The sequence below is a fragment of the Cribrihabitans neustonicus genome, from assembly GCF_048820895.1.
Classification (GTDB): domain Bacteria; phylum Pseudomonadota; class Alphaproteobacteria; order Rhodobacterales; family Rhodobacteraceae; genus Cribrihabitans_A; species Cribrihabitans_A neustonicus.
This window is the reverse complement of record NZ_JBMERQ010000002.1, coordinates 166161-221831: the sequence shown is the minus strand read 5'-3', so window position 1 is coordinate 221831 and position 55671 is coordinate 166161. Positions and strand designations below refer to the sequence as shown.

At 64.7% G+C, this 55671-nt stretch carries 55 protein-coding genes (1 of these 55 cut by a window edge); 26 read left to right on the top strand and 29 right to left on the bottom strand.

Annotation, left to right across the window (positions count from 1 at the left end):
* From ACOHWE_RS06190 to ACOHWE_RS06165, 6 genes are all read left to right on the top strand, one after another.
* On the top strand, nt 1–1106 hold the 3' portion of the coding sequence (locus tag ACOHWE_RS06190) for a long-chain-fatty-acid--CoA ligase (RefSeq protein WP_420664999.1). It extends 520 nt beyond the left edge of the window; only the last 1106 of its 1626 coding nucleotides appear in the window; its start codon lies off the left edge, out of view; the stop codon is at nt 1104–1106.
* A gap of 123 nt (nt 1107–1229) precedes the next feature.
* The gene (locus ACOHWE_RS06185) at nt 1230–2066 is read left to right on the top strand and encodes an OmpA/MotB family protein (RefSeq protein ID WP_420664997.1); all 837 of its coding nucleotides are present in this window, start codon (nt 1230–1232) and stop codon (nt 2064–2066) included.
* Nucleotides 2067–2190: 124 nt separating this feature from the next.
* Entirely contained in the window at nt 2191–3504 is a 1314-nt protein-coding gene (locus tag ACOHWE_RS06180) for a flagellar hook protein FlgE (RefSeq protein WP_420664995.1), read from the top strand.
* Nucleotides 3505–3550: 46 nt separating this feature from the next.
* A complete protein-coding gene (flgK, locus tag ACOHWE_RS06175; RefSeq protein WP_420664993.1) occupies nt 3551–4999 on the top strand; it encodes a flagellar hook-associated protein FlgK in 1449 nt (482 codons plus the stop codon).
* Between the two features lie 3 nt (nt 5000–5002).
* Complete coding sequence (locus ACOHWE_RS06170; RefSeq protein ID WP_420664992.1) at nt 5003–6010, top strand: flagellin; 1008 nt, start codon at nt 5003–5005, stop codon at nt 6008–6010.
* Complete coding sequence (locus tag ACOHWE_RS06165; RefSeq protein ID WP_420664990.1) at nt 6007–7110, top strand: flagellar basal body P-ring protein FlgI; 1104 nt, start codon at nt 6007–6009, stop codon at nt 7108–7110. Before ACOHWE_RS06170 ends, ACOHWE_RS06165 begins: the two co-directional genes overlap by 4 nt.
* Before the next feature lie 433 nt (nt 7111–7543).
* On the opposite strand, the gene fliP is transcribed toward ACOHWE_RS06165, so the two are convergent.
* Genes fliP through fliF form a run of 4 tightly spaced genes read right to left on the bottom strand, consistent with a single transcriptional unit; the run spans nt 7544 to nt 10839 of the window.
* The gene (gene fliP, locus ACOHWE_RS06160; protein ID WP_420664988.1) at nt 7544–8287 is read right to left on the bottom strand and encodes a flagellar type III secretion system pore protein FliP; all 744 of its coding nucleotides are present in this window, start codon (nt 8285–8287) and stop codon (nt 7544–7546) included.
* Complete coding sequence (locus ACOHWE_RS06155; protein ID WP_420664986.1) at nt 8284–8577, bottom strand: FliM/FliN family flagellar motor switch protein; 294 nt, start codon at nt 8575–8577, stop codon at nt 8284–8286. The genes fliP and ACOHWE_RS06155 overlap by 4 nt, the downstream gene beginning before the upstream one ends.
* Nucleotides 8570–9169 (bottom strand): FliH/SctL family protein, encoded by a 600-nt coding sequence (locus ACOHWE_RS06150; protein WP_420664985.1) that lies wholly within the window; start codon nt 9167–9169, stop codon nt 8570–8572. The genes ACOHWE_RS06155 and ACOHWE_RS06150 overlap by 8 nt, the downstream gene beginning before the upstream one ends.
* Nucleotides 9169–10839 carry a flagellar basal-body MS-ring/collar protein FliF gene (gene fliF / locus ACOHWE_RS06145; protein ID WP_420665905.1) on the bottom strand — a complete coding sequence of 557 codons (1671 nt, stop codon included), beginning with the start codon at nt 10837–10839 and terminating at the stop codon, nt 9169–9171. The genes ACOHWE_RS06150 and fliF overlap by 1 nt, the downstream gene beginning before the upstream one ends.
* A gap of 118 nt (nt 10840–10957) precedes the next feature.
* Here fliF and ACOHWE_RS06140 point away from each other — a divergent pair, with 118 nt between their 5' ends.
* The 9 genes from ACOHWE_RS06140 to ACOHWE_RS06100 all read left to right on the top strand — a co-directional run bounded on the left by ACOHWE_RS06140 (nt 10958) and on the right by ACOHWE_RS06100 (nt 20720).
* Nucleotides 10958–11485, top strand: coding sequence for a flagellar basal body-associated FliL family protein (locus ACOHWE_RS06140; protein ID WP_420664983.1), 528 nt, complete (start codon nt 10958–10960; stop codon nt 11483–11485).
* A gap of 9 nt (nt 11486–11494) precedes the next feature.
* A complete protein-coding gene (locus ACOHWE_RS06135; RefSeq protein ID WP_420664981.1) occupies nt 11495–11950 on the top strand; it encodes a hypothetical protein in 456 nt (151 codons plus the stop codon).
* Nucleotides 11950–12570 carry a MotE family protein gene (locus tag ACOHWE_RS06130; RefSeq protein WP_420665903.1) on the top strand — a complete coding sequence of 207 codons (621 nt, stop codon included), beginning with the start codon at nt 11950–11952 and terminating at the stop codon, nt 12568–12570. Before ACOHWE_RS06135 ends, ACOHWE_RS06130 begins: the two co-directional genes overlap by 1 nt.
* Nucleotides 12571–12648: 78 nt before the next feature.
* On the top strand, nt 12649–13518 hold the full coding sequence (gene motA, locus ACOHWE_RS06125) for a flagellar motor stator protein MotA (protein ID WP_420664980.1): 870 nt from the start codon (nt 12649–12651) through the stop codon (nt 13516–13518).
* Entirely contained in the window at nt 13515–15995 is a 2481-nt protein-coding gene (locus tag ACOHWE_RS06120) for a hypothetical protein (RefSeq protein WP_420664979.1), read from the top strand. The genes motA and ACOHWE_RS06120 overlap by 4 nt, the downstream gene beginning before the upstream one ends.
* A 435-nt stretch (nt 15996–16430) precedes the next feature.
* Entirely contained in the window at nt 16431–18464 is a 2034-nt protein-coding gene (gene flhA, locus ACOHWE_RS06115; protein ID WP_420665902.1) for a flagellar biosynthesis protein FlhA, read from the top strand.
* Complete coding sequence (locus tag ACOHWE_RS06110) at nt 18461–19240, top strand: flagellar biosynthetic protein FliR (protein WP_420664977.1); 780 nt, start codon at nt 18461–18463, stop codon at nt 19238–19240. Before flhA ends, ACOHWE_RS06110 begins: the two co-directional genes overlap by 4 nt.
* The gene (gene flhB, locus ACOHWE_RS06105) at nt 19237–20325 is read left to right on the top strand and encodes a flagellar type III secretion system protein FlhB (protein ID WP_420664976.1); all 1089 of its coding nucleotides are present in this window, start codon (nt 19237–19239) and stop codon (nt 20323–20325) included. The genes ACOHWE_RS06110 and flhB overlap by 4 nt, the downstream gene beginning before the upstream one ends.
* Nucleotides 20322–20720 carry a hypothetical protein gene (locus tag ACOHWE_RS06100; protein WP_420664974.1) on the top strand — a complete coding sequence of 133 codons (399 nt, stop codon included), beginning with the start codon at nt 20322–20324 and terminating at the stop codon, nt 20718–20720. Before flhB ends, ACOHWE_RS06100 begins: the two co-directional genes overlap by 4 nt.
* Before the next feature lie 81 nt (nt 20721–20801).
* On the opposite strand, the gene ACOHWE_RS06095 is transcribed toward ACOHWE_RS06100, so the two are convergent.
* Genes ACOHWE_RS06095 through ACOHWE_RS06055 form a run of 9 tightly spaced genes read right to left on the bottom strand, consistent with a single transcriptional unit; the run spans nt 20802 to nt 25380 of the window.
* Nucleotides 20802–21314, bottom strand: coding sequence for a flagellar basal body-associated FliL family protein (locus ACOHWE_RS06095; protein ID WP_420664972.1), 513 nt, complete (start codon nt 21312–21314; stop codon nt 20802–20804).
* A gap of 8 nt (nt 21315–21322) precedes the next feature.
* Entirely contained in the window at nt 21323–22063 is a 741-nt protein-coding gene (gene flgH / locus ACOHWE_RS06090; RefSeq protein ID WP_420664970.1) for a flagellar basal body L-ring protein FlgH, read from the bottom strand.
* Nucleotides 22060–22485 (bottom strand): flagellar basal body P-ring formation chaperone FlgA, encoded by a 426-nt coding sequence (flgA, locus tag ACOHWE_RS06085; protein WP_420664969.1) that lies wholly within the window; start codon nt 22483–22485, stop codon nt 22060–22062. The genes flgH and flgA overlap by 4 nt, the downstream gene beginning before the upstream one ends.
* Nucleotides 22485–23270: a flagellar basal-body rod protein FlgG gene (gene flgG, locus ACOHWE_RS06080; protein WP_420664967.1), complete on the bottom strand. Its 786-nt coding sequence runs from the start codon at nt 23268–23270 to the stop codon at nt 22485–22487. Before flgG ends, flgA begins: the two co-directional genes overlap by 1 nt.
* Before the next feature lie 10 nt (nt 23271–23280).
* The gene (locus ACOHWE_RS06075; RefSeq protein ID WP_420664966.1) at nt 23281–23997 is read right to left on the bottom strand and encodes a flagellar hook-basal body complex protein; all 717 of its coding nucleotides are present in this window, start codon (nt 23995–23997) and stop codon (nt 23281–23283) included.
* Nucleotides 23997–24269: a flagellar biosynthesis protein FliQ gene (gene fliQ / locus ACOHWE_RS06070; protein ID WP_420664964.1), complete on the bottom strand. Its 273-nt coding sequence runs from the start codon at nt 24267–24269 to the stop codon at nt 23997–23999. Before fliQ ends, ACOHWE_RS06075 begins: the two co-directional genes overlap by 1 nt.
* Before the next feature lie 3 nt (nt 24270–24272).
* Nucleotides 24273–24563 carry a flagellar hook-basal body complex protein FliE gene (gene fliE, locus ACOHWE_RS06065; RefSeq protein ID WP_420664963.1) on the bottom strand — a complete coding sequence of 97 codons (291 nt, stop codon included), beginning with the start codon at nt 24561–24563 and terminating at the stop codon, nt 24273–24275.
* A 22-nt stretch (nt 24564–24585) separates the two neighbouring features.
* Nucleotides 24586–24978, bottom strand: a complete 393-nt coding sequence (gene flgC, locus ACOHWE_RS06060) for a flagellar basal body rod protein FlgC (RefSeq protein ID WP_420664961.1) — start codon at nt 24976–24978, stop codon at nt 24586–24588.
* A 12-nt stretch (nt 24979–24990) separates the two neighbouring features.
* Entirely contained in the window at nt 24991–25380 is a 390-nt protein-coding gene (locus tag ACOHWE_RS06055) for a FlgB family protein (protein WP_420664959.1), read from the bottom strand.
* Between the two features lie 86 nt (nt 25381–25466).
* Between ACOHWE_RS06055 and ACOHWE_RS06050 the strand changes: the two genes are divergently transcribed.
* Nucleotides 25467–26795 carry a FliI/YscN family ATPase gene (locus ACOHWE_RS06050; protein ID WP_420664958.1) on the top strand — a complete coding sequence of 443 codons (1329 nt, stop codon included), beginning with the start codon at nt 25467–25469 and terminating at the stop codon, nt 26793–26795.
* Nucleotides 26796–26877: 82 nt separating this feature from the next.
* On the opposite strand, the gene ACOHWE_RS06045 is transcribed toward ACOHWE_RS06050, so the two are convergent.
* The 6 genes from ACOHWE_RS06045 to ACOHWE_RS06020 all read right to left on the bottom strand — a co-directional run bounded on the left by ACOHWE_RS06045 (nt 26878) and on the right by ACOHWE_RS06020 (nt 30687).
* Entirely contained in the window at nt 26878–27669 is a 792-nt protein-coding gene (locus ACOHWE_RS06045) for a DUF1217 domain-containing protein (RefSeq protein WP_420664956.1), read from the bottom strand.
* Nucleotides 27666–28070, bottom strand: a complete 405-nt coding sequence (gene flbT / locus ACOHWE_RS06040; protein WP_420664955.1) for a flagellar biosynthesis repressor FlbT — start codon at nt 28068–28070, stop codon at nt 27666–27668. The genes ACOHWE_RS06045 and flbT overlap by 4 nt, the downstream gene beginning before the upstream one ends.
* Before the next feature lie 2 nt (nt 28071–28072).
* Nucleotides 28073–28444: a flagellar biosynthesis regulator FlaF gene (gene flaF, locus ACOHWE_RS06035; RefSeq protein WP_420664954.1), complete on the bottom strand. Its 372-nt coding sequence runs from the start codon at nt 28442–28444 to the stop codon at nt 28073–28075.
* Nucleotides 28445–28517: 73 nt separating this feature from the next.
* The gene (locus ACOHWE_RS06030; RefSeq protein ID WP_420664952.1) at nt 28518–29834 is read right to left on the bottom strand and encodes a flagellin N-terminal helical domain-containing protein; all 1317 of its coding nucleotides are present in this window, start codon (nt 29832–29834) and stop codon (nt 28518–28520) included.
* A 204-nt stretch (nt 29835–30038) separates the two neighbouring features.
* A complete protein-coding gene (locus tag ACOHWE_RS06025) occupies nt 30039–30398 on the bottom strand; it encodes a flagellar biosynthesis protein FlgN (protein WP_420664951.1) in 360 nt (119 codons plus the stop codon).
* On the bottom strand, nt 30391–30687 hold the full coding sequence (locus tag ACOHWE_RS06020) for a rod-binding protein (RefSeq protein WP_420664949.1): 297 nt from the start codon (nt 30685–30687) through the stop codon (nt 30391–30393). The genes ACOHWE_RS06025 and ACOHWE_RS06020 overlap by 8 nt, the downstream gene beginning before the upstream one ends.
* Nucleotides 30688–32847: 2160 nt before the next feature.
* Here ACOHWE_RS06020 and fliK point away from each other — a divergent pair.
* From fliK to ACOHWE_RS06005, 3 genes are all read left to right on the top strand, one after another.
* Nucleotides 32848–33444 carry a flagellar hook-length control protein FliK gene (gene fliK / locus ACOHWE_RS06015; protein WP_420664948.1) on the top strand — a complete coding sequence of 199 codons (597 nt, stop codon included), beginning with the start codon at nt 32848–32850 and terminating at the stop codon, nt 33442–33444.
* Between the two features lie 4 nt (nt 33445–33448).
* On the top strand, nt 33449–34138 hold the full coding sequence (locus tag ACOHWE_RS06010; protein WP_420664946.1) for a FlgD immunoglobulin-like domain containing protein: 690 nt from the start codon (nt 33449–33451) through the stop codon (nt 34136–34138).
* 155 nt (nt 34139–34293) lie between these two features.
* On the top strand, nt 34294–35076 hold the full coding sequence (locus ACOHWE_RS06005; RefSeq protein WP_420664944.1) for a phosphotransferase: 783 nt from the start codon (nt 34294–34296) through the stop codon (nt 35074–35076).
* Here ACOHWE_RS06005 and ACOHWE_RS06000 read toward each other — a convergent pair.
* From ACOHWE_RS06000 to ACOHWE_RS05980, 5 genes are all read right to left on the bottom strand, one after another.
* Nucleotides 34971–36368 (bottom strand): NAD(P)/FAD-dependent oxidoreductase, encoded by a 1398-nt coding sequence (locus ACOHWE_RS06000; RefSeq protein WP_420664942.1) that lies wholly within the window; start codon nt 36366–36368, stop codon nt 34971–34973. The genes ACOHWE_RS06005 and ACOHWE_RS06000 overlap by 106 nt on opposite strands.
* Complete coding sequence (locus tag ACOHWE_RS05995) at nt 36368–37189, bottom strand: ABC transporter permease (protein WP_420664940.1); 822 nt, start codon at nt 37187–37189, stop codon at nt 36368–36370. The genes ACOHWE_RS06000 and ACOHWE_RS05995 overlap by 1 nt, the downstream gene beginning before the upstream one ends.
* Complete coding sequence (locus ACOHWE_RS05990; RefSeq protein ID WP_420664938.1) at nt 37186–38067, bottom strand: ABC transporter permease subunit; 882 nt, start codon at nt 38065–38067, stop codon at nt 37186–37188. The genes ACOHWE_RS05995 and ACOHWE_RS05990 overlap by 4 nt, the downstream gene beginning before the upstream one ends.
* Complete coding sequence (locus ACOHWE_RS05985) at nt 38067–39194, bottom strand: ABC transporter ATP-binding protein (protein ID WP_420664934.1); 1128 nt, start codon at nt 39192–39194, stop codon at nt 38067–38069. The genes ACOHWE_RS05990 and ACOHWE_RS05985 overlap by 1 nt, the downstream gene beginning before the upstream one ends.
* A 133-nt stretch (nt 39195–39327) precedes the next feature.
* Nucleotides 39328–40413, bottom strand: a complete 1086-nt coding sequence (locus ACOHWE_RS05980) for a polyamine ABC transporter substrate-binding protein (protein ID WP_420664932.1) — start codon at nt 40411–40413, stop codon at nt 39328–39330.
* An 82-nt stretch (nt 40414–40495) separates the two neighbouring features.
* On the opposite strand from ACOHWE_RS05980, the gene ACOHWE_RS05975 reads away from it, so the two are divergent.
* The 6 genes from ACOHWE_RS05975 (at nt 40496) to ACOHWE_RS05950 (ending at nt 48247) form a co-directional block, all read left to right on the top strand.
* The gene (locus ACOHWE_RS05975; protein ID WP_420664931.1) at nt 40496–41242 is read left to right on the top strand and encodes a GntR family transcriptional regulator; all 747 of its coding nucleotides are present in this window, start codon (nt 40496–40498) and stop codon (nt 41240–41242) included.
* Nucleotides 41243–41307: 65 nt separating this feature from the next.
* Nucleotides 41308–42702 (top strand): aspartate aminotransferase family protein, encoded by a 1395-nt coding sequence (locus ACOHWE_RS05970; protein WP_420664929.1) that lies wholly within the window; start codon nt 41308–41310, stop codon nt 42700–42702.
* Nucleotides 42703–43064: 362 nt separating this feature from the next.
* Entirely contained in the window at nt 43065–44165 is a 1101-nt protein-coding gene (locus ACOHWE_RS05965) for an ABC transporter ATP-binding protein (RefSeq protein WP_420664928.1), read from the top strand.
* Between the two features lie 83 nt (nt 44166–44248).
* Nucleotides 44249–45349: an extracellular solute-binding protein gene (locus tag ACOHWE_RS05960; RefSeq protein WP_420664927.1), complete on the top strand. Its 1101-nt coding sequence runs from the start codon at nt 44249–44251 to the stop codon at nt 45347–45349.
* A gap of 88 nt (nt 45350–45437) precedes the next feature.
* Nucleotides 45438–47066 (top strand): ABC transporter permease, encoded by a 1629-nt coding sequence (locus tag ACOHWE_RS05955; protein ID WP_420664925.1) that lies wholly within the window; start codon nt 45438–45440, stop codon nt 47064–47066.
* A gap of 5 nt (nt 47067–47071) precedes the next feature.
* A complete protein-coding gene (locus ACOHWE_RS05950) occupies nt 47072–48247 on the top strand; it encodes an ABC transporter permease (RefSeq protein WP_420664924.1) in 1176 nt (391 codons plus the stop codon).
* Nucleotides 48248–48385: 138 nt separating this feature from the next.
* Here the strand turns inward: ACOHWE_RS05950 and ACOHWE_RS05945 are convergent, their stop codons facing one another.
* The 4 genes from ACOHWE_RS05945 to dapE form a co-directional block, all read right to left on the bottom strand.
* Complete coding sequence (locus ACOHWE_RS05945; RefSeq protein ID WP_420664923.1) at nt 48386–49714, bottom strand: lytic murein transglycosylase; 1329 nt, start codon at nt 49712–49714, stop codon at nt 48386–48388.
* A 115-nt stretch (nt 49715–49829) separates the two neighbouring features.
* The gene (gene rnr / locus ACOHWE_RS05940; RefSeq protein ID WP_420664922.1) at nt 49830–52112 is read right to left on the bottom strand and encodes a ribonuclease R; all 2283 of its coding nucleotides are present in this window, start codon (nt 52110–52112) and stop codon (nt 49830–49832) included.
* Between the two features lie 57 nt (nt 52113–52169).
* A complete protein-coding gene (locus tag ACOHWE_RS05935; RefSeq protein ID WP_420664920.1) occupies nt 52170–52790 on the bottom strand; it encodes a TIGR04282 family arsenosugar biosynthesis glycosyltransferase in 621 nt (206 codons plus the stop codon).
* A gap of 11 nt (nt 52791–52801) precedes the next feature.
* Nucleotides 52802–53947, bottom strand: a complete 1146-nt coding sequence (gene dapE / locus ACOHWE_RS05930; protein ID WP_420664919.1) for a succinyl-diaminopimelate desuccinylase — start codon at nt 53945–53947, stop codon at nt 52802–52804.
* 193 nt (nt 53948–54140) lie between these two features.
* Between dapE and ACOHWE_RS05925 the strand changes: the two genes are divergently transcribed.
* The gene (locus ACOHWE_RS05925) at nt 54141–55196 is read left to right on the top strand and encodes a transporter substrate-binding domain-containing protein (RefSeq protein ID WP_420664917.1); all 1056 of its coding nucleotides are present in this window, start codon (nt 54141–54143) and stop codon (nt 55194–55196) included.
* 45 nt (nt 55197–55241) lie between these two features.
* On the opposite strand, the gene ACOHWE_RS05920 is transcribed toward ACOHWE_RS05925, so the two are convergent.
* Nucleotides 55242–55589, bottom strand: coding sequence for a hypothetical protein (locus tag ACOHWE_RS05920; RefSeq protein WP_420664915.1), 348 nt, complete (start codon nt 55587–55589; stop codon nt 55242–55244).
* Nucleotides 55590–55671: the final 82 nt, after the last annotated feature.

Genomic DNA, 55671 nt, shown 5'->3' with positions numbered 1-55671 from the left:
TCGACGAGACCTTGCCTTCTAGTCTCTGCTATACCTCGGGCACCACCGGCCACCCGAAGGGCGTGCTTTATACCCACCGCAGCACCGTGCTGCATTCGCTGGGCGGCAACCAGCCCGACGGGCTTGCCATTGCGGCGCGGGATTCGGTTTTGGCAGTGGTGCCGATGTTCCACGTGAACGCTTGGGGTGTGCCCTATATCGCCGCCGCGGTGGGGGCCAAGCTGGTGCTGCCGGGACCGTTCCTCGATGGCGAAAGCCTGGTGCGCCTGATCGACAGCGAGCGTGTCACCCTGGCGCTGGGAGTGCCGACGATATGGATGGGTCTGCTGCAGGCTCTGGAGAAGACCGGCAGCAAGGCCGAAAGCCTGGAACGCACGGTGGTCGGCGGCTCGGCTTTGCCGACGGTGATGATCCCGGCTTTCCGCGACAAGTACGGGGTGGAGCTTATCCACGCCTGGGGCATGACGGAAACCAGCCCGCTCGGCACGCTGAACCAGCTCCTGCAGAAACACGAGGCGCTGCCGGAGGCGGAGAAGGCTGCGCTGCGCGAGGGCCAGGGGCGGCCGCCCTTCGGCGTCGAGCTGCGCATCGTGGACGAAGCGGGCCAGCCGCTGCCCGAGGACGGCAGGACGCAGGGAGAGCTGCAGATCCGCGGCCATTGGGTGGTCGACACCTATTACGGCCAGGACGCCCCGGCGCTGACCGAAGACGGCTGGTTCGGCACCGGCGATGTCGCCACCATCGACCCGGACGGGTATATGATAATCCGCGACCGCTCTAAGGACATCATCAAATCCGGCGGCGAGTGGATCTCCACCGTAGAGCTCGAGGACATCGCGATGTCGCATCCCAAGGTGGCGCAGGCGGCAGCGATAGCGGCCCGGCATCCGAAATGGGACGAGCGCCCAGTGGTCATTGCCATCAAGGCGGACCCGTCTCTCCGCGAGGCGGAGCTGCTCGCGCATTACGACGGCAAGGTCGCCAGCTGGCAGGTGCCGGACAAGGTGGTCTTTGTCAGGGAGCTGCCGCTGGGCGGCACCGGCAAGGTATTGAAAAACCGTTTGCGCGAAAGATACGGCCGCGTCCTGTTGAACGGCTCCAGCTGAACCTGCGCCGTTGCCGCGCTTCCCGCAAAGGGGCGGCGTTAACTGCCGGCAAATTTAACTGTTAAGCCGTGTTTAACAGCCCGCCTGCTATCCCGGTACTGGGTGAAAATAGTGGTGGTGGATATGAGCGCACAGAGCAATGTGGCGCCCATTATCATCAAGAAGAAAAAGTCAGGTGGTGGCGATGGCCACCACGGCGGCGCATGGAAGGTGGCTTACGCCGACTTCGTGACCGCGATGATGGCCTTCTTTATGCTGATGTGGCTGCTGAACGCGACGACCGAAAAACAACGCAAAGGGCTGGCGGATTACTTCTCGCCTTCGATTCCGCTGAGCCGGGTCTCCGGCGGCGGCCACGGTGCCTTCCAGGGCGACAGTATGTTCACCGAGGACATCCAGTTGCATACGGGTACCGGCGCTACTGATGCATACCCCACGGATGCGCAGAAGGCACAGGGCGAAAGCGGTATTGACGCCGATGCCGAGGTCGAGAAGCAGAACGACTCTTTCCGCGCCGTTGAAGAAGAGCTCTCGGGCCGCTCCGGCGAAAGCATGGTCTCCACCGAAATGGCCCGCCACATAGTCACCCGGGTGACGGACGAGGGGCTGATTATCGAGCTGTTCGCAACCCCCGATGCGCCGCTGTTCGAGGACGGCCGCGCCGCGCCGACGCCTCTGTTCCGGGACCTCGTGCAGATGGTGGCGCGGGTCTCGGGCAGCGTGACCAGCAATATCGCCATCGGCGGGCACATACGCTCCCACCCGGTGGTGCTGGCCGACAATCCGGTCTGGGAGCTGTCCCAGGCGCGAGCGGGCACCACCCGCAAGCTGCTCGAATCGGAAAATCTCGCAGCGGGGCGGATTCACCGGGTGACCGGCCACGCCGACCGGAAGCTGGCCGTGGCGAACCCGATGTCGGCCCGCAATGACCGGGTCGAGATCATCCTGTTGCGCGACTAACTCATTGATATCACCTGATAGGGTGGCTGACCGATAGATCAGATTGTATCTGTTAGCCGCCCGTTAATCGCTCTCGCGCTAGCTGTTGCATCCAGAATGATTAGATGCAGCAGAAAGGCGTGCTATGACCATTTCTTCGTCGCTGAACGCGGGCGTTTCAGGATTGAGCGCCAACGCCAGCAAACTGGCCTCCATTTCCGACAACATCGCCAACTCCGGGACCCGCGGCTACAAGCGGGTGCAGACCGATTTCCATTCGATGGTGATGACTTCCACCGGAGGCGGCACCTATTCCGCCGGCGGGGTGCGCTCGACGACGGTGCGGATGATCGACGAACGCGGCCCGCTGGTGTCGACCAACAATGCGACTGACCTCGCGGTGCGCGGCCGCGGTATGCTGCCTGTGGCTTCAATCACCGATGTCGAAGCCGGCAATGGCGACCCGACCATGATGCTCACCACGACCGGCTCCTTCCGTACCAATGAGGACGGTCTGCTGACCACCGAATCCGGCCTGGTCCTGCTGGGCTGGCCCGCTGAGGCCGACGGCACCGTGCCCGACGGCCCGCGTGACACCACCCAAGGGCTTGAGCCGGTGCACTTGAATACCAACAAGCTGTCCGGCGAGCCGACCACCGAAATCTCTGTCGGCCTGAACTTGCCTGCCACTTCCACCGAGGTCGACGCCGCTGGCGGCGACGAGGAGCAGATCGTCGAATATTATGACAACGTGGGCCGGGCGGAATCGCTCACCATCACTTTCTCGCCCACCGTGCCGACGGCGCCGGCCACCGATCCCTCTAACGAATGGACGATGACGATCACCGATTCGGCGACCGGAGCCACTGCTATCGGCGAATACACGATTACCTTCGATGACAGCCGCACCGGCGGAGGCACCCTGGCCTCGGTCGCCACCACCACCGGCGGCACCTATGATGCCACCACCGGAAGCATCATCGTAAACGTCGCGGGCGGCCCGATGGAAATCGACATCGGCTTGATCGGGGATGACGACGGTCTGACCCAGCTCGCTGACCGGTTTGCCCCCGCCCAGATTTCGAAAGACGGTTCCCCCGTGGGCAATTACACCGGGGTCGAGATCGATGAGTCCGGCTACGTGCGGGCGAAATATGACACCGGCGCCAGCCTCGTCGTCTACAAGATCCCGCTGGTCGACTTGCCGAACCCGAACGGCATGGTCTCGATGGACCAGCAGACCTACCTGCCGTCCAGCGAAAGCGGCTCCTACTTCCTGTGGGATGCGGGCGACGGGCCGACCGGGGAGATCATGTCCTACGCTCAGGAGGAGTCCGCGGTCGATGTGGCCAATGAGCTCACCAATATGATCCAGACCCAGCGGGCCTATTCCTCCAACGCCAAAGTCATCCAGACGGTTGACGAAATGCTGCAGGAAACCACCAACATCAAGCGCTAAGGCGCTTGATGGGCTTTGATCCCGGACCCAGGAAAGCAGGCTGATCATGTCGATCTATTCCGCCCTCAACAGCGCGATGAGCGGGCTCTCTGCGGCCAGCCGCTCGTCGCAAGTGGTGTCAGAGAACCTGGCAAATGCCCTGACACCCGGCTACTCCCGCCGCACGCTGGAACTGCACAGCCCGGGCGACGCCGTAAACGGGGTTCGGATCGGGCATGTTAAACGGGTTACCGACCCCGGCCTGGTCTCCAGCCGCCGCGTCGCCGAGGCTGATTTTGGCGTCGCCAAGGCGCGGGCCGATTTCTTTAGCCGGATGTCGGCCCTGGTTGGCACTGTAGACGACGAATCCTCCGTGGCGTCGCAGCTGTCAGATTTTGAAAGCTCGCTGATCGAGGCGGTGTCGCGGCCGGACTCCGCACCGCGCCTGAACGACCTGTCCGTGAAGGCGGAATCGCTGGCCGGTACGATCTCCCGTGCTGCTGACGGATTGCGCACGCTGCGAGTTTCCGCGGACAGCGCGATCGACAATCAGGTCGACAAAGTCAACCAGGCTCTGAAGGAAATCGAGCGCCTGAACGCCCGCATCATGGTGGTCGAGGCGGGCGGTATGGACGCGGTGTCCATGCACGACCAGCGCGACCAGCTGGTCGATCAGGTGAACGAGATCATTCCGGTCAGCATCATGATGCGCGACAATGGCCAGATTGCACTCTACTCCGAAGGCGGCGTGAAGCTGATTGATGGCAAGGCCGCGGAGGTGAGCTTCAACCCGACCCGGGATATCATGCCCCATATGACCCAGGCCGGCGGCCATCTCTCGGGGCTGGAGATTGATGGCAAAGCCATCGACACCTCCTCCAGCAGCCCTCTGCGCGGCGGAACGCTGATCGCCCGGTTCGAAATCCGCGACGTGGATGCGGTGAACGCGCAGGAAGATCTGGACGCGATGGCGCGCGACCTGATCGAGCGGTTCCAGGATCCCACGCTCGACACCACTTTGGGGGCCACTGATGCCGGGCTGTTCACTGATGACGGCGGCTTCTTCGATGCCACCAACACCGTCGGCATCGCCAACCGGATCGAGCTGAACGACCTCGTCGCGCTCGGCGGCCAGGCGGAGACCTGGCGGTTCCGCGACGGGCTCAATGCCACGGGTCCCGGAAACCCCGGCGATTCGAGCCTGCTGCAGGGCTATTCCGACGCGCTGAGCACGGTGAGGACGGTGTCCTCCGCGGGGCTCGGCACGGCGGACATGACCGCGACCACGCTGAGTGCCAACCTTCTGTCGCGCTTTGCCCAGGATGACGAGACCGCGTCCCGCGCATCGGCCTTTGCTGCCACCAGTTTCAACGAGCTGAGCACAGCGGAACTGGCGATGGGCGTGGATACCGATGCAGAGCTGCAGAACCTGATGCTGGTCGAGAAGGTCTATGCCGCCAACGCCCGGATGCTTTCGGTTGTTGACGAGCTGATGGAAACGCTTTTGAGGATCTGACGGATGATCATTAAATCCTATGGCGACATGGCGCAGCACTTGTTCCTGCGCAGCCGCAATGCGGAGCTGAAGGAAAACATCAGCACGCTCTCCGAGGAATTCGCCACCGGCAAGACCGCCAATATCACCGAGCGTCTGGGCGGTGATTTCACCTATCTTGCCGACATTGAAAATACGCTGAGCCGATTGGACAGCTACAAGGTCGCCAACGGCGAGGTGCAACTGTTTGCCACCGCGACCCAGGGCAGCCTCGAGAAGATACAGTCTCAGGTGCTGTCCCTGCGCAACGATATCCTGTCGATGAGCCCAAGCATGGACGGTGCTAAGATTGACCAGTTTTCCAGCCAGGCACGCCAGCAGCTCGAAAGCGCGATCAGCTCGCTGAATGGCTGGGCCGGTGGCCGCAGTTTGTTTGCCGGCACCGCCACAAATGTCTCGCCGTTGGACGACGCAGACACGCTGATGACAGCGCTGGTTGCCGAGGTAGGCGGCCTGACCACCAGCGACGACATCATTCAGGCGGTGAAAGACTGGTTCGCCGACCCCGCTGGGTTCGATACGGTCATGTACAACGGCTCGGCCTCCTCGCTGCAGCCGGTGCAGGTCGGCGAAGGCGAGCAAGTCTCGCTCGGACTGAGGGCTGACGATCCTGATCTAAAACATGCCTTGCAGAGCTATGCCATCGCGATCCTGGCTAATGAGGACACTTTGGGGATCGGAGCAGAAGTCCAAGTGGAGATGATGCGCTCCGCCGGTATGGAACTGGCGACCAGCAACGACACGCTCATTGCTGTACAAGCGGATGTTGGCTTTATCGAGGGCCGGCTGGAAGCCGCGAAAGCCCGCACCGCAGCCACGAAAACCAGCCTCAGCATTGCCAAGAACAACCTGATCTCGGCCGACCCGTTCGAAACCTACACCCGCCTTGAGGAAGCTCAGGTTCAACTTGAGGGCCTTTACACGGTTACTTCCCGAAGCGCCAACCTTTCTCTGCTGAATTACATCTCATGAAGAAACTGCTGCATCTCCTACTCGCTTGCCTGATGCTGATGCCCGCCCTGGGTGAGGCGAGCACCATCCGGCTCAAGGATCTGGTGGAATTCGACGGCGTGCGCGGCAACGACCTGGTCGGCTATGGCCTCGTGGTGGGTCTCGACGGCACCGGTGACGGGCTGCGCAACTCGCCCTTCACCGAAGAGATTATGACCAACATCCTGGAGCGGCTCGGCGTCAACGTGACTGGCGAGCAGTTCCGGCCCAAGAACGTGGCGGCGGTCTTCGTGACCGCTACGCTGCCGCCCTTTGCCCGGGTGGGCAGCACCATCGATGTGACCGTCTCCGCAATTGGCGATTCCAAGAGCCTGCTGGGCGGCACCCTGATCATGACGCCGCTCAATGCGGCCGACGGGCAGATTTATGCCGTGGCCCAGGGCACAATCCTGGCGGGCGGCGCAGTGGCCGAAGGCGAGGCAGCGCGGGTCACCCAGGGCGTGCCGACCTCCGGCGGCATCCCCTCGGGTGCGCGGGTCGAACGGGAGATCGACTTCGACCTGGCATCGCTCTCTTCGATGCGGCTGGCCCTGCGTGAGCCAGATTTCACTACCGCAGGCCGGATCGAACGCGCAATCAACGCCGAATTCGGCCGTTCCGTCGCGATCATGCGCGATTCGGGCACGGTGGAAGTCGACATCGCCCGCACCAACACGCGCTCCACCGCGCACGCGGTGGGCCGGATCGAGAACATTCTGGTGGAGCCGCAGCGCAAAGCGCGGGTGGTGGTCGATCAGCGCTCGGGCACCATCGTGATGGGTAACGACGTGCGGATCTCACGCGTGGCTGTGGCGCAGGGCAATCTCACCCTGCGGATCGAGGAAGCGCCGCTCGCTGTGCAGCCCAACCCCTTTGCCGACGGTGAAACCGTGGTAGTGCCCCGCACTGGAGCCGCGATCGACGAGGACGGCATCCAGCTGGCCGAAGTCCCGGAAACCACGTCGCTTTCTGAGGTCGTCGGGGGGCTGAACGCGCTGGGCGTGTCACCGCGCGACATGATCGACATCTTGAAAAGCCTGAAGGCGGCCGGGGCGCTGCACGCTGAGTTCGTGGTCCGCTGACCTGGGCCGCGAAAGCAGAATGGGCAAACCCCGGAGCCGCGAGGCACCGGGGTCTTTTATTTGGAATTGCATTTTTCCGGCCTCTGGTCACGCGGCGATGCCGGCATCAGTGGCTACAGTGGCCTCAGTGGCGCCGGGGCATGCGGGTGGCAGCTGCACTCTCCGGCTCTCGGCTCTCCCCGGCGCGGGCTATTGAGCTTGTCCGGTGTCCGGTCCGGCGCATTCTCTTGCTTTACGGTGCAGCCGGCTGCGCACCTAGTCAGTTTTGACGGCCGCTGCCGCCGGCGCCGTATTGCGAGAGGGCAGCTGCGCGAGCCGGGACCGGCGCTTGACGCTGCCGCGGCTGCCAGCAGCCCGCGGAGACAGGGCAGGGCAGCGCAAAATCCCCGCAAGCCGGACTTGCGGGGGCGGAAGGCTGCGAATGACGCCGGGCTCAGGGGTAGTAGCTGCGCACCAGAGCGCTGGCGATCAGGCTCCAGCCATCAGCGACGACAAAGAAGGCCAGTTTGAACGGCAGCGAGACCACCGCGGGCGGCACCATCATCATGCCCATTGACATCAGGATCGCGGCCACCACGAGGTCGATCACCAGGAAAGGCAGGAAGATCAGGAAGCCGATCTGGAAGGCGCGGGAGATTTCCGAGAGCATGAAGCCCGGGATCAGCGCCGAGAGCGGTGCCTCGGGGGAGGGGTCGATGCCCTCGGTGCCAGGGCGCAGGTCCGCGATGGCGTAGAAGGTTTCGGGATCCAGCCGGCTGGCCATGAAGGCGCGGAAAGGCTCCAGCCCGCGGGCAATCGCTTCGCTCGGCTCCAGCTGCTCCTGCAGCAGCGGGCTGATCCCGGTTTCCCAGGCGGCGGTAAACACCGGCTCCATCACAAAATAGGTGAGAAACAGCGCGAGGCTCACAATGAGCATGTTCGGCGGCGCCTGCTGCAGCCCGATTCCCTGGCGCAGGATCGACAGCACAGTGATCAGGAAGGGAAAGCAGGTGATCATAATCAGCAGGCCTGGGGCCAGGCTGAGCACGGTGATCAGCAGGATGAGCTGGATCGAGCGGGCGGAAATCGATTCCCCGTCTGCCAGTGAGAGGCTCAGTTCTTGAGCCATGGCGGCATCCGGCGCGGCGAAGAAGGCCGCCGCCGCCAATACCGCCCAGACAATCGGCGTTCGTGTCATCCCAGCCCGCTTTGCAGATCGGCAATTTCCGTCAGCCGCACGGCGAGCTGGCCGGCTTGTTCGCCCTCCAGTTCCTCCAGCAGGCCACGCGCGACCAGGCGGTCTCCGACGTAAAGATCGACCGGATCTTCGACCCGTTTGTCCAGCGTCAGAATGGCGTTTTCGCCGAGGTTGACCAGATCGCGGATCAGCGGGCGGGCCTTGCCGACCGAGACCACAACTTCGACCGGCACTGAAACGAAGGGGTTGCCGGCATCGGGTTTCATGTTCAGCGGGGTGGAATCATCCATACTGGCTGTCCTCTTTGGCGTGATAAGTGAAGGCTGCGATCGATTCCTGGATCGAATCGATCAGGGCGTTGCAGTTGATTTCGCGTTCCGCCTCGCCGGCCCGCAGATAGGCCTGGCCCGGCGACAGTGCCGCATCTTCGCGCACCTTGACCGGCACCGCGAAGCTTTCCGGCAGGAGTTCGCGGACCGCGCCGGCTTCGCCGGGGGCGACCACGATCTGCATCGGCCCGCCAACGCGGCCGCGGGCCATGTCGGTGAGCTGATCGACGATGTGGTGGCCGAAGGAGGCCGCCATCGCGTCCGGCAGCACTGCGCTGGTCAGCACCTTGAACATCGGGTCGAGCGAATCGAGCAACTGACTTTGCGCCTCGTGATAGGTGAACTGCAGATCCTCCAGTGAGCTCGCCAGTTCGGTCGAGATCCGGGTGCTTTCCTGGTCTTTTGCCGTAACCGCATCGTCCCAGCCGGCACTGTAGCCCTTCTCGAAAGAAACCAGGCGCTGCTCTTCCATCTCTTCCTCTGAAATTCCGGGCTCGGCTTGGGCAGCTATCGGATCAACAGCAAAATTTTCCAAAAGATGGGCAATTGTCATCAGGCCCGCTCCTTTTTCTCTTCCAGCCAGCCGCGCAGAATCTGGACGGTTTCCTCCTGCCGCTCGCCGATCATACTGCGCAGACGCTCGACCGGGTCACTGCTGCCGCCGCCAAGCGCGGGCAGGCCGCCCATTCCCATCATGTCGCCAGTGCCCATGCCGCCCATCGGCTCGAACTGGCCGGGGTCGCCGCTCTCGATTTCGCCGTCGAGCGCGAGGTTGGCGCCGAGGTCGGGCGCGGTCATGAAGCCGCCGCCGCCAGTGTCCAGCCCGGGCAGGCCCGGCAGGGCGCCCTCGGCTTCGGGAACAGCCAGCGCCGGCGCGGCCGCGGACTTGTTGGACAGGATCGGGCGCACCACAAAGAGGCCCAGGATCAGGCTGACCAGCGCGAGCGCCCCGATCTGGATCAGCGACATCGCGTCGAAGTAGAGGTTGTCCATAAAGGAGGCGGTCGCCACCGTGCCCTGCGGTTCCACCGCGGGCAGTTCCATGGACTTGAGCGTGATCACGTCACCGCGCTCCGCGTTGAAGCCTACGGCGGCGGAGATCAGCTCCCGCATCGCGGCCAGTTCCTCCTCGGGGCGGGGCTGGAAAACGGTGGCGCCGGTTTCGTCCACCGTGGCGGTGCCATTCACCAGCACCGCGACGGTCAGGCGCTTAATGGCGCCGGGGCCGCGCAGGATTTCCTTCTGGGTTTCCGAGATCTCGTAGTTGACCCGCTCCCGGGTGGCGCTGGTATTGGCCTTGGAGCCTTCGCCCGCCGCCGCGTCCCCGTCGGGGATGTTGGAGGCGACGGTCACGTCTCCGGCCTGGTTTGTGGAGGAATCGGCGCGCTCCTCGACATCGGTGCTGACCGCGACGCGGCTTTTCGGGTCCACCCGCTTCTCGCGGATAGATTCGGTGTCGGTGACGGTTTCGACGCTGACTTCGACCACCGCGTTGCCATGGCCGACGCGGGCCTCGACGAGGCGCATCACGCGTTCGCGAATCGATTGCGAGCGGTCCTCGGTGCCCGCGCCGCCGGAGGCTGCGGCTTCGGGCGAACCGATCAGCGCGCCATTGGCGTCGATCACCGCCACGTTGTCCACGGCGAGACCGGTCACCGCGGAGGAGACCAGGAAGCGGATAGCGTTCGCCTGGGCCGGGGTGATCGGCGAACCCATCGGCACGATCGAGACCGAGGCAGTGGGCTCCACCGTGCGCTGGAAGGGGTTCGCACCGGTATTGGCGATATGCACGCGGGCCTGGCTCACATGCGGGCTGGCCACGATGGTGCGGGCCAGCTCGCCCTCCTTGGCGCGCCAGTAGGCGGCATCGAACATCTGCGAGGTGGTGCCGAAGCCGCTGAGCGAATCGAGCAGTTCGTAACCCTTGCCGCCATTTGCCGGCAGGCCTTCGCTGGCCAGTGTCATCCGCAGTTCGTCGCGCCGTTCTGCGGGCACGTAGATCGATCCGCCGCGCACTTCATAAGGGGTGCCGCGCTGTTCCAGCGACCGCACCACGTCTCCGGCCGTGCCGCTTTCCAGCCCGGCATAGAGCAGTTGCATGGATGGCTTGCTCGCCACATGGGACATTGCAAGGACGCTGAGAATCACGATCACCGTGGCCCCAACTGCAATCACGCGCTTGCGTGTGTCCATTTCTGCCCAGACATTCTTGATCTGCTGCACATTAACCTCCGTCACACCGGCGTTCTCTCCGGCTGCAACCCTTTTGCAGGATTGGCCTTAACATTCGGTTAGTTCCTCGCGGGTTATGTAGAAGCTGCACGACGTTTTAGGGATAGCCATGACAGACGCTGCAGCAGATATCGAAGCAGAAGACGCGCCCGCAAAGAAAAGCAAACTGCCCCTCATCATCGGGGTGGTGCTGGCAATTGCGGGTGCGGGCGGCGGTTTCTTCGCCGTTCAGTCAGGCCTTCTTCCCTTTGGTCAGAAAGCGGCCCCAGAACAGGCACCCGCGGCCAAAGCGGCGCCAGAAGGCGTGGACAGTGGCGAGACTTCGGCGGACATCGCCAATATCGCCTTCATCGAAATGGAACCGATCATGATTTCGCTGCGCAAGGGCGGCGGGGTCAACCACCTGAGGTTCCGCGCGCAACTTGAGGTCGGCATCGCCCATCAGGCCGAAGTCGAAAAAATCCTTCCTCGGGTCGTCGATGTCCTGAACAGCTACCTTAGAGCATTGGAGCTTGAAGATCTGACCGATCCGATGGCGCTGCCCAAACTGCGGGCACAGATGCTGCGGCGGATCAACATTGCCACCGGCCAGGGCCGGGTGCGCGATCTGCTGATCATGGATTTCGTTTTGAACTAGGAGGACGGGATGGAGATTATTGCTGATATCCTGCTGGCCGCCGGCGCGCTGGGTGCCGGATTCTATTGCCTGGTGCTGTCGCGGCGCCTGAAGCGTTTCAATGACTTGGAAAAGGGCGTTGGCGGCGCGGTGGCGGTGCTGTCGGCGCAGGTCGACGACCTGAACAAATCGCTCAATGCCGCGCGGCAGATGTCGGACGGCTCCAGCAAGGCGCTGGAGCAGCTCACCGGCCGCGCCGAATCGGTGGCGCAGCGGCTGGAACTGATGATGGCCTCGATGCATGACATTCCCGGTGCCGGGGAAGCCGCCGTCAAACCGGAGCCCAAGGCCAGGCGGGGCGAGGACGACGCGCTTGCCGCCGCGTATGAGGCTGACGGCCAGCCCGCCAAGGAGGACGGGGGTGAAGGCAAGCGCCAGGGGCTGATGTTCAAACGCCACAGCCGCAGCGGCAGCAAGGTGGCGTGATGGGGAAGAAGGCCAAGAAAACCCGGAATTACCGCCGCAGCGGCACCCTGATGACCATTGCGCTTCTGCTGATGGGATCCGCGGTGGTGCGGCTCGGCATGGAGGCCGGTCCGGCCATCGCGCGGGAGGTCGCAAGCCTGGGCGAGCCGGGCAAGGAAACCGTGGAAAAGCCCGATAGCGGCGCGCTGAAGGCCGAGGCGCTGCCCTCCTCGGCGGAACTGCAGACCATGCTCGCTGCTTTCCAGAAGCGCGAAGCTGCCCTGGCCGCCCGCGAGGCCGAGTTCGAGGACCGCATGAAGGCGCTCGAAATCGCCGACCAGGCGATCGACAAGAAACTCACTGCGCTCCGCGAGGCGGAAGAAAAGCTGCGCACCACACTGGCGCTCGCCGACGGCGCGACCGAGGCCGACGTGACCCGTCTTACCTCCGTATACGAGCAGATGAAGCCGAAGGAAGCCGCCGCTCTCTTCGAGGAGATGGATCCAGGATTCGCGGCCGGCTTCCTGGCCCGGATGCAGCCGGAAGCGGCGGCCGGAATCATGGCAGGGCTCAGCCCCGAAGCCGCGTATACCATCAGTGTGGTGCTGGCGGGGCGCAATGGCAGGGTGCCCAAGGAGTAGCGGCGGGTCCCGGGCTTAGCCTTTCCTTAGGAAGACTCACCTAAGCTTATAAAATGTAATGGAATTCGGAGTGGACCTATGATCGGGATTGTAGGCATTGTGGTGATCTTCGCCATGGTGTTCGGCGGATACCTTCTGGCCGGCGGCAAGATGGCGATCATTCTCAAGTCGCTGCCGTTCGAGATGATGATGATTGGCGGCGCCGCTGTCGGGGCGTTTCTCATCGCCAATGACATGGGCGGGGTCAAGCATACGGTCAAGGACATCGGCAAGGTCTTCAAGGGCCCGAAGTGGAAGCCCGACGACTACCGCGATCTCCTGTGCCTGCTGTTTGCGCTGATCCGCATCGCGCGCGCCAATCCTGTCGAGGTCGAGCAGCATATCGAAGACCCGGAAAACTCCTCCGTTTTCAACAAGTACCCCAAGATCCTGGGGGACAAGGAAGCGGTTAACCTGATCTGCGACACCATGCGCTCGGCCTCGATGAACTACGACGATCCGCACCAGGTCGAAGAGGTGCTGGAAAAGCGCATGGAAGCCAACCTGCATCATGCGCTGCATTCCAGCCACGCCTTGCAGACCATGGCGGACGGCCTGCCCGCGCTGGGCATCGTTGCCGCGGTTCTCGGGGTGATCAAGACCATGGGCTCGATCGACCAGCCGCCCGAGGTTCTGGGCAAGCTGATCGGCGGCGCCCTGGTGGGCACCTTCCTTGGCGTGTTCCTGTCGTACGGCCTGGTGGCGCCTTTTGCAGGCAAGGTGAAGGCCGTGGTCGAGGAGGACGCGCATTTCTACCAGCTGATCCGAGAGGTTCTGGTTGCCAACCTGCACAACCACGCTGCGGCCATCTGCATTGAGGTCGGCCGCCAGAATACGCCCTCGCACTTCCGCCCCGGCTTCTCCGAACTCGAAGAGGCTCTCAAATCGGTGAAACAGGACGCAGCATGACCTGGCGAGCCCTTGCCATCGCGGCCGCCCTTGCGGTGGCCGGACCTGTCCAGGCGCAGACCATCGTCGCCCGATCGGGCGAGCATGGAAGCTTCTCGCGACTGGTGATGCGGCTTCCCGACGGCGCCGACTGGTCGCTGACCCAAAGCGGCCGTACCGCTACGCTGAACTTGGATGCGCCGGCGGCGGTGTTCGATACCTCCCGGGTCTTCAACCTGATCCCCCGCACCCGCCTGCAGGCGCTGGAGCAGGCGGCTCCGGGCCAGCCGCTCAGGATGCAGCTTGGCTGCGAATGCGATCTGCGGTCCTTCGTGCAGCGCGACGGCTACCTGGTGATCGACATCCGCGACGGCAAGAACGGGCCGGAGCGCGAACCCGCAGAGCCTGAGCCGCGGACTGCAGGCGGCGGCATCCTGCCGTTGATTTCCGCAACGCCTGCAGCGTCCGGCTACCGGTTCAACCTGCCCAATTCCGCCATCGCCGATGCGCGCCAGGCGCTGGGCCGGGCCCTGTCTTCCCGGTCTCCGGGCCGCGCCGCAGCTGCACCCGCACCAGTCGCGCCAGCACCGGCCGCCGCTCCGCCCCCGGCTCAGCCGGCTTCCGGCGCGCAGCAAGCACAGCTCGGTGCGGTCCTGCCGCTGAGCCCAGCCGCCGCCGCCATTTCTCCCAAGCCGGCCGAAGCCGCCGGGGCATCCGTTGCGGTTCCCACTGCCGGTTTGCTTATGGATCTTGAGGAAAGCGAGCGCGCCGCAGCCGTCAGGGCGTCCGAGCAGCGACTGCTGCAGCAGCTTGGCCGTGCAGCCAACCAGGGCTTGCTCACCATTACCGGCGATGCCATCGCCAACGCGGTAAGCCCCGACGGGCTTGACCCGATGGGCCGGGCAAACCGGCCGCTGGATCCCCTTGGGCATATTGCGGTCACCTCCGCGATCGATCGCGAGACCGGCCTGATGCCCGACCCCGTCGATGCCAGCGCACAGGCGGAACACTGCCTGCCAGCGTCGGCAGTTGCGGTGCAGAACTGGGGCAGCGACCAGCCGTTTTCACAGCAGGTGGGGCCTTTGCGCAGTGCTCTGGTGCGGGAGTTCGACGATGTGAATCCGGCCGGCGTGATGGCGCTGGCGCGCATTTACCTGTATTTCGGCTTCGGCGCCGAGGCCCGCTCCCTGATGGAACTCCTGCCCGAGGCACGGCGCGATCCGCAGGCGCTTGCGATCCTCGAACCGCTGTCGCTGCTCCTCGATGGCGTGCCCCTGCCCGAGGGGCATCCGTTCGCCGGTCAGCAAACCTGCGATGGTAACAGCGCCCTCTGGGGCGCGCTGGCCGACGGGGCGCTTCGCAAGAGCGCCAATACCGATGCAATCCAGCAATCATTTGCCCAGCTGCCGACACATCTCCGTGTGCATCTCGGCCCCCGCCTCAGCACCATGTTTGCTCAGGCGGGCGAGCACCATATGGCCGAAGCGGTCCTGCGCTCGGTTGGCCGTACTGGTGTCGAGGATGTTCCGGAAATCAACTTGGCCGAAGCTGCGCTGGCCGAGCTGGAAGGGGACACCGAAAGGCTCGCTGAGGAGCTTACCAGTGAGGTTGCCGAACGTACCGGAAACGCGCCGGCAGCGCTTATCGAGCTGGTGGAACTGAGCTACAAGGAACGCAAGGCGCTGACGCCGGATGTGCCGGATCTGGTGGCTTCGTATGAGCTGGAGAACCGCGAAACGCCTCTTGGCGGCGAGCTGCGCCAGGCGCAGATCGCCGCGCTGGCGCTGACCGGTCAGTTTGACGACGCGTTCCAGGAAGTTGAGAAGCTCTCGCGCCGGGACGGGCCTGCAGCCCGGGCCCAAGCGCTGGAGCCCCTGATGACGCTTCTTGCCGAGCGCGCAGATGATGTCCGTTTCCTGCAATACGCGCTGGTGTTCTCGGCCCAGGCTAGCGCCGCGGAGGCGGCGCCGGTGGCGCCTGTCGTTGCGCGGCGGTTGCTGGACCTTGGCTTTGCCGAACAGGCGCAGATGCTGCTTAACAAGCTGGCGCTGGAGCCCGGCAACGAAACGCGCCGCCTGATGATGGCCGAAGCTGCGCTGGCGCTGGGCAAGCCGCACCGGGCGCTTGTCGAGCTGATGGGGCTGGACGGATCCGAGGCCAACCGGCTGCGGGCGGAGGCGCTGTGGCGCAACGGCGAATACGGCCGCGCCGGAGAGTACCTTTTGGCTGAGCAACAGCCGGATGCGGCCGCCCGAGGCTTCTGGCACTCGCAGGATCTCGACGCCATCGGCACGATCGAGCCGGCGGCGGAACTGCCCTTCGGCCAAGTCGCCAGTGTGACGAGCCGGATCGGTGAGACCGCGGAAGACCCCGAGGGCCTCACGCCGCTGGCCCATGCCCGCGCTCTGGTCGAAAGCAGCGAGGGCACCCGCGGCAGCATTGAGGATCTGCTCAACAAGGTCGGCAAGAGCCTCAAGCCAGAGACCGAAACTCAATAACCTGCAAGATGCTGCCCCCAAAGGCCGCCTGGAAACGGGCGGCCTTTGCCGTGCGCTGCTAACACTTTGTCAACCGGCGCGCAGTAGCTTGAAGGCCGGGTGAATCCTGACTTGGAACGGCAGAATGCCAGAGACTATTGCGACCATCAGCCTGCAAGGCGCAGCCTGCTGCGGTATGACCGCGGTCCGGGCGAATCGCGCGCCTCTACGCTCGCGGCCCGGCCGGAGCGCAACCTGGCCCGCCACCCTTGCCACCGCCTCAGCAATACCCTTGCGGCGCGCCCGCACGCTTCGGCACCGCGGCCCCGCGGCATCTGGCGCGCCGGGGCTCTGTCCTGCGCGCCCCCAATTTTCAGAAATCGTGAGTTCTAAGCAGTGCCTAAGTTAACTCCCCAGCAGTTGTTCAGCCCGACCGTCCTGCTCGCGCTTGCGCTGATGGCGATCATCGTCATGATGATTCTGCCGATGCCCGCCTGGGTGCTTGATGTCGGGCTGGCGGCCTCCTTCGGGCTTGCCATCCTGATCTTCACCATCACGCTGTTCATCGAGCGGCCGCTGGATTTCTCATCTTTCCCGACGGTTCTGCTGGCCTCGCTGATGCTGCGGCTGTCGCTGAACGTCTCTTCGACCAAGCTGATCATCGGCCAGGGCCACACCGGGACCAGTGCGGCCGGAAATGTGATCGAGGGTTTTGCCCAGTTCGTGATGGGCGGCAGTGTGTTCCTGGGCCTCGTGGTCTTTGGCGTGCTTCTGATCGTGAACTTCATGGTGATCACCAAGGGTGCCGCGCGGATGGCCGAAGTGGGGGCGCGCTTTGCTCTGGATGGTATGCCGGGCAAGCAGCTGGCGATTGACGCCGATATGTCAGCGGGGGCCATCGATCACGCCACCGCCAAGGCCCGCCGCGAGAACGACCAGCGCGAGACCACCTTCTTCGGCTCACTCGACGGTGCTTCGAAATTCGTTAAGGGCGATGCGGTCGCGGGCCTGCTGATCACCCTCCTGAACCTGGTGATGGGCCTGGTGATGGGCGTGCTGGTGCACGGTATGCCGGTCGGCTCGGCGTTTGAGACTTACGCCATCCTGACCGTCGGCGACGGCCTGGTGTCGCAGATCCCGTCGGTCATCATTTCGATCGCGGCGGCGCTTTTGCTGGCGCGCGGCGGGGCCACCGGCTCCACCGACATCGCGCTGTTCGAGCAGTTCGGAAAGCATCCGGCGGCGCTGGCTACCGTGGCGGTGCTGATGGTGCTGTTTGCGCTGGTGCCCGGCCTGCCGTTCCTGCCCTTCATCACCGGCGGCGCCATCTTGGGCTACACCGCCTTCCGGATGCACAAGAATAACAGGGAAAGGGAAGAGGCTGAGATCGAGGAGAAGATCGAGGAAGCTTCCGACCCGGCCGCCAAGAAACCGCTGGGCGACATCCTGGACCTCGACGACCTGCATTTGGAATTCGCGCCGGACCTGGTGAGCATGGTGCTGGATGCCGGCACCGGCCTGGACGCGCGGATCGCCAATATGCGCTCGCATATCGCCACCTCCTTCGGGCTGATCCTGCCGGAGATCCGGCTGACCGACCAGTTCGAGCTGGAAAAGGGCACCTATGTCATCAAGGTGCAGGGTGTCGAACAGGCGCGCGGCATCCTGCACCCGGACATGGTGCTGGCGCTGATGCCCGACAACCGCGGCGCGCTGCCGCCCGGCACCGATGTGACCGAGCCGGTCTATGGCGCCCCCGCGCGCTGGGTCTCATCGAAGTCGCAGGAGCAGGCGGCGCTGGCCGGCGCCACCGTGGTGACCCCGCCCGAGATTCTCGCTACGCATCTTCTGGAGGTGATCAAGCAGAACTTCGGCCGCCTGCTCACGCTCAAGTCGCTGCGCCGCCTGCTCGACGAGATGACCCAGCTGTCGGACAGCTTCCGTTCCGAGGCCAACCGCAAGCTCTTGGATGCGCTGGTGCCTGACAAGGTGCCGATAGACACGCTGCATTCGGTGCTGCGGCTCCTGCTGGAGGAGCGGGTTTCGATCCGCAACATGCCGCTGATCCTCGAAGCCATTGCCGAAGCGCGCATTCATACTACCCAGCCGGAGCTGATCTGCGAGCACGTGCGCCAGCGGCTCGGCTTCCAGCTGGTGGCTGAGATGAAGCGCGAGGATGGAACCATTCCGCTGGTCCAGCTGGCGCCAGAATGGGAAGACAAGTTCTCCACCTATCAGGTGGATACGCAGGGCGCCGGTCTGGATGTGGCGTTGCCGCCTGACCTGTTCAACCGGCTGGCCGAGGGGCTGAGCGACAAGCTCTCGATGGTGACCGAACAGGGTGTTTTTGCCGCGGTGGTCACCTCGACCCGGCGGCGGCGCTACCTGAAGACCATCCTGAAATCGCGCGGCATCACCAACCCGGTGCTTTCCTTCGAGGAAATCGGCTTGGAAGCGCGCCCGGCGCTTGTGGGAATGGTGCAGGCATGAGCCTGGATTTCCTGCCGCCCGAGCTGCTTGCGCTCCTGGGGGCCGGATTCTGGCATGCGGCCATCGTGTTCCTGCGGGTTTCGGCAATGGTTTCGGTGCTGCCTGCAGTGGGCGAGACCTACGTGCCGGTCCGGGTGAAACTGGCGGTCGCAATTGCCTTCACCTTCGTGGTTGCCCCGGCGCTGCCGCCGTTTCCCGAGCCGGACGGGCTGATGGATTACGCCCGCTTTGCCGCGACCGAGGCGGTAATCGGACTGGCGCTGGGCATTGGCGTGCGCCTCTTCGTCCTGGGCCTGCAGACAGCGGGCACGATGGCGGCGCAAAGCACTTCGCTGTCTCAGGTGCTGGGCGGTATTGGCGCCGAGCCGATGCCTGCCATCGGGGCGGTGCTGATGATTTCCGGCGTGACGCTGGCAGTGATGATGGGGCTTCACGTGCGCGCGGCCGAACTGCTGATTGGCTCTTACCAGATGTTCCCCGCGGGTGAGTTCCCCGGGGCGGCCGGCCTTTCGGAATGGGGGGTGCACCGGGTCTCGCGCAGCTTTGCACTCGCCTTCACCCTTGCCGCGCCCTTTGTGATCACCGCGGTGGTCTACAACCTTGCTCTGGGCGTCATCAACCGCGCCATGCCGCAGCTGATGGTTGCCTTTGTCGGCGCGCCGGTGATCACCTTTGGCGGGCTGTTCATTCTGATGGTGGCAAGCCCGGTGATCCTGGATGTTTGGGTGCGCGCCCTGATGTCCTTCTTTGCGGATCCGGGAGGCGGAATGCCATGAGCGGACAGGAAGATGACTCCGAAAAGTCATTCGAGCCGACGGAACAGAAGCTCAGGAAGGCGCGCGAAAAGGGCGAGGTGGCCAAGTCCGGCGATCTTTCGGTCGCAGCTTCCTATATCGGGCTGGTGATCGCGCTCTATGGCGCAGGCGGCGCCTCGGTGGAGGCAATAGGCACCGCGCTTATGGCCTTCATCAGCCAGCCGGACCGGCTGGCGCCTCTGTTTTTCGAGGGTTCTGCGGCGGCGGTATCCGGCAGTTTTGTCGGCAGCGCGATCTGGCCGGTGCTGCCCTGGTTCATGGTGCCCTTCGTCCTGGTGCTGCTGTCGATCGTCGGCCAGCGCGCGCTGGTCTTTGCGCCCAGCAAGCTGGAGCCGAAGATATCCCGCATCTCGATCATCTCAAACGCCAAGAACAAGTTCGGCCGCTCCGGCCTCTTCGAGTTCCTGAAAAGCTTCGTGAAGCTGGTGCTCTATTCGGTGTGTCTTGGCGTTTACCTCTCGCACAGGATGCCCGAGATGATCGCCTCCTCCGGAACCGGGCCGCAATCGGTGGTGCTGATGCTGGCGGAGCTGGCGATGGAGTTCCTGGTTATCGCTCTTCTGATCGCGCTGGCGATCGGCATCGTCGACGCGGCCTTCCAGCACGCTGAACACCGGCGCAAGAACATGATGTCGCGCAAGGAAATTCAGGATGAAGTAAAGGACTCCGAAGGCGATCCGCACTTCAAGGGCCAGCGGCGCCAGCGCGGCCAGCAGATCGCGATGGGCCAGATGCTCGCCGACGTGCCCAAGGCCGATGTGGTGATCGTGAACCCGACCCACTACGCGGTGGCGCTGCAATGGAGCCGCGAGCCCGGCTCGGCGCCCACCTGCGTTGCCAAGGGCGTGGACGAGACCGCCGCAGCGATCCGCCGGGTGGCAAATGAGAATGGCGTGCCGATCCACAGCGATCCGCCAACCGCGAGAGCCCTGCACGCAACAGTGGAGATCGGCGACGAAGTCATGGAAGAACATTATGCGCCGGTGGCGGCTGCTATCCGCTTTGCCGAGGACATGCGCCAGCGCGCCAAAGGGAAGATCACATGAAGCAGAAGATGCTGGACCAGATGGCCGCTGTCACCGCGGCGCAATACCTGCAGGAGCACGCCAAGGTGAAACCGGTGCTGGCGCAGGAGGCCAAGCTGCGCGGTCAGGTTGCCAAGCTGAACGCCCAGGTGCAGGAAGCCCGCGCGCAGGCGGATGGGGATCACGCGATGAAGGCGCTAGGCGCGGATCTCCTGTGGGAGGGCTGGCACACCCGGACCCGGCGCCAGCTCAACGTCGAACTGGCCCAGGCCACGGCGCAGAAACTGCGGGCGATGGACAAGCTGCGCAAGTCCTTCGGCCGCAAGCACGCGGTGGAGAGCATGGCCAAGGCCGAGCGCGCCAGACTCAAAGCCGCCAAGGCAAAGGCGCTGATGGAGCGGCTGCTGGAGGGCTGAACTCCGCATCTCCTGACAAATGAAAATGGCCGGTCCCGCGCGGGGCCGGCCACTCTCTTTTGCAGAGCAGGGCTGCCGTGCTCAGACGTCCTGCCGCGACATCTCCATGATCAGCACGTCGTAGATGTCCTTGCCCATCTCCTGCTGCGCCGCTTCCCTAAGGGCGTTGCGCAGCGGGTTCAGAACATCCGAGCGGGTGAAGGCGCCGCGGAAGCCGCCCATGTTGGCATGGTCGAACAGCACCCGCAGGAAAACGTCGCGCAGCTTGGGCTCATAGGAATGGATCTTCTCGGAGGTGCCCTTCTTGGCCTCCAAGCTGAGCGAGATCACCACCAGCGAGGACAGCGCGTCACGCTCTACCACCGGGACAACGAACTGGTTGGGGATCTTGATGTATTCCCGCTCCAGCATCTCGCTGTCAGCGGCGTGATCCTCCTGGGCAGCGGGCTCCGGCGCGTGCTCCGCATCGGCACCGCCTTCGGCGTGTTCGGCGGGCGGCGCCGCTTCGGGCTCCGGCGCCAGCATGATACCGGCGCCGATGCCGCCACCGGTGCCGGCAATCAGCAGGATAACGGGCAGAAGTTTCGACAGCATGGCAGACCTCAGAACGGCAAGACGGCATCGAGCAGCTGCTGGCCGTAGCGTGGCTGCTGCATATCGGTGATCTGGCCGCGGCCGCCGTAGGAGACGCGCGCCGATGCGATCTTGTCGTAGGTGATTTCATTTTGGCGGCTGATGTCCTGGGGCCGGACATAGCCGGTGACCAGAAGCTCGCGCAGCTCGAAGTTCACCCGCAGCTCCTGGGTCCCGCTGATCGCCAGCACCCCGTTGGGCAGCACGTCTACCACGGTGGCCGCGACCCGCAGCTCCAGTTTCTCGCTGCGCTTGACTGAGCCCTTGCCGCCGGCGGAGCTGGAACTGCCGAGTTCCACTGCTTCGGCGGAGGAGGCGCCATCGGGCAGCTTCCGGTCCAGCCGCTGCGGCAGGCCCAGGAGCTGCGGCACCGAGAGGCTTTCGGAGCCCGAGCGCGAGCGTTTGGTGTCGTTGGAGATCTCGGCTTCCTCGTCGATCTCGATCACCACGGTGAGAATGTCGCCCTGCTTCATCGCCCGGCGGTCGCCCAGAAGCGACTGCTGCGAGCCGCTCCACAGCGAGGCGCCATCGACACGGCGCCGGGTCTGGCTCTGCGTGGGCAGACCCTGATAGAGCATCGCGACATGCTCAGGGGTTTCGTTCGCGGGCGTGAAGCTGGGCGGCTTGCCGATGTGGTCCATGCGGCCGCAGGCGGTGAGAAGCGACAGGCCAACGAGCAGGGTTTTCGCGGAAAGATGGTTCGGTTTCATTGGTTTACCTCAACGGAGCCGTCCGTCTGGATGCGGCCGGATACGGTTGTGCGCGATGCCAGGTTCATCACCCGGACGGCTTCGCCCGCGGCGCCGCGGCCCAGCGAGCGGCCCTCGGCGGCGATGGTGAGCCCGCCCTGGCGGAACACCAGGGTGACCAGGTCGTTGCGCTCGATAATGGCAGGGGGGCCGATGTCGCCCGCCCGCAGCGGCCGGCCGGCATAGAGCGATACCCGCGCCTCCTTGCCCACAACCGCGGCCGGATCGGCGAGCGCGCCGAGAATCTCGCCTTTCTTGACCGCCAGATCCTCGGCAGTCACGATGTCCTTTGCCCGGATGGTGCGCAGCGGCACCAGATAGTCGGCAAAGGCGGGCGGGGCGGCAAGCGCGGCGGCGGTCAGGAGGGCGAGCGTCAGTCTCATCAGCGCACCTGCGTCGTCGCGCCCATCATCTGGTCGACGGCGGAGATCACTTTGGCATTCATCTCATAGCCGCGCTGGGCCTCGATCAGCTCGGTCACCTCGCGCACGGCATCGACTGAACTGTCCTCCAGGTAGCCCTGGCGCAGGGTGCCGAGTCCGTCCTCGCCCGCGGTGGACACGGTAGCGGCGCCGGAGGCTTCGGTTTCCTTGAACAGGTTGCTTCCGATCGCCTCCAGACCCTTGGGGTTGGTGAAGCCCGCGAGCGTCAGCTGCCCCAGCAGCTGGCCTTCGGCGGTGCCCTCGAAATATCCGTAGACTTCGCCTTCGGCGTTGATCGAGATGTTGGCGGCATCTTCCGGAATAGTGATCTCCGGAGAGACGGCAAAGCCGTCTGAGGTGACGATCAGCCCTTCCGCAGAGCGTTTCAGCGCCCCGTCCCGGGTGTAGCCCGATTCGCCCGATGGCAGGGTGACCTCCAGGTAACCTTTGCCGTCGATGGCAAGGTCGAGGTCGCCGTTGGTCTGCCGCAGCGAGCCCTGGGCCAGGTGGATCGATACCGCCGCGGGGCGCACACCGAGCCCGACCTGCACGCCGGTTGGCAGCACCGTGCCGTCGGAGGCGTTGACAGTGCCTGCGCGGGAGACCTGCTGATAGTGGAGGTCGGCAAATTCGGCGCGCCGGGCGTTGTAGCCGGTGGTGTTCATGTTGGCGAGGTTGTTGGAAATGGTCTCCACCCGGAGCTGCTGGGCGCTCATGCCGGTGGCGGCGATCTTCAAAGCACGCATCGGGATTCTCCTACGACTTCATAAGGTTTTTGATGGCATTGCGAATGCGCTGGTCTTCGGTGTCCAGGAAGCTCTGGCCCATTTCATAGGCGCGCTGCACCTCGATCATGCGGGTCACTTCGGAAATCGCATTCACGTTGGAGCCCTCCAGGAACCCCTGCAGGACCTTGGAGTCGAAGCTTTCCTCGATCTCGCCCTCGACCCGGAACATAACCCCGTCCTCGCGCACCATCTGGTGCTGCTCCACCGGCTTAAACAGGCCAAGCTGGCCGAGGAGGCGGCCGCCCGCACTGAGGCTGCCGTCGGAGCCCACCTCGATCTTCCCGGCATCGGGCGGCACGAAGACCGGCGCGCGGCCTGCATCGAGCACCCGGTAGCCATCCATCGTGACCAGATCGCCCTCGGCGTTAGGTGAAAAGGCGCCGGAGCGCGTCAGGCGCTCGCCCTGCGGCGTTTCAACCATAAAGAAGCCGTCACCCTCGATGGCAAAGTCGAAGGTGCCGCCCGTCTGGGTCATCGCGCCTTGTTCCATCGAGGTGTTGTAGATATTTGCGCGCGCCATCGACAGCGAACCTTGGCCCGGAGTTCTCTGCACGTATTCCGAGAAGATCAGCCCTTCCTGCCGGTAACCGGTGGTGGCGGAGTTGGCGATGTTGTTGGCGACGACGCGCATCTCCCGCATCAGGCCGGACTGGCGCGACAGGGTTGCGTAACCGGTGGCTTCCATCAGGCACCTCCTGCGATCATCGGGATCACGTGGCCGTCGAAGAAGGCCACCAGCGTTTGCGTCATGAAGCCCATGGTGATCCAGAACACGACCAGGATTGCCGCGAGCTTGGGCACGAAGGTAAGCGTCATCTCCTGCACCGAGGTCAGGGCCTGGAACAGGCCGATGGCCAGGCCCACCACCAGCGCGACGATCAGGATCGGCGTCGACATGGTGACCGCGGCCCAGAGCGCCTGGCGCAGGGTGTCGTAGAACTGGCCTTCATTCATCATGGCTCAGACCGGCATTCTCAGGATTTCCTGATAGGCCTCGACGACCTTGTTGCGAACCGTCACTGCCGTCTCCACCGCCAGTTCGGTCTGGGCCAAGGCCTGCACCAGCGCATGAGGGTCGGCATTCGAGGTCATCGCCTGCACCGAGACCTGCTCGCTGCGCTGCAGTGTGGCGGCAAATTGCTCGAAGCTCGCCTTCGCCTGGGCGGCGGCGCCGTCGTGGCTGGGGTCAACTTTAGTGGCCGGACGGGCGGCGGCATAGCCGCTGGCGGCGGAAAGGCTGCGAATATCCATTCTGGATCTCCAGGGTTATTGGTTAGCGTCTCAAAAGGTCCATCAGCCCGGCCGACATCTGCCGGGTCTGTTCAAACATCTTCAGGTTGGCCTCGTAGCTGCGCTGTGCTTCGCGCGCGTCGGCGATTTCTATCATCAGGTCCACGTTCGAGCCTTCGTAGTGGCCCGACGAATCGGCCAGCGGATGCGAGGGGTCGTAGATCTTTGGCAGGTCGCTGCGGTCCAGGTTGACCCGGCCGGTGCGGACCTGCTCGGCCTCTGTCTTGAGGTCGCGGACTGCCTCAAACGGCACCGTCTTGCGGCGGTAGCCGGGAGTGTCGGCGTTGGAAATGTTCTCGGACACGTGGCGCAAGCGGGTGGCCTGGGCCTTCAGCCCGCTGGCGGTGACAGAAAGGGCTTTGGAGAATTCACTCATCGCTCAATCCCCCTAACCGCGGCCCAGACTGGTACGCAGGATGTTCAGCGACGACTTGTAGATTGCCATGGCGCGCTTGTGCTGGCGCTCTACTTCAACGCCTTTCAGCAGCTCCGTTTCGACCGAGACGGAGTTGTCGTTGGGGTCGCTGCCGGACTTGCTGCTGGTCACGGCCCAATCAAGCCCGCTGCCGGTGCTGCCATGCAGATGGCTGGCGCGGGTGGCTGTCATGCCGCCGCCATGCGCGCCGGCGGCAAAAACCTCTGCAAACGGTTTGATATCCTTGGCCTGATACCCGGGGGTATCGGCATTGGCGATATTCTGAGCGACCAATGCCTGGCGCGTCCCGGCATGGGCGGCCATGGAATAGGCGATCTTGAAAACGTTCAGTTCTGTGAACACCAGGGTTTCTCCCGTGATCAATTTCAATCAAGACTTAACCCCGATTCCTTTAGAAATTGTTTCAGGAAGAAATGGAGGCGGCTGCGATGAAAGCAGAGCTTGAGGCGCTGACCCAGCAACTGGCGGCCAAGAAACTCGCAGTGCCGATGGGGCGGGTGAGCAGAATTTCCGGTGGCGAGATCGAGGTGGAAGGATTGGCGGATACCGCCCGTATAGGCGACCGGCTGGTCTTGCGGCGTGGCCCCAGGAATGAGCTCCACGGCGAGGTCTTAACTATCGGGGCCAGTACAATCAGCATGCTGCCCGACAGATCGCCTGAAGGGGCGGCGGTTGGAGACCCGGTGCTCCTCTATCCGTCGCCGGAATTTGCCCCGGGCGATCACTGGGTCGGCCGGCTGGTTGACCCGTTCGGTGCGCCGCTTGATGGACGCCCGCTCCTGCCCGGCGCGGCCTCCCGCGACGTGATGGCCCCGCCGCCCAAGGCCGCCGGACGGCGGGCGATGGGCGAGCGGCTGCCCACTGGGCTTGCGGTTCTGAACACGATTCTCCCCATCGTGCGAGGCCAGCGCGTCGGCTTGTTTGCAGGCTCCGGCGTAGGGAAATCTTCTCTGCTTGCCCAGCTGGCGCAGAACATGGAAGCCGATGTGGTGGTTATGGCGCTGATTGGAGAGCGCGGCCGCGAAGTGAATCACTTCGTCGAGCAGGTGCTCGGCCCCGAAGGCATGCGCCGCGCGGTTGTCGTGGCAGCGACCTCGGACCAGTCCGCCCTGGTGCGGCGGCGCTGCGCCTGGGCAGCGATGAGCGTGGCGGAGCATTTCCGCGACCAGGGCAAGAACGTGCTGTACCTGGCAGACTCCGTCACCCGCTTCGCAGAGGCGCACCGGGAAATCTCCGCGGCCTCCGGCGAGTCGCCCGCGCTGCGCGGCTACCCGCCGTCGGTGACGCCGCTGATCACCGGCCTCTGCGAGCGCGCGGGCCCCGGCAGCGGCGAACAAGGCGATATCACCGCGGTGTTCAGCGTCCTGGTAGCGGGCTCGGACATGGACGAGCCGGTGGCCGACATTCTGCGCGGGGTTCTGGACGGGCACATTGTGCTGAACCGGGAAATTGCCGAACGCGGGCGTTTTCCGGCGATTGATGTCGCGCGTTCCGTTTCGCGCAGCCTGCCGGCCGCAGCGAGTCCGGAGGAGAATGCGGCAATTCAAGATGTGCGTAAGTACCTGGGCGCGTATGAGCAGTCCGAGGTGATGATCCGCGCGGGCCTCTACGCGGAAGGCAATGACGCCACCTTGGACCAAGCGGTGAAAATCTGGCCCGAGCTGGATAGCTTCTTCGGCCGCCACGATCCTGCTGGCATACAAAGCAGTTTCAACCGCCTTTTGCTGCTTCTGCGCCGGGCCGGGGCGGGCCGCTGAGCGGTGCCTTCGCTTACCCCGCGAGGTTCATTGCAGTATGAGAGCCCCGGCTGATCCGGAAGCCCTCATGCTGCCGCATAATTTAACCCATAAGCAGGGTCAGCGCGTTCGAGAAGCCGGATTGCGACGATTCCATGGCAGCGATTTCGGAGCGGGCCAGGAACGTGTTGATCAGCTTTTCCATCTTTTCCGGGTCGGTGAAGACGCTGATGTCGTCGCTCCCAAATATGCTTTGCGAGCGTTCCTTCATAATCTCCACCTGTTGATCGATATCGATCTGGCCCATCGATTTTGGCAGGCCAAGTGTTATCTGGAACATTTCCTGCAAAGCGGGCTGGCCGAGGACGTTGTACCATTTGGTATCCACCGCGGAACCTTCTTCCGCCAGAACACCAATTTCGCGCTCGGCGTACATTGCCAGGCGCAAATAATGATCCTGCTGCCCTACGGCCTCCTCGAAGGACTGAACCTTGTGAGTGTGAATCACGTTCAGCATATCCGTTGCCGAACCGGTTTTCACAGTCTCGCCGGGGCCGAAGCCGAAGGTTTCGGAGAAGCTGACCCATCGGTCGTCCCCCAGGCGGTGCGCAAGAGCGTCGTCGGCGCTGGTGCCGTCTTCCAGTACCTTTTGCACCAGGGCTTTCATACCGATCTGGTCTGACAGGCCGAAGGCACCGAGGGCGACGCTGAGCAGGCGGTGATCCTTGACTAGCTCCTCGGCGGAGGTGACCTCGCCAATATTCTCCAGGAAATAGTCGCTCTCCCGCTGCAGGACTGCGCCTTTAGAAAAGGTATCAAGCTGCTTTTCGTAGGTCGCTTGCAGGAAGTTCCAGCCGACGATCCCAGTGGAGGGTAAGATCGGCTGGAAGCTCATGACGGGCGGATTGCCATCAAGCGCTCTTCGCGCGGGAGCAGGGCCCGCAGCGCTTTCAGGCAGCGGTAGTGGTTGCCGCCAATCAGCGCCTCGGTGGCCTCCGCGAGCGCAGCGCGGCTGTCAGGGTCGGTGAACACCTGGCTCAGCTCCTCGATCCGGCGCAGCATCGGCAGCCGCTCCTCTTCGGGGTCGGCATCGCCGGAGAGCACCAGCTGGGCTGCGTAGCAGACCCGGCGCACCGGCGTGTTGGCTTCTTCCGGGTGGATAGCGTCCCGAAGCCGCAGAATGTTGGCGTCGGGGGTGACAATCGACAGGCGGCTTCGGCGGTCGCCGTTTTCGATCACCGCGCCGTTGACAAGGACACGCTCCTTGGGGGCGAGTTTCAGAACCAATCCGCTCATTTTCAGGATGCTCCGCTGCGGAGGCCACGCATGATGGCCGTGTTAATTTCGATTAGTGGGGCTGCTGAAGCCTTTCTTTGGAGAACGGCATGGCTGTGCGTCAAAGAGAACTCTGCCAGTGAGAGAATGTTTGCCCTGAGATCGTCCGGAAGCTGGTTGGCAGTATCCGCGACATCTGCTGCGAGAACAGACCACAGTTTGCGGTTGTCGTGCACGGCGGCAGCAAGATCGTTGAAGCCCGGTTTACCCTTGCGCGCAGCTGCGAGAAGCCGGTGAGTGATTTGGGCGAAGGCTTTGTATTCGGTATCGCGTGAGGTGCGCAACGGCGCAGCATTCTTGGCGTAGGCTTGCCGCGCGAGGGAACTGGCGTTCACGTTGGATTCTCCAAATTGGTATTACGTCAGGAGGGTGTCAGGGGCGCGTATTCTGCGCCCCTGACAGGCTGTATTAGCGGAACAGCTGCTGCAGGGTCTGCGGTGCCGAGTTGGCGATCGACAGAGCCTGGACACCCAGCTGCTGCTGAGTTTGCAGCGCTTTCAGGCGGGCCGAGGCCGCTTCCATATCCGCGTCAACCATCGAGCCGATGCCGGACTTCAGCGAGTCGGTCAGCTTGGAGACGAAGTTGGACTGGGTCTCGATACGGCCAGCCGAGGAACCAAAGGCTGCGGCTGCATCGGTTGCGGTTTGGATCAGGCCTTCGATTTTTTCCAGTGCAGAGGTTGCGCCTGCTGCAGTTGACACATCGATGTCAGCCAGATCTTCCAGACCACCGCCGATGGTCACACCAGTGGTTTCACGGGCTTGCAGCGAGAAGTTGTCGCCAGCCTCCTGGTCACCGGTGAAGGTGATGGTTGCGACACCGTCAGCGGCCACGGTTACCGCAGCGGCAATTGTAGTGTCCGCATCCAGGGTCCCTGCCTCAATTGCATCAGCAACCCGATCGTTAAAGGCCTTTGCCAGGGCGTTTGCCACATCCGCTTGGGAGTCGCCATCGCGTCCTACGTAGGAGATCTCCGTGCCGGTGGTGTTAAATGCAGCCCCAACACCAGTAGCGGCAGCGGAAGAACCGGAGATGTTGATTTGAACGCCTGTACCCGCGGTGACGGAATCGATCACCAAGGTAGTGGTGTTGGGCGTGGCGGCACCGTTAAGGGCTGTCACAGCAGCGCCATCAAGAGGGCCACTGATCGTGGTACCAGCGCCGGCTGCAACAGCGGTCCCAGTGGACCAATCAGTTGCACCTTGGCCAAGGTCCTGCTTTTTCACATCGATGTTCTTCGCGGTGACCGTACCGTCTGCTGCACGGTCGAGCGAGCTGAGCACCGACATGGTTCCGGAACCTGCGGTGCTGTCGGTATTCGACAACAGGTTCAGGCCGTTGAACTGAGCAGCGCCGGAAATGGAGCTGATCTGGTCCCGCAGGGCGGTGATGTCTTCCTGCAGTTTCGCACGGTCGACGTTCTCTTCCTGCGCGGAGATGATCTTCTCTTTGATGTCGATCAGCGCGTCCGAAATGCTCTCTGCCGCGTTGCGCGCAACGGCGACGGTCGAGTCACCCAGTGACAGGCTGCTGGAGATCGCTTCGAAGCCTTTGACGTCCGATTCCATCACCTTCGAGATGGCCCAGACCGCAGAGTTGTCCTGCGCGTTCGCCACTTTCTTACCGGTGGAGATTTCGTTCTGGGTGTCAGTCAGGTTGCTGTTGATCGACTGCAGGGTCTGCAGTGCAACCATTGCGCCATTGTTCGTCAGAATGCTGGTCATAGCTTTTTCCTTTAGTTACGGGCGTTTTAGCCCCTATTTCCGTTGCCCCGAGGGGCGCTTTGTTGACGTCTTTCTGACTGTGCGTTCCGCCGTCCGGCTTCCGCGCCACCCTTCATCAGGTGCAAGGCGACTTTGGCGCATGAGGTGCTAAGGGAAAGCTAATGCTGGAATTCGCATTCTTAGAATTTTCCCTAAATTGAGCTCTCAGGCGCGCTTCTCCAGTTTTGTGCTGCCGCGGGTGCCATAGCGGGTCTTGCGGCCGGACCGGTCGTAGACGTCCAGGCCTTTGCGGATGCGGCGCAGCTCGGCCATGCGGGAGGCCACCGAGCGGATCCCCTCCATTGCACTGTCCAGCAGCTGCTGGTTGCGCGACACCTTATTCTGTACCTGTTTGAGAGAATCCGGCTCCAGCTCATGCGCGGCGTTAAGCTGGGTGATCAGATTCTCCTTTCTGGCCAGCAGTTCCTCCAACTGGCCCAGGTTTCCGTCCATCAGCGCGGAACGTTCGCGGTCGAGGATGACGTCCAGCTCATCAATGAGCTGCTGGGGTGTCTGGTCACTCATTCTGAGTCTCCTTCAGTGCGTGATAAAATGATTCGGCCAGTCCGATACCGCTGGTCCGGGCCATCTGCTCGGCCTGTGCCTGAACCAGGAAGCTTGAAAACTGCTCCTCGCCGGCGCCGCCGCCAAAACCGGACCGGGCTTCCCCCAGTCCGGCGGATTTCAGCATTTCCGCGAGAAATGAGGCTTCTAGCTTTATAGCCGCCTCGCGCAGGGGGTCTTGGCCCTCCAAACCGGCCCGGGGAGCGGCCGGGGCAGTTACGGGCGGCGGTACGGGGGTGAGGTAAGGCATAGCGGGTTCTCCGGTTCTGACTGCGAAGTGCGTCGATTTTTCTGAGATTGCGCCATCACCGGTTAAAATTGCCGTAACCGCTTTCGGGTAAGACTGAGCGGGTCAAGATAGAATGTCTGGATCATCATGCACACGTCTCCGATCATTGCCCAGGTCTTGAGCCCGGCGTCGAAAGCCCCTTCATCCGCCGCCGCAAAGGCACCGGGCAGCACACGAACCTTCGCTGAGTTTGTTGAAGTTCAAGGCAGGCCCGGCCCGGGGCGGGAAACCACGGGGGAGAGCGGCAGTGGTTCTCCTCGGGCAGACGCCAATGCCGGACCTTTGTCAGAGGCCGCCCGGGCTGAAGGCAAGGCCAGTGCCCCGGCGCCGGACAATAAGGTGAAGGTGAAAGACCCGCGCCAGGAAAATACGGATGCAGCCGCCGCTGCCGAGGCGGCCGGCTCCGCTGAGGCGGGGCGCGATGGCGAAGGTGCCTGGGATTCGGCCGGCGGAAACAAAACGGCGGAAGCGGCGAAGGAGAAGGCCGCGATCCCCAGCAGATCCGCGGATATCTACGAAGATGACGGGGGAGCCGTTCCGCCGGAGGCACGGCGCGGGGCGGCGGTGCCGGGCGCCGACACGCTTGGTGCAGGGCAGTTCCCGGGGGGGGCGGCTCTGGAGACCGGAACTCCGGGTTCTCTCTCCCCCATTAGGTCAAACGCCGCTGCGGGGCATGACGCTGAGTTCAGCGCCGGTGCTGCAGATTCCGGCGGCAAGGCAAATGCTCCGGGTTCAAGCAGCAGCCCTGCGGAAAATTCAGCCGAAAATAACATGAACAGAGCCAGCGCGGCTCAGGAAGCACAAATCCCCAAGGGCACTCCGCATCTGGAAACGGACGCAAGTCCCGGCAGCAGGTCGGCGGCACAAACAAAGGCAGGCAGTGCCGGGGTCTCTGGAGAGCGAGGGAGCATCCCGCGCGCTGACGCGAGGGCCGTTTCAACTGACCCGTCCACCCCGGTCCCGAGCAAAACTGTTCCTGCCGGGGAACAACCAGTCTCGGCATTCGCGGCACCGGGAAGGGCCGAAATACCTGCGGCTCAGACGGGGCCGGGTCAAGCAGAGCCCGGGAACCGCTTCACTGCGGCACGCGCGGCTGAAGTTGAGCGCGGGAGCGGCGCAGAGCCATTAGTGCGGGCCGGCACCGCGGCTGCGGAGGTGCAGCAGGGTACCGCGGCCGAGGCTCCAAACGAGGCAGAGAGGCCGGCAGTTCGAGGGACTCAAGGGCGTAATACCGACCCGAATCGCACCCGAGCCACGGGTGCCGATTTTCCCGCCGGCCGGTCAAGGGCGCTGAATACTCCCCGAAGCAATTCTGCGGGGGCAGCCGTCCAGGCGGGCACAGCAGCGCGCAGTGCAAGAGCGGCTGAGTCAAATATTGCCGGGGCACCGGCTCCGGAAAATGCTCGTTTGGAACGCTCCTCTGCTGCGGAGACCGATTTTCCCGCCGGCCGGTCCGGAGCATTGAACGCTCCGCGGAGCGATACTGCGGAGGCGGCTTCCCAGGCTGGCGCAGCAGCGCGCGGTTCCGGAGCGGCCCGGACAACCGTCGCCGAAGCGCCCACAGGGCACAAAGCGGCCGCGGATCGCTCTGCTTCTTCTGCCGCCGCTATTTCTCCCGTCCAGTCTGGACCAGATGATGCGGACATGAACGGTACGGGTACGCTGGTCCGATCCAGCGCTGCAGGCGCGGCGGTACAATCCACCGAAGGCGAGGGTATCGCAGATGAAATAATCCAGCAGGGGAAATCTGAAAGCGCGCAGCGCGCCGCAGCAACCGGGAATGCCTTAGCCGCATCGCGCGGAGCGGTTACGGCAACTGCGTCAGAGCCCGCCAAACCGGGAGCCTCGGCGCCAGGTGGATTCGCTTCGGCCATCGTACAGGAGGCCTCGGGTAGCAACTCCAGCGCGGAAAGGCTCCAGCCGGTTGCAATGTCCGCGCCTGGCACGCCATCGTCCGTAGCTGGAACACAGGCAGTACCGTTTGCGGTTGCGTCAGCCCCCCCGTCCGGCGCCGCTGCTGAAGCGCGCCGGGCTGGCCGGGAGGCGCCTCCAGCCGAGTCCTCCGTCATCACATCTCCTGCCACGACCCTGCGCAGCAGCGTTCAATTCCCCGCACAGTCCGTGGCGGCCACAGTACAGGTTCAGGTGCCGCAGGCGCTGGGCGCTATCGTGGGCGAAGCGGACTTGCTGAACGGCAAGGGCGATTCCCTGAGCGGCCTCGGTCCCTTCGGGGCGGAGGCCCCGGGCCTGCCGCAGCTGCTGGCGGAGGCTTCGGCCGGAGCCGCGGGCACCGTGCACCGTCCGGAAACGCCCCGTCTGGTTGCCTCCCAGCTGGCGGAGGCCTTTGCCGCCAAGGGTGAGCAGAAGGTCGAGGTCTCGCTCAACCCACAGGAGCTGGGCCAGGTGCGCATGCGGGTCTCGGCGAGCGAGACGGGCATCACCGTGATGATCCAGGCCGAGCGTCCGGAGACCGGCGACCTGATGCGCCGCCACATCCATGAACTGGCGGAAGAGTTCCGGCGCATGGGTTATGAAAACATCTCCTTTGAATTCGGCGGCGGCCAGAGCGGCGGCGCCTTCCGCGACGGTGGGGCCGGGGCGGAGCATGCAGGCGCGGCCGCCTCTGCAGGCTCCGGCGCGGCTCCTGCCGAATCGGAAGCCGAACCGGCAAAACAGAATCTCCGGCACGGCAGCGCCGGCGTGGACATGAGGGTCTGATCAGATGACAACAGCCGTATCTCAAGCAAACAACGCAGCGGTTCAACACCCAGCGCCTTCCGCCTCCGGCTCCAGCAACTCCGCCATGGGCCTGACGTCGGATTTCGAAACCTTCGTCAAGATGCTGACCGCGCAGGCCAAATACCAGGATCCGCTAGAGCCGCTCGATTCGACGGAATACGCCGCCCAGCTGGCGCAGTTCTCCATGGTGGAGCAGCAGGTGCAGAGCAACGACCTCCTGGGCGGTGTGCAAGCGCAGCTTGGGCTGGCCAACATGGCGGCGATGTCCGGCTGGGTGGGCATGGAAGCGCGGGCGGCCACGCCCGGCCACTTCGACGGCACCAGCCCGATCACCATCTCGCCGAATCCGGCCGCCGCGGCCGATACCGTCAGCCTCGTGGTCAGCGACAAGAACGGCACCGAAGTGCAGCGCGTGGTGCTGCCGGTTTCGGCTGACGCCTACGAGTGGACCGGCACTGACGAGGACGGCAACACGCTGGCGCCCGGCAACTACAGCTTCACTGTCGAGAGCAGGAAAGCGGGCGAGGTGATCCTGTCGGAAACCGCAGAGATCTACACAAAGGTCAAAGAAACCCAGATGCGCGGCGGTGATGTGGTCTTGATCACCGATGGCGGTTCGGCGATTTTGGCATCGTCGGTGAGCGCCCTGCGCGACCCCGTCTCCGGCAGCTGATCCGGCCGGGCGCCGGCAGTAACAGCCGCGCGTGCCCGCCAGGGCCGTCCGGCACCTGACTGGAGCCCGCCCTGCAACCTCTGCCCGACAGTTTCACTGCCCGCTTCTTTGCCCATTTGGCGGCGCGCGGGCTTGACGTTCCGGCGCCCCGGCCCTTGGCCGGCGGGCGCTCGAACCGTGTGTGGCGGGCGGGCAGACTGGTCATCAAGCTTTATGAGCCGGAGGGCGGCAACCCGCTTTTTGCCAACGACCCCCGGCGCGAGGCGGCGGCGCTGGGTGCCCTGGCGGGCACCGGGATGGTGCCGCCACTGGTGGCCTCGGGCTGCTTTGAAGGCCGGCACTGGCTGGCTTATGCGCATATCACCGGCGGCCCCTGGCAGCGCGACACCGCCCATGTGGCGCGGCTGCTGGGACGGCTTCACGATCAGGCGCCGCCGCCCGGTTTGCCTGCGGGGGTGAACGGCAGCGAAGCGCTGGAGGCGCAGACGCAGGCGATCCTGTCCCTTTGCCGTGGCGCGCCGCCGCTTGCTTCTCTGCGGCCTCTGGGCCGGGTGCCGCCTTTGCCGGGCGCTGTTCTGATCCACGGTGACCCGGTGCCGGGCAACCTGCTGGCCCATGACGGCACGCTCACGCTGATAGACTGGCAGTGCCCGCAACTGGGTGACCCGGCGGAGGATCTGGCGCTGTTCCTCTCACCGGCTATGCAGCTTCTTTACCGCGGCAGCGCACTTTCGCAGTCCGAGGAGGACGTCTTCCTCGCCGCCTATCCCGACCCGCGCATCGTCGCCCGGGTGCTGGCGCTGAAACCGTGGTTCCACTGGCGCGCCGCGGCTTATTGCCTGTGGCGGTCTGAACAAGGCGGCGGCGCCGGGCGTGATCGCGCGGCACTTGAGCTGGAGATTGCGGCGCTCCAGTCCATCAGGCCGAGAAGCGCATAGGCCGGCGGCATCAGCAGGCGCCGGGCGCGGCCAAGCGGAAAGCGGGCGAGGCTCTGCATCACCGGCGAATAGGGCAGTTCGGGCGGTCTGCCCTGCACGAGGCTGGCGAGCAGCGCCCCGCTGTAGCTGCCCATCGCCACCCCGTTACCGTGATAGCAAAGCCCGGCAAACATCCCTTCCTGCCCCGGTACCGGGCCGGCGAAGGGCACCAGATTGCGCGCGAGGCACACCATGCCGGACCAGCAATGGGTGGTTTCGGCTCCGCGCCAGGCGGGAAACAGCGCCTCGAAGTGCCGCCGCAGTTTGCCGCGGATGGCGGCTTCGGCGCGCGGCGAGGAGATCAGCCCGCCGCGCATCCCGAACAGAAAGCGGCGGTCCGGCATCAGGCGGAAATAGTGCAGCAGGTTGCGGGTGTCATAGGCCATCTGGGCGGAGGTCCATCCCTGTGCCGCGAGCTCACTTTCGGTGAGCGGGCGGGTCACCATCACCGTCGATTGCGCCGGCATGTAGCGCCCCGCGAGTTCCGGCGGCAGGTCCTCGGACGAATAGCCATTAGTGGCGATCACGACCCGGCGGGCGCGCAGATCGCCGCGCGGTGTGCGAACGCGGTAGGTGCTGCCAGTCCGCTCGATTGCAAGCGCACGGCTGTGCTGGAACAGGCCGGCGCCCGCTGACTGGGCCGCGCGGGCCAGGCCAAACAGGTACTTGCGCGGGTTGAGGGCAAAGCCCGCCGGCGTTGTCAGGGCGGCGTGAAATTCGCCGTTCAGGCCAGCTCCGGCCAGGTCCCCGCGCTCCAGGAAGACGGGATCCTGCCCTTCCGCGCGCAGTGCCTCGGCCTCTGCGCGCAGGCGGCAGGCGGCCTTTGGGCTATGCGCCATCAGGGTCTCGCCCTCGGAGTGGGTGTCGGCCTCGATGCCATGGCGGGAAAGCAGGCTGCCGACCAGTGCAACTGCCTCTTTCTCCGCCGCGAAGTAGCTGTCGGCCGCGGCCTTGCCATATTGCCGCCTGATCGCGGCCCCGGGCAGTTTTGCACCGCCCAGGCAGCAGAACCCCCCGTTGCGGCCCGAGGCGCCCCAGCCAGGGCTTTCGGCTTCCAGCACCGCGGCGGAGACGCCGTCCTCTGCCAGGTGCAGCGCCGCCGAGAGGCCGGTGAAACCGCCGCCGATGATTGCCACATCGGCGGTGGCATCGGTGTCGAGCACGGGCCAGTCCGGCGCCGCGATGGTCCCGTCCCACCAGCAGTCCGACCGCGGGCCAGGCCCGTAGGCGTAGTCCGGATAGATCCGGCGCATCAGGCCGCTGCGCGCTCGGCCGCTTGCTCGTCGCGCTTCTGGCGCACCAGCTGTTGCTTGCTGACGAGCGACGCGGTGATCACCCCCACTGTTACAATGCCGATCAGGATGGTCGACAGCGCGTTGATCTCGGGCGAGACGCCGAGGCGCACGGCGGAGAAGATCTTGATCGGCAGGGTGGTAGCGGAGGGGCCGGAGGTGAAGGAGGCAATCACCAGGTCATCGAGCGACAGGGTGAAGGCCAGCAGCCAGCCGGAAATCACCGCGGGCGCGATGATCGGCAGGGTCACCAGGCGGAAGGCCTCTGCGGGCGAGCAGCCGAGGTCGAGCGCCGCTTCTTCCAGCGAGCGGTCGAAGGTGGCAAGCCGCGAGGAGACCACGACCGAGACGTAGCACATCGAGAAGGTGGTATGCGCAAGCACGATGGTCATCACCCCGCGGTCCAGCCCGATGCCGATAAACAGCAGAAGGAGCGACAGGCCGGTGATCACCTCGGGCATCACCAGGGGCGCGTAGATCATGCCGGAAAACAGGGTCCGGCCCAGGAACCGCCCGCCGCGCACCAGCACATAGGCCGCCATGGTGCCCAGGACGGTTGCGAAGGTGGAGGACAGGACCGCTACTTTCAGCGTGACCCAGGCTGCACTGAGGAAAGCCTCGTTCTGCATCAGCTCGCCGTACCACTTGGTGGAAAAACCGGCCCAGACCGTCACCAGCTTGCTTTCGTTGAAGCTGAAAATGATCAGGATCAGCATCGGGATGTAGAGGAAGGCAAAGCCCAGTGTCAGCGACACCGCGTTGAACCAGCTCAGCTTGTTCATTGGTCTGCCTCCTGCTGTTTCTGCTGGTTGCGCTGGAACAGCACTATCGGGATGATCAGGATCAGGAGCAGCACCACCGCCACGGCGGAGGCCACCGGCCAGTCGCGGTTGGAGAAGAACTCCTCCCACAGCACCTTGCCGATCATCAGCGTGCCCGAGCCGCCCAGAAGCGAAGGGATCACGAACTCGCCGATCACCGGGATGAAGACCAGGAAGCAGCCCGCAATGATGCCCGGCCGCGACAGCGGCACGGTGACCAGCCAGAAGGCGGTGAAGCGCGAGCAGCCCAGGTCCTCCGCCGCCTCGATCAGCGACTCGTCCAGCCTTTCAAGCGCCGCGTAGATCGGCAGGATCATGAACGGCAGGTATGTGTAGACGATGCCGATATAGACCGCGGTATTGGTGTTGAGGATGGTGAGCGGCTCGGAAATCAGCCCGGTCCACATCAGGAACTGGTTCAGGAAGCCCTCGTTCGAAAGGATCCCCATCCAGGCGTAGACACGGATCAGGAAGCTGGTCCAGAACGGCAGGATCACCAGCATCATCAGCGTCGGCCGCCACTCCTGCGGGGTGCGCGCCATCGCGTAGGCAATGGGATAGCCCGCAAAGAGGGTCATCACCGTTGCAAGAAAGGCAATGCGCAGCGAGCTGAGATAGGCTTTCCAGTAAAGGTCATCCTGGGTTAGCCAGACGAAGTTCTCGAAATCCAGCTCGCTCAGGAAGGCGCCGATGCCCTCGGCCCAGTCGAATTGCGGCATGTAGGGCGGGCGCGCGAGCGCCACGTCAGAGAGCGAGATTTTCAGGACAATGACAAAGGGCACCAGGAACAGCGCCACCAGCCAGGCGTAGGGCAGGGCGATCAGCAGCAGGCGGCGCATCATTCGGCCAGCAGAACGCCTGCCGTGGCGGTCCAGGACAGCCAGACAGTGTCTTCCCAGGAAAAGGCGCGGCGGGAGATGCGGCGGGTGTTGGCGGTCTGCGCCTTGATGATGGCACCCGAAGGCAGCTCCACGTGATAGGTGGAAATATTGCCGAGGTAGGCAATATCGAGGATTCGGCCCTGCACTGCATTGGCGGCGTCAACCGGCTGTTCGGCGCTGATCGTGACCTTCTCGGGGCGGATTGCCAGATGGCATTTCTGCCCGCTGGAAAACTGGTTGGCGCTTTTCACGTCGAGGGGTTTCTGCCCGTCGGCCCAAGCCATCGCGTAACGGTCCTCCCCCACCGGCGTCGCGGTGCCTTCGATAATGTTCACATCGCCGATGAAGTCCGCCACGTAAACAGAGTTCGGCGTCTCGTAGATGCGGTCGGGAGTGGCGACCTGCACGATGCGGCCGTGGTCCATCACCGCAACGCGGCTTGCCACGGTCATCGCTTCCTCCTGGTCGTGGGTCACGATCACGAAGGTGGTGCCGGTCTTCTCCTGAATGTCCATCAGCTCGAACTGGGTGTCCTGGCGCAGTTTCTTGTCCAGCGCGCCCAGCGGTTCGTCCAGCAAGAGCAGTTTCGGCGCCTTGGCGAGCGAGCGTGCCAGCGCCACCCGCTGGCGCTGGCCGCCGGAGATCTGGTGCGGCTTGCGCCGGGCGAAATTCTCCAGCCGGGTCAGCCGCAGCATCTCGGTCACGCGGTCGGCGATGGCGTCTTTGGCCATGCCCTCGCGTTTCAGCCCGAACGCGATGTTCTCCCAGACCGACAGATGCGGGAACAGCGCGTAGGACTGGAACATCATGTTGACCGCGCGCTTGTTCGGCGGCACCCGCGCGATATCCTGCCCGGCGAGGTAAATGGTGCCTTCAGTCGGGGTCTCAAACCCGGCCAGCATCCGCATCAGGGTAGTCTTGCCGCAGCCCGACGGCCCTAGAAGAGCAAAGAACTCGCGCTCGTGGATGCCGATGGTCAGGTCATCAATGGCGGTAAATTCGCCAAAGCGCTTGGTCACATTCTGAAACTGGATCAGGGGCTTGGCCTGGGGGTCGTTCCAGGGCTCGAAAACGGAATTGGTCACGCCGGCCTCCTTGGAAGTCGTTGCGGAGGTCTTCGGGGTCGGGAGAGTCTGAACGTCCATTTGGGAAAGGGTCCCTGTGTGGCGGGGAGGGGGGCAGGGCGCGAGATGTGCGCCCTGCCGGTCCAAGCACGGATCAGGTGCCGGACTTGATCTTGGTCCACAGGCGCGTCACCACGCGCTGCACCTTGGGCTCGTAGGGCGTGGTGGTGAAGAGGTTGTCCAGCGTCTTCTCGTCCGGGTAGATCGCCGGATCGCCGATCACGTCCTCGACCAGGTGGTCCTGCGAGGCCTTGTTGCCGTTGGCGTAGTAGACGTAGTTCGACGCCGCCGCCATGTTTTCGGGATCCATGATGAAGTTCAGGAATTTGTGCGCAGCATCCGGGTTCGGCGCGTCAACCGGGATCGCCATCTGGTCGAACCACATCTGGGCGCCTTCCTTGGGCGCGTGGTAGACAATCTCGACGTCATTTCCGGCCTCGGCCGCGCGGTCGCGGGCCTGCAGGATGTCGCCGGACCAGCCGACCGCGACACAGATGTCGCCGTTGGCGAGCGCGTTGATGTACTCGGACGAGTGGAACTTCTGGATATGCGGGCGGATCGGGGCAAAGACTTCCTCGGCCCTGGCGATCACATCAGGGTCGTGGCTGTCGGGATCCTCGCCGATGTAATTGAGCGCCGCGGGGATCATCTCCGCCGGGGCGTCCAGGAAATGCACGCCGCATTCTGCGAGCTTCTCCATGTTCTCCGGTTTGAACACCAGGTCCCAGCTGTCGATTGGCGCATCCTCGCCCAGGATTTCCTTCACCCTGTTGACGTTCGCGCCAATGCCGGTGGTGCCCCACATGTAGTTGATCGAATATTCGTTGCCGGGGTCGTACTGCGCGGTGCGTTTCTCGATCAGGTCCCACATGTGCTCATGGTTGGGCAGCTTCTCCATGTCCAGCTTCTGGAAGGCGCCTGCCGCGATCTGCCGCTGCAGGAAGGTGCCGGAGGGCACCACCACGTCATAGCCGGAGCCGCCTGCCAGCATCTTGGTTTCCAAAACCTCGTTGCTGTCAAAGACGTCGTAGATCAGTTCGATGCCGGTGTCTTCCTCGAACTTCGCAAGCAGGTCCTCGTCGATGTAGTCGGACCAGTTGTAGACGCGCACCTCTTCCGCGGCGGCACCGGCGGCGATCAGCGCGGCGGCGGCGGTCAAGGTCATCGTTTTCAGTGTCATGGAAATCTCCCTGTGCGTGCCGGTTTCGCAGCCCGGCTGGAATGGATTTGATCAAGTTTTGCCTCATTGGGCAATACCGTTTATGTTTTCACCCGGGCGGAGATGGTGCAAGCTGCCCGCAAAAGCGGAGGTGAAATCCAAGGTGAACGAGACCAATATGCAGGCCGCAGCGGCGGCGGACGGCGGCGCCAAACAGCCGGCCCATGAAACCGTCTACCAGACCCTGCGGGCGCAGATCCTGTTCGGCGAGCTGGCGCCGGGCCAGGCGGTGACCATCCAGGGTCTGGTGGAGGCGCTTGGCGCGGGCATGACGCCGGTGCGGGAAGCGATCCGGCGGCTGATATCGGACGGCGCGCTCATGTTTCAGGGCAACCGCCGCGTGTCGGTGCCGGAATTGACGGCCGGCGAGTTGGATGAACTTGTTTTTGCAAGAAGAACAATAGAATGCGAGCTTGCCCGCCGGGCCACCCTGCGCATCGGAGGATCACGGATCGCAGAGCTGGAGAGGATCGATGGCGCCCTCGACAAGGCGATTCTCGGCGGCGACGTGGCGGGCTATCTGGTGCAGAACTACAGCTTTCACACTGTGCTTTATAGCGAGGCCGGCGCCCCCATCCTCAGCGACATGGCGGACCGGTTGTGGCTGCGTTTCGGGCCCTCGCTCAGGGTGGTTTGCGGGCGGCTGGGTACTCAGAGCTTCCCGGACCGGCACAAGGACATCCTGGAGGCGCTGAAACGGCAGGATGCAGAGCTGGCGGCGCTGGCTATGGAGCGCGATGTGACGCAGGGCATGGAGCAGGTGCGCCAGGGGCTGGACGCGGCCAACTGATTCGATTGACACGCTGATATTTGATCATATTCTTGGGCAAACCGTCTTTCTCAGGAGTAAGCCCCATGAGTGCGATCACCAACCACATGCCTACGGGCGAGCTGCAAGCGCTCGACGCGGCGCATCACATGCATCCCTTCACTGCCAACGGCGAGCTGGCGCAGAAGGGTGCCCGTATCATCACCCGCGCAAGCGGCGTGCATCTGACCGACAGCGAGGGCAATGAGATCCTCGACGCAATGTCGGGGCTGTGGTGCGTGAACATCGGCTATGGCCGCGACGAGCTGGCCGAGGCGGCCGCCCGCCAGATGCGCGAGCTGCCCTATTACAACACTTTCTTCCAGACCTCGCACGTGCCTGCCATCGCGCTGGCGGCGCGGCTGGCGGAGCTGGCCCCGGGCGATCTCAACAACGTGTTCTTCGCAGGCTCCGGCTCGGAGGCGAATGATACCAACATCCGCATGGTCCGCCACTACTGGGCCGAGAAGGGCAAGCCCGGCAAGTCGGTCATCATCAGCCGCAAGAACGCCTACCACGGCTCCTCCGTGGGCAGCGGCTCGCTCGGTGGGATGTCCGGCATGCACGCCCAGGGCGGCCTGCCGATTCCGGACGTGCACCACATCAACCAGCCCGACTGGTGGTCCGAGGGCGGCGATATGCCACCCGCCGAATTCGGCCTCGCCCGCGCACAGGAACTGGAAGCGGCAATCCAGGAGCTGGGCGAAGACCGTGTCGCGGCCTTCATCGCCGAGCCGGTGCAGGGTGCTGGCGGCGTGATCGTGCCGCCGGAAACCTATTGGCCGGAAATCCAGCGCATCTGCGACAAGTATGAGATTCTGCTGATCGCCGATGAGGTGATCTGCGGCTTCGGGCGCACCGGCAACTGGTTCGGCAGCGAAACGCTAGGCATTCGCCCCGATATCATGACGATCGCCAAGGGGCTGAGCTCGGGCTATGCGCCAATCGGCGGCTCCATTGTGAGCGACGAGATCGCGGCGGTCATTGCGGGCGGCGAGTTCAACCACGGGTACACTTACTCCGGCCACCCGGTGGCGGCGGCAGTGGCGCTGGAGAACCTGCGCATCCTGGAGGAGGAAAACGTCCTCGCCCACGTGCGCGACGTGGCGGCGCCCTACCTGAAGGAAAAGTGGGAAGCGCTGACCGACCATCCGCTGGTCGGCGAGGCCAAGATCGTCGGGCTGATGGGTTCGATTGCCCTCACCCCGAACAAGGAGACCCGCGCGCCCTTCGCGGCGGAGGCCGGCACCGTGGGCTACCTCTGCCGCGAGCGCTGCTTTGCCAACAACCTGGTGATGCGCCATGTCGGCGACCGGATGATCATCGCACCGCCGCTGGTAATCACGCCGGAACAGATCGACGTGCTGATCGCCCGCGCCCGCCTGGCGCTGGACGAGGCCTATGCAGAAGCCAAGGAGAAGGGTCTGCTTGTGGCGGGCTGACTTTTCATCCCATGGCGCGGCCCTGCGCCGGGTAGTGGAATCACCAGCCCCCGTGCCCGAATGGGTGCGGGGGTTTGGCGTCGAATTTACGTTGGGGCCGCGATTTGCGCCGGAACGGCGCAAAGCCCCCCTTGCACGCCGCAAATCATCCGCTACGTTACGGCACTTACGGTTTAATCACGCCAGCCGGTCCGCGATCAGCGCGGTCCGCCCGCCCGGACAGCAAACTCCGCGCGGCCGCGTTCAGAGGCGGGAAGATTATTTTTTTCATCCCTAGCACTTGCTATGCTGGGTGTGATTAAATCCACAACAAGCGCAGAGCTAAAATCTGCCAGAGGTATAAAATAAACGGGGAGCCTGCTTTGGCTGATGCGTCAAACACTGATGCGTTCGTGGAATTCGAACGCGTCCAAAAGAGCTACGACGGCGAAAATCTCGTTGTCAAAGATCTCAACCTCACCATGCCCAAAGGCGAATTCCTGACCATGCTGGGGCCCTCGGGGTCCGGCAAGACCACCTGCCTGATGATGCTGGCGGGCTTCGAGACCGCCACCCACGGCGACATCCGGCTGGGCGGCACCTCGATCAACAACATTCCGCCGCACAAGCGCGGCATCGGCATGGTGTTCCAGAACTACGCTCTGTTTCCCCACATGACGATCGCGGAAAACCTCTCGTTCCCCTTGGAAGTGCGCAAGATGGGCAAGTCCGAGCGCGAACAGAAGGTGAAGCGGGCGCTGGACATGGTGGAGATGGGCGCCTTCGGCGGCCGCCGCCCGGCCCAGCTGTCAGGCGGCCAGCAGCAACGGATCGCCCTGGCCCGCGCGCTGGTCTTCGAGCCCGAGCTGGTTCTGATGGACGAACCGCTCGGCGCGCTCGACAAGCAGCTGCGCGAGAAGATGCAGTTCGAAATCACCAACCTGGCCCACAACCTCGGCATCACCACGGTCTATGTGACCCACGACCAGACCGAGGCGCTGACCATGTCGGACCGGGTTGCGGTGTTCGACGATGGCCGCATCCAGCAGCTGGCACCGCCGGATGTGCTTTACGAGGAGCCGCAGAACAGCTTCGTCGCCCAGTTCATCGGCGAGAACAACACGCTGGAAGGCACCGTCAAGGAGATCAAGGGCGGTCTGGCGCTGGTCCAGCTCGACGATGGCGAACTGATCGACTGCAAGCCGGTCAACGTCTCCAAGCCTGGCGAGCGCACCCGCGTCTCGATCCGGCCCGAGCGGGTCGAATACAATAAGGACCGCCTGCGGGCAGGGGTTCACACGCTGAAAGCGGAAGTGCTGGAGTTCATCTACATGGGCGACATCTTCCGCACCCGGCTGCGGGTGGCCGGCAATGATGAGTTCATCATCAAAACCCGCAATGCCCCTGACCAGGTCCGCCTTCAGCCCGGCCAGCAGATCGAGATCGGCTGGCTGCCAGAGGACTGCCGCGCGCTTGACGCCTGAGCCTGCGCGCTGCTTCGAACCCCCGGCGGACGAACGACCGGGGGGAACTCACCACGACGAATTTCAACAAGGAGAGTGTCCCTATGAAACTGACCAAACTGTCTGCTTTGGCAGCCACGACGGCGCTGTGCGCGCCCGCTGCCTTTGCCGCCGAGATGGCCAACGAGCTGACCCTGGTGTCCTGGGGCGGGGCCTATCAGCAGAGCCAGCAGAAGGCCTATGTCGAGCCCTATCTGGAGATGAACCCGGACGTGAAGATCATCTGGGACGAAAGCTCTGCCGAAGCGGTGGCCAAGCTGCGCGCGATGAACGAAGCCGGCAACGTGACCTGGGACCTGGTCGATGCCGTGGCGTCCGACGCGATGCGCCTGTGCGACGAAGGCCTGGCGATGGAGCTGGACCACGACGAGGTGCTGGCGGAAGCCCCCGATGGCACCCCGGCCTCCGAAGACTTCGGTGACCTGCTGGTCTCCGACTGCTTCGTTCCGCAGATAGTCTATTCCACAACCTTCGGCTACCGCACCGACCTGATCGACGCGCCGGATTCGGTTTGCGCGATCTTCGACACCGAGAAGTACCCGGGCAAGCGGTCGCTGCAGAAGCGCCCGATCGACAACATGGAGTGGGCGCTCTACTGCGATGGCGTGGCGAAGGAAGACATCTACGACACGCTGAGCACTGACGAGGGCGTCGACCGTGCGCTGGCCAAACTCGACACCATCAAGGACCAGGTGGTCTGGTGGACCGCCGGCGCGGAAACCCCGCAGCTGCTCGCCGATGGCGAAGTGGTAATGGGCTCCACCTTCAACGGCCGCCTGTTCTCCGCGATCGCCGAGCAGGACCAGCCGATCGGCATGCTTTGGGACATGCAGTCCTTTGACCTCGACGGCTGGATCGTGCCCGAAGGCCTGCCCGAAGACCGCCTGGCCCGCGTGATGGACTTCCTGAAGTTCGCCACGGACACCCAGCGCCTGGCTGATCAGGCTGCCTACATCTCCTATGGCCCGGCCCGTGCCTCTTCCGCTCCGCTGGTTGGCAAGCACGCCGAACTGGGCATCGACATGGCGCCGCACATGCCGACCGATCCGGCCAATTCCGGCAACGTGCACACCTATGACTACGAATGGTGGGCCGACAACCGTGATGATCTGGACGCCAAGTTCCAGGCATGGCTGGCCAAGTAATCGCCTGAGCGCGATCTGAACCATCGGGAAAGGGCTCCCGCCGCGGTGCCCTTTCCCCACCATAAAACCCGACAGGGGGTTTCCCAACATGAGCGATACAACCCTTTCCGGACCGGTTCTGGCCGCCGATGGCAGGCCGCTGAAGCGAAGTCTGGCCCGCGCCCTCCGGATGCAGAAGATCCGCGCGCTGATGCTGATCGCGCCGCTTCTGCTCTTTGTCCTGCTGACCTTCATTCTCCCGATCGCGGACATGCTGTTCCGCTCGGTCGAGAACCGCATTGTGCAGGACACCCTTCCGCAGACCGTGGTGGCGGTGCAGCAGTGGGACGCCGACAGCGGCGAAATCCCGCCCGAGCCGGTGTTCGAAGCGCTGGCCTATGACATGGTGGAGGCCGCCGAGCGCAAGGAACACACCCGTGTCGGTTCCCGGCTGAACTATGAAACACCCGGCATTTCCTCGCTGTTCCGCAAGGCCGGCCGCCGCGCCGACGACATCGGCGAGGGCTACCTGAAGCAGTTCGCGGAGCTCGATCCTGCCTGGGAAGAGCCGGAGACCTTTATTGCGATCTTCGCCGATCCGGAGTGGCTTGAAGACCGCGCAAGCAGCGAAAAAGAGCCGCGCTTCCGCCTTTCGGACGCCGCGCGCGATGCGTTGCCTGTGGCCAGCGCCGCGTATCTCAGCTTCGCCCGGACTATCCAGAACGAGGACAACGACAGCCCCACCGAAGAAGAGCCCTGGGCTCCGGTCTACATGGCGCTGCACACCGACCTCGCGGCCAATCCCTTTGCCGTCCGGGCCTTCGAAGGCGACGCGCAGCGCCTCCTGCAGGAGGCCGCTGCGGTGATCGAATCCGGCCAGATGGAAACCGAGTCGGCCCGCGACGCCTTCATCAAGATGGACAAGGACTGGGCCGACCCCGAAGTCTGGCGCACCATTAAGACCTACTCCGGCAAATATACCAACGGCTACTTCCTGAACGCCGCCGACCTGCAGAAAAGCCCGGACGGACCCGAACTGCGCCCCGAGGATGAGCGCATCTACGGCACCCTGTTCCTCCGCACGATGGTCATGTCTCTGGCGATCACCTGCAGCTGTATCGTGCTGGGTTACCCGGTGGCCTGGATCCTCGCCAACCTGCCTTCGCGCACCGCGAACCTCCTGATGATCCTGGTGCTGCTGCCGTTCTGGACCTCGCTCCTGGTGCGGACCTCGGCCTGGAAGGTGATGCTGCAGCAGCAGGGGGTGATCAATGACACTCTGGTCTGGCTCGGGCTGGTGAGCGACAGCGACCGGCTGGTGATGATCAACAACCAGTTCGGCACCATCGTGGCCATGACCCACATCCTGCTGCCGTTCATGATCCTGCCGATGTATTCGGTGATGCAGACCATCAATCCGACCTACCTGCGGGCGGCGAAATCGCTGGGCGCCACCAACTGGACGGCCTTCTGGCGGGTTTACTTTCCGCAGTCGGTGCCAGGCATCGGCGCGGGGTCGATCCTCGTCTTTATTCTGGCGATCGGCTACTACATCACGCCGGAGCTGGTGGGCGGCACCAAGGGTGTCTTTATCTCCAACCGGATCGCCTTCCACATCTCGCAGTCGCTGAACTGGGGCCTGGCCGCGGCGCTTGGGACCATCCTGCTTGTGGTCGTGCTGCTGCTGTACTGGGCCTATGACAAGATCGTCGGCATCGACAACGTGAAACTGGGATAACCGATATGGCTTTGACACCTGTTGAAAACCAAACCCCCGGTTTCACCGCCGCCGTTTCCGCCGCCGCAGGCGCCTTTTTCGGCCTCTTTGTGGGCACCGCCCAGGGCTCCGGCCTGATCGGGGTGCTGGCTGGTGCCGTTCTCCTCGGCGTGATCGGCTTCGTGGCCGCCGGGCTCACGGAAAAGGAATCCCCGCTGCGCTGGCTGCTGATCGCGGTCTTCGCGGCGGCGGGCTTCCTGCTCGGCGGTATCGTGGCGGGCATCATCGGCGCGCTCTTCGGCTGGTTCACCGGCTGGTTCGTGTTCTGGATCGCGACCTCCCGCTACCGCGCCCACCTGGCGCCCTACCTCACCCCGGGCCAGGTGCTCTGGCACTATGCCTTCCGGGTGATCTGCGGGGTGATCTTCGTCTTCCTGATCACGCCGATCCTGGTGGTGATGCCCCTGAGCTTCAACGCCGAGGACTTCTTTACTTTCACCCCCGAGATGCTGCGCTTCGACCCCGAGGGCTACTCGCTCAAGCACTACCGCGACTTCTTTACCAACGACGACTGGCAGCAGGCGCTGTGGAACTCGGTGAAGATCGCGCCGATGGCGACGCTCTTGTCGGTGGGTTTCGGCACCCTGGCGGCAATTGGCCTGAGCCAGCCGCATGTGCCCTTCCGCCGCGCGATCATGGCAATCCTGATCTCGCCGATGATCGTGCCGCTGATCATCTCGGCCGCGGGCATGTACTTCTTCTACAGCCGGATCGGCCTGCAGGGCACCTACTTCGGCGTGGTGCTGGCGCACGCGGCACTCGGCATCCCCTTCGTGATCATCACCGTCACTGCAACGCTGGTGGGCTTCGACCGCTCGCTCACCCGAGCGGCGGCCAACATGGGTGCCGGGCCCGTCACCACCTTCTTCCGGGTGCAGATGCCCCTGATCCTGCCGGGCGTGATCTCCGGCGGCCTCTTTGCCTTCATCACCTCCTTCGACGAGGTGGTGGTGGTGCTCTTCGTCGGCTCCGCCGGGCAGAAGACGCTGCCCTGGCAGATGTTCATCGGTCTGCGCGAGCAGATCTCGCCCACCATCCTTGCGGTGGCGACGATCCTGGTGGTGATCTCCATCGCGCTGCTCACAACGGTCGAGATGCTGCGCCGCCGCTCCGAGCGCCTGCGCGGCATGTCCCCAAGCTGACGCAGGGACCACAGACCAAAACCAAAAACAGGCCCCCAAGCGGGGCCTGTTCTGTTACTTTCTGACGGAAAATACCCTGAGGGTGAGCCTGGACAAGATCCGGGCGAGGGGAGGCGCCCCCCTCAAGCCCCTGAAAGCTTACCGCAACACTTTCAGAAGCGCAGGGGAAGCATAGCCATCCGGCACCAGCCCCCGTGCGTCCTGGAAGGCCCGCACCGCGTCGATCGTGTTGGGCCCGATGCGCCCGTCCACGCCCTGCGTGTCAAAGCCAGCCGCCGTCAGCCGGCGCTGCAGCTCCTCACGCTCAGCCCGGCTCAGCGCCCGGTCGCCGCGCGGCCAGCTGCTTTGCAGCGGTCCGGCGCCCTTCAGCCTATCCGACAGGTGCCCGACCCCAATCACATAGGCATCGGCGGCATTGTAGCGTTCGATCACCGCGAAGTTCTTGAAGATCATGAAGGCCGCGCCGTGCTGCCCGGCAGGCAGCAGGATCGAGGCTTTCCCGTGATCCGCCACCGCGTCACCATTCATGCCGCGCACACCCAGACGCGCCCATTCAGACGGCTGCTTGGTGATCTCCCGGTCTGCCAGCCGGTAGTCGAAATCCGAAGGCAGCCGCACCTCCACGCCCCAGGGCTGCCCCGTTACCCAGCCCGCTTCCTTAAGGTAGGCCGCGGTGGAGGCAAGCGCGTCCGAGGGGTCATCCGACCAGATGTCGCGCTTGCCGTCGCCGGTGAAGTCCACCGCGAACTGCAGGTAGGAGGCCGGGATAAACTGGGTATGCCCCATCGCGCCAGCCCAGCTGCCGGTCATCTTGCGCGGCGGCACGTCGCCAGCCTGCAGGATCTGCAGCGCCGCGATCAGCTGGCCCTCGAAAAACTCGCCGCGGCGCCCGTCAAAGGCCAGCGTCGCCAGCGAGCGCACCACGTCCATGCTGCCGCGGAAGCTGCCAAAGCTGCTTTCCAGACCCCAGATCGCCGCCACCACTTCCTTGTCGACGCCATAAGCAGCTTCGATCCTCTCCAGCCGCTGCTGCTGGGCGGCGAGGGCGGCGCGGCCGTTCTTCACCCGCGTGTCCGACGCGGCGCTGTCGAGATACTGCCAGATCGTCTTGCTGAACTCGGACTGGTTGCGGTCGCGGCGGATCACCTCCGGGTCGGGGGTGACGCCGTCCAGTGCAGCCTCCAGCGTTGCGGCGCTGATGCCCTGCGCCTGGGCACGGCCGCGGAATCCCGTGAGCCACTCCCGGAAGCGCGCGTCTTCGGCGGCCTGTTCGGGGGAGGGGGAAATCGAGCCGTCCGGCCGCGCCAGCGGGCGCAGCGACGCGGCGCTGGCGGTGCGGATGGCACCCGTGTTCCCGGATACCGCGGCGCCGGGCCGTGTCTCGGGTCTGAGAGAGCTGTCGGGCGGGGCCGTGCCCGCCATTGCAGTGCCGCCTGCCAGCAGGGATGCCGTTAACCAAATACGCATGGGAATACCTCAATAACGTGCTGCTCCCCTCCACCTTAGCGGCGGGGGGTGCAGCACAAAAGGCCCGAGCGCGGAAATGGCGGGAGCTTGCCTGCGGCGCTGTGCGCGTGCCGGGTCAGCCGCGGCGCTTGCGCTCGACCTTGCGTTTGACCTTGGCGGTCTTGATCTTGGACTTCGCGGCCTTGCGTTTGGGTGACTGGCCCGCCGGGCTGCGCCGGCCGCCCCTGCCGCCCCGGCCGCCGCCGCGCGGCAGCTTGGCGTCCTCAATCGACAAGAGCTCCAGCTCCAGCCCGCCGGTGACCGGCGCAGCCTCGGTCAGGCGCACGGTGACGCGCTGGCCGATGGCCAGGGTCAGCCCGGTGTCCGAGCCTGAGAGCGTCCCGGCCTGCGGGTCGAAATGGAAGAACTCCCGCCCGATCGAGCGCACCGGCACCAGCCCGTCGGCGCCGGTTTCGTCCAGCTTCACGAAGGCGCCGAAGCGGGCGATGCCGCTGATCCGGCCGGCAAATTCGTTGCCGACCCGTTCGCTAAGGTAGGCGGCGAGGTATCGGTCGGTGGTGTCGCGCTCGGCAATCATCGAGCGGCGCTCGGTATCGGAAATATGGGTGGCGGTCTGCTCCAGCCGCTCGATCTCCTCGGCCGTGAGGCCATCGTTGCTCCAGCCATGCGCCGAAATCAGCGACCGGTGCACGATCAGGTCGGCATAGCGGCGGATTGGCGAGGTGAAATGCGCGTAGTTCCTGAGCGCGAGGCCGAAGTGGCCGAAGTTCTCCGGGTTGTAGTAGGCCTGCTGCATCGAGCGCAGGGTGGAGATGTTGATGAGCTCCGCGTCCTCGGTCCCGGCGGCGCTGTTCAGGAGCGCGTTCAGGTGGCGGGTCTGCAGCACCTGGCCCTTGGCCAGGTTCAGCCCGGCGGCGCGGGCGGTTTCCCGCAGCGCTTCCAGCTTGTCCTGGGCCGGCTCCTCATGCACGCGGAACAGAAGCGGCGAGCGCTTTTTGATCAGCGTCTCGGCGGCGGCGACATTGGCGAGGATCATGAATTCCTCGATCAGCTTGTGCGCATCCAGCCGGTCGCGGAAGGCAACCGAGGTCACGGTGCCGTCCTTGTCCAGAACGATCTTGCGCTCCGGCAGATCCAGATCCAGCGGCTCGCGCGCGGCGCGGGCGCGCCGCAAGGCCGCGTAGGCGCCGTAGAGCGGTTTGATCACGGTCTCCAGCAGCGGCTTGGTCTTCTCGTTCGGAGTGCCGTCTTTTGCTGCCTGCACCTCCTGATAGTTCAGTGAGGCGGCGGACCGCATCAGCCCGCGCACGAAGCGGTGGCCGAGCTTGTTGCCCTCGGCGTCGATCTGCATCCGCACAGCCACACAGGCCCGCGGCACGCCCTCGTGCAGGGAGCAGAGGTCGCCCGACAGCCGGTCCGGCAGCATTGGCACCACGCGGTCGGGGAAGTAGCTGGAGTTGCCCCGCTTGCGGGCCTCGCGGTCGAGCGCCGAGCCCGGGCGCACGTAGGCGGCGACATCGGCAATCGCCACCCAGATGACAAAGCCGCCGGGGTTTGCCGGATCGTCGTCCTCCTGTGCATAGCAGGCGTCGTCGTGGTCGCGCGCATCGGCCGGGTCGATGGTGACCAGCGGCAGCTCGCGCAGGTCTTCGCGGCCCTTCAGCCCCTGCGGCTTCACCGCGTCGGCCTCGGCCAGGACCTCTTCGGGGAAGTCGTCGGGGATGCCGTGCTGGTGGATCGCGATGAGCGACACCGCCTTGGGCGCCGCCGGATCACCCAGCCGCTCGACGATGCGGGCGCGGGGCAGGCCGACGCGGGACTTGGGGCCGGCCTGCTCGGCCTCCACCAGCTCGCCGTCGCGGGCCTTGGCGGTGGCGTCGGGGGCCACCATCCACTCGTCCGAGGACGCCTTGTCGATCGGCACCACCCTGCCGCCCTCGGCACCGCTGCGGAAGATCCCGAGGATTCGCTTGGGGCCGGAAGCGATGCGGCGGATCAGCCGGGCCTCGTAGTTGTGGTCCTGATCGGGCACCGCGGTCAGCCGGGCCAGCACGCGGTCGCCTTCGCCAAGCGCCGGGTCGGAGGCTTTGGTGAGGATCAGGATGATCGGCTCGATGCCCTCGCCGTGCCATTCCAGCGGGCGGCCGTAGAGGTCGCCATGGTCATCCGGCGCCTTTACCTGCAGCACGGTGACGAGCGGCAGCTGGTCCGGGTCGCGGTAGGTCTTCTTGCGCTTCTGCAGGTGGCCTTCGGCCTCCAGCTCCTTCAACAGGCGCTTGAGGTCGATGCGGTCCGCGCCCTTGATGCCAAAGGCTTTGGCAATGTCACGTTTTGCAGTCTGCGTCGGGTTGGCGGAAATCCAGTCGAGGATTTCGGCCTTGGAGGGTATACGGCTCATGTGACCGCCCTAGCACGGCGCGCGGGGCGCGTCATGGGGGAAAAGCGTTTGCGCCGCTCAGCGCAGGCGGCGTTCCGGCAGGCCGGCGCTCAGATCCGCGGCGGTATCGACGTCGCGCAGTGTGTCGGTGAAGGCAATGCGCAGGCCGGGTGCAGTGGCGAGTGTGTCAGCGAGCGCGTGTTCGCTGGACCAGCGGACGTCTCCGAAAAGGCCTGCGGGCAGCCGGGAAGGGTGTTTCGCGCCTACCAGCCAATACCCGCCGTCCTCTGCCGGGCCGAAGACCGCGTCATGATTGCCAAGTGCGGTAAAGGCGCGGGCGATGTGCGCGCGGGTGATGCCGGGAATGTCGCCACCAATCAGGCAGGTTGGCCCAATTCGCCGGCTTTGCCTGCGAGGGCCTGGCGCCGCCTTCAGCATCCGTTTCATCCGCGCCCCCAGATCGCCGCCGCCCTGCGCCAGCCGCGGCAGGTCCGCGGGCCAAACCTTGGAATGGACCGCGCCCTCCGGCGCCACTGCCAGTACGATCTGCCAGCGCGGGTCGCGCAGGCGCCGGATCAGCCGCGCGGTCTGGTGGCGGAACCACCAGGTGGCCGGGATCACCCCGATATCGCCGCCCAGCCGGGTCTTCACCCGCCCCGGCCGCGGCTCTTTCAGCATGATGACGAGACGCGCGCGCATGGGTGCGTGCTTCAGGCGAAATAGTCTTTCAGGATACGGGTATAGATGGCCTTCAGCTGTTCGATCTGCGCTACCTCCACGCATTCGTCGACCTGATGCATGGTCTTGCCGACCAGCCCGAACTCCACCACCGGGCAGTGATCCTTTACAAAGCGCGCATCCGAGGTGCCGCCGGTGGTGGACAGTTCGGGCTTCACGCCGGTCTCGGCCTCCACCACGGCGGAGACCAGACCTGACAGATCGCCCGGAGGCGTGATGAAGCTTTCGCCGGAGATCTTCACCTCCATGCCGATCTTCAGCCCGAACTCCTCGGCCACCTTGTCAGCCTCGCCTTGCAGCCAATCGGTGAGGCTCGCGCCCGAATGCGCGTCGTTGAAGCGGATGTTCACGGTGGCGCGGCTCTGCGCCGGGATCACGTTGGTCGCGGGGTTGCCGGTGTCGATGGTGACCACGGCGAGGGTCGAGGCATCGAAATGCTCGGTGCCCTGGTCGAGCTCGTGGCTCGCCAGCCGATCCATCAGCCGCGCCATCGCGTTCAGGGGGTTGTTGGCGCGGTGCGGGTAGGCGGAGTGGCCCTGCACGCCGGTCACCGTGAACCAGGCGGTGAGCGAGCCGCGGCGGCCGATCTTGATCATCTCGCCCATGGTGCTGGGGCAGGTCGGCTCCCCCACGAGGCAGACCGACATCTTCTCGCCCGCGCGCTCCATGTGTTCCAGAAGCGCCGTGGTGCCGTCCACCGCGTCGCCTTCCTCGTCCCCGGTGATGGTGAGGATCACGGCGCCGTCGGGGGGCGTTTCGCGGACGAAGTCGATGGCGGCTGCGGCAAAGGCGGCGACGCCCGATTTCATGTCGGTGGCGCCGCGGCCGTACATCACGCCGTCTTTGATCTCCGCGCCGAAGGGCGCCATGGTCCAGGCGGCTTCATCGCCAAGCGGCACCACGTCGGTGTGGCCATTGAAGCCGAAAGTGCGCGGGTGGCCCTTCTCGCCCCAGCGGGCAAAGAGGTTGGCGATGCCGCCGCGGTCGACCCGGGTGCATTCAAACCCTGCCCCGCTCAGCAGCTTTTCCAGCAGCACCAGCGCCCCGCCCTCTTCTGGCGTGACCGAGGGGCAGCGGATCAGTTCGGCGGTCAGTTGGACGGGATCGGTCTGCGGCATGGGGAGGCTCCGGGAACAATGGCTAGCCCCGGCCTAGCGCGGATCGGCTGCCGGTTCAATCGGCGGCGCCCTGCGGCGCGGCCGCCACGCCCCGCGGCGGCTGCGCCCGGGACCGTCCCGCCATGCTTGCGCGGTGGCGGGGTTCCGCCTAGGGGAACTGTACAGATCCATTTTCAGGCCATCGAGCGTTTCCTTGAGAGTTTTCCGTCTCTGCGTCCTTCTCACCCTGTCCTTCTGGGGCCAGTGGCTGTCCGCCCAGGTGCTGACTGTGAACACGGTGACCCGGCCGCCGTTCTCGATGCTGGAGGGCGGCCGTGACACCGGCTTCTCGCTGGAACTCCTTGACGCGCTAGCGAGCCGGCTAGGCTGGAGCTACGCGGTCAACCGCACCGATAGCTTTGCCGGCATGCTCGACGGAGTGCGCAGCGGCGAGAGTGACCTGGCGGCGGCCAACATCTCGATTACCGCGGCGCGCGAAGTGGAGATGGACTTCAGCCAGCCGATCTTCGAGAGCGGCCTGCAGATCATGGTGCAGGCCGATGACGTGCGCGCGCCCTCGCTGCTGCGGGCGCTGCTGTCCTGGGATCTTGCCGCGGCCATCGGCATCGCGTTCGTCCTGCTCCTGGGCGGCGGCATGCTGATGTGGGGCTTCGAGCGCCGGGCCCAGCCCTATTTCGACCGGCCCCTGAAGGAAGCCTGGTTCCCGTCCTTCTGGTGGGCGCTGAACCTGGTGGTGAACGGCGGTTTCGAGGAGCGGGTGCCGCGCACGCCGGTCGGGCGCATCTTCGGCGTGGTGCTGGTGATTTCCTCGCTCTTCGTGGTGTCGGTCTTTGTCGCCAAGATCACCGCGGTGATGACGGTGGAGGCGATCAGCGGCTCGGTGAATTCGGTCAACGACCTTTACGGCAAGCAGGTCGGCACCATCGAAGGCTCCACCGCGGCCGGTTTCCTCGACCGGCGCGAGATCGGCTATGCCGCCTATCCCGGGCTCAAACCGCTGCTGGCCGCCTTCGAGGCACGGGAGCTGAACGCGGTGGTCTTCGATGCGCCGGTGCTGAACTACTATATCCGGCACGGCGGGCATGAGTTTGGCCGCACTGTGGGGCCGGCCTTCCTGCGGGAGAACTACGGGCTGGTGTTTCCGGCCGGGTCGCCGCTGGTGGAAGATGTCAACCGGGTGCTCTTGAGCCTGCAGGAAGACGGCACCTATGACGCCATCTACCGCAAGTGGTTCGGCAGCCAGTACTGACCCCGCCGCCGCGCCATTACCAGCCAGTCAGAAGCCGCGGGGCAGTCAGTGAACCACCGGCTCCTCGCCATCGAAGAAGGGGGTCATCTGGGCCACGATCACCGCGTTTTCGTCCAGCGCCCGCTGCATCAGCGCCCGCTCTTCCCCGCCGATCTCATGGCCTTCGTCCTCGCGCTCCTGCAAGGTGCCGTAGCCGGTGACATCCAGCGGCGCGGTATCCGCCTGCTTCAGGATCGCCACAGTCTCGCGCACCGCCTCGGCCTCGTCCACGCCGGAGGCATAGACCATCAGCGCCGCCCCGGTGGCGCCATCAGGCAGCCCGTCGCCTTCCTTGCGTCCGATCTGGACGAGGAGGGTGTAGACCTGCTGGCGGGAGGTTTTCTTCTGTTCCATGGCGCTGCCATATCGTTGCGGCGCCCCGCTGGTCAATCGAAATGGCCTGTGACGGGGCCGCTGCGGCCGCAAAGTGAAAATA

Bases quoted from the DNA above. Each gene is read 5' to 3' on its own strand.
- flgA (WP_420664969.1), bottom strand. From the start codon at position 22,485: ATGAGACTGACGCTCGCCCTCCTGACCGCCGCCGCGCTTGCCGCCCCG.
- flhA (WP_420665902.1), top strand. From the start codon at position 16,431: ATGGCGATCATCGTCATGATGATTCTGCCGATGCCCGCCTGGGTGCTT.
- flgG (WP_420664967.1), bottom strand. From the start codon at position 23,270: ATGCGTGCTTTGAAGATCGCCGCCACCGGCATGAGCGCCCAGCAGCTC.
- dapE (WP_420664919.1), bottom strand. From the start codon at position 53,947: ATGCCGCAGACCGATCCCGTCCAACTGACCGCCGAACTGATCCGCTGC.
- ACOHWE_RS05935 (WP_420664920.1), bottom strand. From the start codon at position 52,790: ATGCGCGCGCGTCTCGTCATCATGCTGAAAGAGCCGCGGCCGGGGCGG.
- ACOHWE_RS06130 (WP_420665903.1), top strand. From the start codon at position 11,950: ATGGGGAAGAAGGCCAAGAAAACCCGGAATTACCGCCGCAGCGGCACC.
- motA (WP_420664980.1), top strand. From the start codon at position 12,649: ATGATCGGGATTGTAGGCATTGTGGTGATCTTCGCCATGGTGTTCGGC.
- flhB (WP_420664976.1), top strand. From the start codon at position 19,237: ATGAGCGGACAGGAAGATGACTCCGAAAAGTCATTCGAGCCGACGGAA.
- ACOHWE_RS06030 (WP_420664952.1), bottom strand. From the start codon at position 29,834: ATGACCAGCATTCTGACGAACAATGGCGCAATGGTTGCACTGCAGACC.
- ACOHWE_RS06045 (WP_420664956.1), bottom strand. From the start codon at position 27,669: ATGAGCTTCCAGCCGATCTTACCCTCCACTGGGATCGTCGGCTGGAAC.
- fliQ (WP_420664964.1), bottom strand. From the start codon at position 24,269: ATGATGAATGAAGGCCAGTTCTACGACACCCTGCGCCAGGCGCTCTGG.
- ACOHWE_RS06120 (WP_420664979.1), top strand. From the start codon at position 13,515: ATGACCTGGCGAGCCCTTGCCATCGCGGCCGCCCTTGCGGTGGCCGGA.
- ACOHWE_RS05950 (WP_420664924.1), top strand. From the start codon at position 47,072: ATGGCTTTGACACCTGTTGAAAACCAAACCCCCGGTTTCACCGCCGCC.
- ACOHWE_RS06165 (WP_420664990.1), top strand. From the start codon at position 6,007: ATGAAGAAACTGCTGCATCTCCTACTCGCTTGCCTGATGCTGATGCCC.
- ACOHWE_RS06110 (WP_420664977.1), top strand. From the start codon at position 18,461: ATGAGCCTGGATTTCCTGCCGCCCGAGCTGCTTGCGCTCCTGGGGGCC.
- ACOHWE_RS06155 (WP_420664986.1), bottom strand. From the start codon at position 8,577: ATGGATGATTCCACCCCGCTGAACATGAAACCCGATGCCGGCAACCCC.
- ACOHWE_RS06010 (WP_420664946.1), top strand. From the start codon at position 33,449: ATGACAACAGCCGTATCTCAAGCAAACAACGCAGCGGTTCAACACCCA.
- ACOHWE_RS06185 (WP_420664997.1), top strand. From the start codon at position 1,230: ATGAGCGCACAGAGCAATGTGGCGCCCATTATCATCAAGAAGAAAAAG.
- ACOHWE_RS06075 (WP_420664966.1), bottom strand. From the start codon at position 23,997: ATGGAAGCCACCGGTTACGCAACCCTGTCGCGCCAGTCCGGCCTGATG.
- fliE (WP_420664963.1), bottom strand. From the start codon at position 24,563: ATGGATATTCGCAGCCTTTCCGCCGCCAGCGGCTATGCCGCCGCCCGT.
- flgK (WP_420664993.1), top strand. From the start codon at position 3,551: ATGTCGATCTATTCCGCCCTCAACAGCGCGATGAGCGGGCTCTCTGCG.
- ACOHWE_RS06150 (WP_420664985.1), bottom strand. From the start codon at position 9,169: ATGACAATTGCCCATCTTTTGGAAAATTTTGCTGTTGATCCGATAGCT.
- ACOHWE_RS05920 (WP_420664915.1), bottom strand. From the start codon at position 55,589: ATGGAACAGAAGAAAACCTCCCGCCAGCAGGTCTACACCCTCCTCGTC.
- ACOHWE_RS06135 (WP_420664981.1), top strand. From the start codon at position 11,495: ATGGAGATTATTGCTGATATCCTGCTGGCCGCCGGCGCGCTGGGTGCC.
- ACOHWE_RS06095 (WP_420664972.1), bottom strand. From the start codon at position 21,314: ATGCTGTCGAAACTTCTGCCCGTTATCCTGCTGATTGCCGGCACCGGT.
- flbT (WP_420664955.1), bottom strand. From the start codon at position 28,070: ATGAGCGGATTGGTTCTGAAACTCGCCCCCAAGGAGCGTGTCCTTGTC.
- ACOHWE_RS06050 (WP_420664958.1), top strand. From the start codon at position 25,467: ATGAAAGCAGAGCTTGAGGCGCTGACCCAGCAACTGGCGGCCAAGAAA.
- flgH (WP_420664970.1), bottom strand. From the start codon at position 22,063: ATGAAACCGAACCATCTTTCCGCGAAAACCCTGCTCGTTGGCCTGTCG.
- ACOHWE_RS05955 (WP_420664925.1), top strand. From the start codon at position 45,438: ATGAGCGATACAACCCTTTCCGGACCGGTTCTGGCCGCCGATGGCAGG.
- ACOHWE_RS05975 (WP_420664931.1), top strand. From the start codon at position 40,496: ATGTTTTCACCCGGGCGGAGATGGTGCAAGCTGCCCGCAAAAGCGGAG.
- ACOHWE_RS06180 (WP_420664995.1), top strand. From the start codon at position 2,191: ATGACCATTTCTTCGTCGCTGAACGCGGGCGTTTCAGGATTGAGCGCC.
- ACOHWE_RS06170 (WP_420664992.1), top strand. From the start codon at position 5,003: ATGATCATTAAATCCTATGGCGACATGGCGCAGCACTTGTTCCTGCGC.
- ACOHWE_RS06000 (WP_420664942.1), bottom strand. From the start codon at position 36,368: ATGCGCCGGATCTATCCGGACTACGCCTACGGGCCTGGCCCGCGGTCG.
- ACOHWE_RS05995 (WP_420664940.1), bottom strand. From the start codon at position 37,189: ATGAACAAGCTGAGCTGGTTCAACGCGGTGTCGCTGACACTGGGCTTT.
- fliP (WP_420664988.1), bottom strand. From the start codon at position 8,287: ATGACACGAACGCCGATTGTCTGGGCGGTATTGGCGGCGGCGGCCTTC.
- rnr (WP_420664922.1), bottom strand. From the start codon at position 52,112: ATGAGCCGTATACCCTCCAAGGCCGAAATCCTCGACTGGATTTCCGCC.
- ACOHWE_RS05990 (WP_420664938.1), bottom strand. From the start codon at position 38,067: ATGCGCCGCCTGCTGCTGATCGCCCTGCCCTACGCCTGGCTGGTGGCG.
- ACOHWE_RS06020 (WP_420664949.1), bottom strand. From the start codon at position 30,687: ATGCCTTACCTCACCCCCGTACCGCCGCCCGTAACTGCCCCGGCCGCT.
- ACOHWE_RS05945 (WP_420664923.1), bottom strand. From the start codon at position 49,714: ATGCGTATTTGGTTAACGGCATCCCTGCTGGCAGGCGGCACTGCAATG.
- flgC (WP_420664961.1), bottom strand. From the start codon at position 24,978: ATGAGTGAATTCTCCAAAGCCCTTTCTGTCACCGCCAGCGGGCTGAAG.
- ACOHWE_RS06140 (WP_420664983.1), top strand. From the start codon at position 10,958: ATGACAGACGCTGCAGCAGATATCGAAGCAGAAGACGCGCCCGCAAAG.
- ACOHWE_RS05970 (WP_420664929.1), top strand. From the start codon at position 41,308: ATGAGTGCGATCACCAACCACATGCCTACGGGCGAGCTGCAAGCGCTC.
- ACOHWE_RS06100 (WP_420664974.1), top strand. From the start codon at position 20,322: ATGAAGCAGAAGATGCTGGACCAGATGGCCGCTGTCACCGCGGCGCAA.
- ACOHWE_RS05980 (WP_420664932.1), bottom strand. From the start codon at position 40,413: ATGACACTGAAAACGATGACCTTGACCGCCGCCGCCGCGCTGATCGCC.
- ACOHWE_RS05960 (WP_420664927.1), top strand. From the start codon at position 44,249: ATGAAACTGACCAAACTGTCTGCTTTGGCAGCCACGACGGCGCTGTGC.
- ACOHWE_RS06025 (WP_420664951.1), bottom strand. From the start codon at position 30,398: ATGAGTGACCAGACACCCCAGCAGCTCATTGATGAGCTGGACGTCATC.